The organism is Sphingobium sp. SG1 (genome assembly GCF_057063145.1).
In genome coordinates this window covers 55,338-106,865 of sequence record NZ_JBVVOJ010000014.1, presented here as the reverse complement: position 1 = coordinate 106,865, position 51,528 = coordinate 55,338, and the positions used below count along the sequence as shown (strand labels likewise).

General features: G+C 66.2%; 46 protein-coding genes (1 of these 46 cut by a window edge). 28 read left to right on the top strand and 18 right to left on the bottom strand.

Annotation, left to right across the window (positions count from 1 at the left end; all coding sequences use genetic code 11):
- Positions 1 to 137 precede the first annotated feature (137 nt).
- Entirely contained in the window at positions 138 to 1,358 is a 1,221-nt protein-coding gene (locus tag AC0KVN_RS22265; protein WP_374553688.1) for a cytochrome P450, read from the bottom strand.
- Positions 1,359 to 1,369: 11 nt separating this feature from the next.
- On the bottom strand, positions 1,370 to 1,693 hold the full coding sequence (locus AC0KVN_RS22260) for a 2Fe-2S iron-sulfur cluster-binding protein (RefSeq protein WP_048936851.1): 324 nt from the start codon (positions 1,691 to 1,693) through the stop codon (positions 1,370 to 1,372).
- Positions 1,694 to 1,793: 100 nt separating this feature from the next.
- Here AC0KVN_RS22260 and AC0KVN_RS22255 point away from each other — a divergent pair, with 100 nt between their 5' ends.
- Positions 1,794 to 2,444: a TetR/AcrR family transcriptional regulator gene (locus AC0KVN_RS22255; protein WP_435568109.1), complete on the top strand. Its 651-nt coding sequence runs from the start codon at positions 1,794 to 1,796 to the stop codon at positions 2,442 to 2,444.
- Here the strand turns inward: AC0KVN_RS22255 and AC0KVN_RS22250 are convergent.
- Positions 2,441 to 3,526 (bottom strand): alpha/beta hydrolase fold domain-containing protein, encoded by a 1,086-nt coding sequence (locus AC0KVN_RS22250; RefSeq protein WP_435568108.1) that lies wholly within the window; start codon positions 3,524 to 3,526, stop codon positions 2,441 to 2,443. The genes AC0KVN_RS22255 and AC0KVN_RS22250 overlap by 4 nt on opposite strands.
- 82 nt (positions 3,527 to 3,608) lie before the next feature.
- On the opposite strand from AC0KVN_RS22250, the gene AC0KVN_RS22245 reads away from it, so the two are divergent.
- Positions 3,609 to 4,064, top strand: a complete 456-nt coding sequence (locus AC0KVN_RS22245; protein ID WP_435568107.1) for a MarR family winged helix-turn-helix transcriptional regulator — start codon at positions 3,609 to 3,611, stop codon at positions 4,062 to 4,064.
- Here the strand turns inward: AC0KVN_RS22245 and AC0KVN_RS22240 are convergent.
- Positions 4,061 to 4,675 (bottom strand): glutathione S-transferase, encoded by a 615-nt coding sequence (locus AC0KVN_RS22240; RefSeq protein ID WP_435568106.1) that lies wholly within the window; start codon positions 4,673 to 4,675, stop codon positions 4,061 to 4,063. The two genes, AC0KVN_RS22245 and AC0KVN_RS22240, sit on opposite strands and share 4 nt — an antisense overlap.
- 37 nt (positions 4,676 to 4,712) lie before the next feature.
- On the bottom strand, positions 4,713 to 5,489 hold the full coding sequence (locus AC0KVN_RS22235) for an SDR family NAD(P)-dependent oxidoreductase (RefSeq protein ID WP_099234468.1): 777 nt from the start codon (positions 5,487 to 5,489) through the stop codon (positions 4,713 to 4,715).
- 156 nt (positions 5,490 to 5,645) lie between these two features.
- Here AC0KVN_RS22235 and AC0KVN_RS22230 point away from each other — a divergent pair, with 156 nt between their 5' ends.
- Together AC0KVN_RS22230 and AC0KVN_RS22225 are read left to right on the top strand one after the other, a co-directional pair.
- A complete protein-coding gene (locus AC0KVN_RS22230) occupies positions 5,646 to 6,554 on the top strand; it encodes an SDR family NAD(P)-dependent oxidoreductase (protein ID WP_161733439.1) in 909 nt (302 codons plus the stop codon).
- Between the two features lie 100 nt (positions 6,555 to 6,654).
- Entirely contained in the window at positions 6,655 to 7,047 is a 393-nt protein-coding gene (locus AC0KVN_RS22225) for a group III truncated hemoglobin (RefSeq protein WP_159367448.1), read from the top strand.
- A 30-nt stretch (positions 7,048 to 7,077) separates the two neighbouring features.
- Here the strand turns inward: AC0KVN_RS22225 and AC0KVN_RS22220 are convergent, their stop codons facing one another.
- From AC0KVN_RS22220 to AC0KVN_RS22210, 3 genes are all read right to left on the bottom strand, one after another.
- Entirely contained in the window at positions 7,078 to 7,866 is a 789-nt protein-coding gene (locus tag AC0KVN_RS22220) for a helix-turn-helix domain-containing protein (RefSeq protein WP_483656388.1), read from the bottom strand.
- A gap of 68 nt (positions 7,867 to 7,934) precedes the next feature.
- On the bottom strand, positions 7,935 to 8,372 hold the full coding sequence (locus tag AC0KVN_RS22215) for a c-type cytochrome (RefSeq protein ID WP_435568104.1): 438 nt from the start codon (positions 8,370 to 8,372) through the stop codon (positions 7,935 to 7,937).
- Positions 8,373 to 8,421: 49 nt separating this feature from the next.
- On the bottom strand, positions 8,422 to 10,050 hold the full coding sequence (locus AC0KVN_RS22210) for an AMP-binding protein (protein ID WP_435568103.1): 1,629 nt from the start codon (positions 10,048 to 10,050) through the stop codon (positions 8,422 to 8,424).
- A 154-nt stretch (positions 10,051 to 10,204) separates the two neighbouring features.
- On the opposite strand from AC0KVN_RS22210, the gene AC0KVN_RS22205 reads away from it, so the two are divergent.
- Positions 10,205 to 11,704, top strand: coding sequence for a CoA-acylating methylmalonate-semialdehyde dehydrogenase (locus AC0KVN_RS22205; RefSeq protein WP_435568102.1), 1,500 nt, complete (start codon positions 10,205 to 10,207; stop codon positions 11,702 to 11,704).
- Positions 11,705 to 11,833: 129 nt separating this feature from the next.
- The gene (locus tag AC0KVN_RS22200; RefSeq protein ID WP_435568101.1) at positions 11,834 to 13,168 is read left to right on the top strand and encodes an acetyl-CoA hydrolase/transferase family protein; all 1,335 of its coding nucleotides are present in this window, start codon (positions 11,834 to 11,836) and stop codon (positions 13,166 to 13,168) included.
- Here AC0KVN_RS22200 and AC0KVN_RS22195 read toward each other — a convergent pair whose 3' ends face one another.
- Positions 13,169 to 13,939: a thioesterase family protein gene (locus AC0KVN_RS22195; RefSeq protein WP_435568100.1), complete on the bottom strand. Its 771-nt coding sequence runs from the start codon at positions 13,937 to 13,939 to the stop codon at positions 13,169 to 13,171.
- A 198-nt stretch (positions 13,940 to 14,137) separates the two neighbouring features.
- Between AC0KVN_RS22195 and AC0KVN_RS22190 the strand changes: the two genes are divergently transcribed.
- Both AC0KVN_RS22190 and AC0KVN_RS22185 read left to right on the top strand, forming a co-directional pair.
- Complete coding sequence (locus tag AC0KVN_RS22190; RefSeq protein ID WP_435568099.1) at positions 14,138 to 15,223, top strand: endonuclease/exonuclease/phosphatase family protein; 1,086 nt, start codon at positions 14,138 to 14,140, stop codon at positions 15,221 to 15,223.
- A 2-nt stretch (positions 15,224 to 15,225) separates the two neighbouring features.
- Complete coding sequence (locus tag AC0KVN_RS22185) at positions 15,226 to 16,389, top strand: TonB-dependent receptor domain-containing protein (protein ID WP_483656387.1); 1,164 nt, start codon at positions 15,226 to 15,228, stop codon at positions 16,387 to 16,389.
- Between the two features lie 24 nt (positions 16,390 to 16,413).
- Here the strand turns inward: AC0KVN_RS22185 and AC0KVN_RS22180 are convergent, their stop codons facing one another.
- Entirely contained in the window at positions 16,414 to 18,807 is a 2,394-nt protein-coding gene (locus AC0KVN_RS22180) for a membrane-bound PQQ-dependent dehydrogenase, glucose/quinate/shikimate family (protein WP_435568097.1), read from the bottom strand.
- Positions 18,808 to 19,004: 197 nt separating this feature from the next.
- Between AC0KVN_RS22180 and AC0KVN_RS22175 the strand changes: the two genes are divergently transcribed.
- The 4 genes from AC0KVN_RS22175 to AC0KVN_RS22160 are packed head-to-tail and all read left to right on the top strand — an operon-like array spanning position 19,005 to position 23,255.
- Positions 19,005 to 21,128, top strand: a complete 2,124-nt coding sequence (locus tag AC0KVN_RS22175; RefSeq protein WP_435568096.1) for a TonB-dependent siderophore receptor — start codon at positions 19,005 to 19,007, stop codon at positions 21,126 to 21,128.
- On the top strand, positions 21,125 to 21,433 hold the full coding sequence (locus AC0KVN_RS22170) for a ketohydroxyglutarate aldolase (RefSeq protein WP_435568095.1): 309 nt from the start codon (positions 21,125 to 21,127) through the stop codon (positions 21,431 to 21,433). Before AC0KVN_RS22175 ends, AC0KVN_RS22170 begins: the two co-directional genes overlap by 4 nt.
- Positions 21,430 to 22,944: a PepSY-associated TM helix domain-containing protein gene (locus AC0KVN_RS22165; protein ID WP_435568094.1), complete on the top strand. Its 1,515-nt coding sequence runs from the start codon at positions 21,430 to 21,432 to the stop codon at positions 22,942 to 22,944. Before AC0KVN_RS22170 ends, AC0KVN_RS22165 begins: the two co-directional genes overlap by 4 nt.
- The gene (locus AC0KVN_RS22160; protein ID WP_435568093.1) at positions 22,941 to 23,255 is read left to right on the top strand and encodes a DUF3325 family protein; all 315 of its coding nucleotides are present in this window, start codon (positions 22,941 to 22,943) and stop codon (positions 23,253 to 23,255) included. The genes AC0KVN_RS22165 and AC0KVN_RS22160 overlap by 4 nt, the downstream gene beginning before the upstream one ends.
- Here AC0KVN_RS22160 and AC0KVN_RS22155 read toward each other — a convergent pair.
- Positions 23,252 to 24,622 (bottom strand): ATP-binding protein, encoded by a 1,371-nt coding sequence (locus tag AC0KVN_RS22155; RefSeq protein WP_017500811.1) that lies wholly within the window; start codon positions 24,620 to 24,622, stop codon positions 23,252 to 23,254. The two genes, AC0KVN_RS22160 and AC0KVN_RS22155, sit on opposite strands and share 4 nt — an antisense overlap.
- Complete coding sequence (locus AC0KVN_RS22150) at positions 24,619 to 25,347, bottom strand: response regulator (protein WP_435568092.1); 729 nt, start codon at positions 25,345 to 25,347, stop codon at positions 24,619 to 24,621. The genes AC0KVN_RS22155 and AC0KVN_RS22150 overlap by 4 nt, the downstream gene beginning before the upstream one ends.
- Positions 25,348 to 25,544: 197 nt before the next feature.
- On the opposite strand from AC0KVN_RS22150, the gene AC0KVN_RS22145 reads away from it, so the two are divergent.
- The 4 genes from AC0KVN_RS22145 to AC0KVN_RS22130 all read left to right on the top strand — a co-directional run bounded on the left by AC0KVN_RS22145 (position 25,545) and on the right by AC0KVN_RS22130 (position 33,136).
- Positions 25,545 to 26,678 carry an efflux RND transporter periplasmic adaptor subunit gene (locus AC0KVN_RS22145; RefSeq protein ID WP_435568091.1) on the top strand — a complete coding sequence of 378 codons (1,134 nt, stop codon included), beginning with the start codon at positions 25,545 to 25,547 and terminating at the stop codon, positions 26,676 to 26,678.
- 10 nt (positions 26,679 to 26,688) lie between these two features.
- A complete protein-coding gene (locus tag AC0KVN_RS22140) occupies positions 26,689 to 29,850 on the top strand; it encodes an efflux RND transporter permease subunit (RefSeq protein ID WP_010336212.1) in 3,162 nt (1,053 codons plus the stop codon).
- Positions 29,847 to 31,217, top strand: a complete 1,371-nt coding sequence (locus AC0KVN_RS22135; protein WP_435568090.1) for an efflux transporter outer membrane subunit — start codon at positions 29,847 to 29,849, stop codon at positions 31,215 to 31,217. Before AC0KVN_RS22140 ends, AC0KVN_RS22135 begins: the two co-directional genes overlap by 4 nt.
- A gap of 302 nt (positions 31,218 to 31,519) precedes the next feature.
- A complete protein-coding gene (locus tag AC0KVN_RS22130) occupies positions 31,520 to 33,136 on the top strand; it encodes an alpha-amylase family glycosyl hydrolase (protein ID WP_435568089.1) in 1,617 nt (538 codons plus the stop codon).
- Position 33,137: 1 nt separating this feature from the next.
- On the opposite strand, the gene AC0KVN_RS22125 is transcribed toward AC0KVN_RS22130, so the two are convergent.
- From AC0KVN_RS22125 to AC0KVN_RS22100, 6 genes are read right to left on the bottom strand one after another with little or no spacing between them, the layout of a single operon-like run.
- Positions 33,138 to 34,136, bottom strand: coding sequence for an NAD(P)H-dependent flavin oxidoreductase (locus tag AC0KVN_RS22125; RefSeq protein WP_435568088.1), 999 nt, complete (start codon positions 34,134 to 34,136; stop codon positions 33,138 to 33,140).
- Positions 34,136 to 35,299, bottom strand: coding sequence for an acetyl-CoA C-acetyltransferase (locus AC0KVN_RS22120; RefSeq protein WP_435568087.1), 1,164 nt, complete (start codon positions 35,297 to 35,299; stop codon positions 34,136 to 34,138). The genes AC0KVN_RS22125 and AC0KVN_RS22120 overlap by 1 nt, the downstream gene beginning before the upstream one ends.
- Before the next feature lie 3 nt (positions 35,300 to 35,302).
- Entirely contained in the window at positions 35,303 to 36,094 is a 792-nt protein-coding gene (locus AC0KVN_RS22115) for an enoyl-CoA hydratase/isomerase family protein (protein ID WP_435568086.1), read from the bottom strand.
- A complete protein-coding gene (locus tag AC0KVN_RS22110; RefSeq protein ID WP_435568085.1) occupies positions 36,094 to 36,855 on the bottom strand; it encodes an SDR family NAD(P)-dependent oxidoreductase in 762 nt (253 codons plus the stop codon). Before AC0KVN_RS22110 ends, AC0KVN_RS22115 begins: the two co-directional genes overlap by 1 nt.
- A gap of 22 nt (positions 36,856 to 36,877) precedes the next feature.
- Positions 36,878 to 38,062, bottom strand: a complete 1,185-nt coding sequence (locus AC0KVN_RS22105; RefSeq protein WP_435568084.1) for an acetyl-CoA C-acyltransferase — start codon at positions 38,060 to 38,062, stop codon at positions 36,878 to 36,880.
- Between the two features lie 12 nt (positions 38,063 to 38,074).
- Positions 38,075 to 39,199, bottom strand: a complete 1,125-nt coding sequence (locus tag AC0KVN_RS22100; RefSeq protein ID WP_435568083.1) for an acyl-CoA dehydrogenase family protein — start codon at positions 39,197 to 39,199, stop codon at positions 38,075 to 38,077.
- An 83-nt stretch (positions 39,200 to 39,282) separates the two neighbouring features.
- Here AC0KVN_RS22100 and AC0KVN_RS22095 point away from each other — a divergent pair, with 83 nt between their 5' ends.
- The 12 genes from AC0KVN_RS22095 to AC0KVN_RS22040 all read left to right on the top strand — a co-directional run.
- Entirely contained in the window at positions 39,283 to 39,918 is a 636-nt protein-coding gene (locus AC0KVN_RS22095; RefSeq protein WP_004209084.1) for a TetR/AcrR family transcriptional regulator, read from the top strand.
- A 112-nt stretch (positions 39,919 to 40,030) separates the two neighbouring features.
- Entirely contained in the window at positions 40,031 to 40,570 is a 540-nt protein-coding gene (locus AC0KVN_RS22090; protein WP_435568082.1) for a nuclear transport factor 2 family protein, read from the top strand.
- A gap of 11 nt (positions 40,571 to 40,581) precedes the next feature.
- The gene (locus AC0KVN_RS22085) at positions 40,582 to 41,460 is read left to right on the top strand and encodes an SDR family NAD(P)-dependent oxidoreductase (RefSeq protein WP_435568081.1); all 879 of its coding nucleotides are present in this window, start codon (positions 40,582 to 40,584) and stop codon (positions 41,458 to 41,460) included.
- 1 nt (position 41,461) lies between these two features.
- Entirely contained in the window at positions 41,462 to 42,010 is a 549-nt protein-coding gene (locus tag AC0KVN_RS22080; protein ID WP_435568080.1) for a nuclear transport factor 2 family protein, read from the top strand.
- Between the two features lie 163 nt (positions 42,011 to 42,173).
- Positions 42,174 to 43,622 carry an NAD-dependent succinate-semialdehyde dehydrogenase gene (locus tag AC0KVN_RS22075; RefSeq protein WP_435568079.1) on the top strand — a complete coding sequence of 483 codons (1,449 nt, stop codon included), beginning with the start codon at positions 42,174 to 42,176 and terminating at the stop codon, positions 43,620 to 43,622.
- 19 nt (positions 43,623 to 43,641) lie between these two features.
- Entirely contained in the window at positions 43,642 to 44,319 is a 678-nt protein-coding gene (locus tag AC0KVN_RS22070; protein ID WP_435568078.1) for an SDR family NAD(P)-dependent oxidoreductase, read from the top strand.
- 137 nt (positions 44,320 to 44,456) lie between these two features.
- A complete protein-coding gene (locus AC0KVN_RS22065) occupies positions 44,457 to 44,627 on the top strand; it encodes a hypothetical protein (protein WP_155276487.1) in 171 nt (56 codons plus the stop codon).
- Between the two features lie 186 nt (positions 44,628 to 44,813).
- A complete protein-coding gene (locus AC0KVN_RS22060; protein WP_270091694.1) occupies positions 44,814 to 46,643 on the top strand; it encodes a flavin-containing monooxygenase in 1,830 nt (609 codons plus the stop codon).
- Positions 46,644 to 46,810: 167 nt separating this feature from the next.
- The gene (locus tag AC0KVN_RS22055; RefSeq protein WP_270091693.1) at positions 46,811 to 48,187 is read left to right on the top strand and encodes an aromatic ring-hydroxylating oxygenase subunit alpha; all 1,377 of its coding nucleotides are present in this window, start codon (positions 46,811 to 46,813) and stop codon (positions 48,185 to 48,187) included.
- Positions 48,184 to 49,968 (top strand): thiamine pyrophosphate-binding protein, encoded by a 1,785-nt coding sequence (locus AC0KVN_RS22050; protein ID WP_004209074.1) that lies wholly within the window; start codon positions 48,184 to 48,186, stop codon positions 49,966 to 49,968. Before AC0KVN_RS22055 ends, AC0KVN_RS22050 begins: the two co-directional genes overlap by 4 nt.
- Before the next feature lie 123 nt (positions 49,969 to 50,091).
- A complete protein-coding gene (locus tag AC0KVN_RS22045) occupies positions 50,092 to 51,507 on the top strand; it encodes an aldehyde dehydrogenase family protein (protein WP_435568077.1) in 1,416 nt (471 codons plus the stop codon).
- Between the two features lies 1 nt (position 51,508).
- Positions 51,509 to 51,528, top strand: partial view of an SMP-30/gluconolactonase/LRE family protein gene (locus tag AC0KVN_RS22040; RefSeq protein WP_435568076.1) — the beginning only. It continues 1,579 nt past the right edge of the window; 20 of the gene's 1,599 nt are visible here — the first part of the coding sequence; the start codon lies at positions 51,509 to 51,511; its stop codon lies off the right edge, out of view.

Here is a 51,528-nt window from a genome sequence, read left to right as displayed (position 1 = left end):
GCGGGATGGAGCAGCCCGGTAGCTCGTCAGGCTCATAACCTGAAGGTCGTAGGTTCAAATCCTACTCCCGCAACCAACACACACAAACACACACGCCGCCTCGGTTCACTCCAAGGCGGCTTTTTCGTGGCTGCGCCCTACCAGACCAGCGGAAGCGACCTGGGACCAACCACTCCGCCAGGCCAATAGCTGATCTCCGCATCAGACCGAACCGCAAAGTCCGGCAACCGCCGCAGCCACTCCTGCAACGCAACCTTCACCTCCAGACGCGCCAGATGCGCGCCGATGCAGCTATGCACACCGCCGGCAAAGGCCAGGATCGGCTTGCGTGGTCGGTTGAAGTCCACACGGGTCGGATCGGGAAAGACGTCCGGGTCATAGTTGCAGGCGGGCAGGATGCTGTTGAACTTGTCGCCCTTCTTCATCTGCACGCCGCGCATTTCCAGATCCTGGGTCAGGGTCCGACCGGAAAAGGTGACGGAAAAGACCCGCAGCAATTCCTCCACCTGGGCATTGATCTGGTCGGGATGGGCGATGATCTCGCGCCGCCGATCGGGGTTTTGCGCCAGCCACAGCCAGATATTGTTGAGCGTCGCGAACACCGTGTCGAGCCCGGCGATGAACAGGAAGAAGGTGAAGCCGAAAATCTCCCGCTCGCTCAGCGGTTCGCCGCCGGGCCGCGCCTGGATGATCGTGCTGATGACGCCATCATCGGGCCTGGCCGTCTTCTCGACGATCACCTGCGCCAGATAGGCCTCGATCCCGCGCATGGCGAGGCCGGCGGTCATGCGATCCTGCGAATGGAGCAGGTCGACCGCCCAGTCGACGAAGGTGTCGCGCATCTCCTGCGGCAGGCCCATCAGGTCGAGGAAGATCGACACCGGCAGCGGTCGGCCGAAGGCGGTGGTGAATTCCACTTCGCCGGCATCGATGAAGCTGTCGATCAGGTCGTTGGTCAGGCGGCGCATATAGGCTTCGAGCCGCAGCACGCTTTGCGGCGAGAAGGTCGAATCGAGGATCGCGCGATATTTGCGATGATGCGGCGGATCGATCTCCAGCGGGATGAAATGGAAATAATTATTGGGATCGCGCGGGAAGGGCGTGGCCCCGGCGGTGGTGAAATATTCCGGGTGGCGCAGCGCGAAGAAGGCATCCTCATGCTTGATCGTACACCAGCTGTTCCCGATCAGCGGATTGACGCTGTAGAAGATCGGCGGGTGCGTTTCGTGCAGCTTCGCCATGAAGGCATGGGGCGCGGCGAGAAATTCGGGACCGGTGGTCAGGCCGATCTCGCGCACCAGTTCGGGCGGGACATGGGCGGGAATGTCCATAACGGGCGTCGCTTGGGCGGTTGCCATGATCGGGCTCCTCAATATTGCGCGGCGGGCAGATGGACGACCAGCCCGTCGAGCGCATCGCTGGCGATGATCTGGCAGCTCAGGCGGCTGCTCTGGCGGCGCTCGCTGGCGGTACATTCAAGCATGTCCAGCTCGGTCTGCGCCGGCGCGGGCAGGCGGTCGGCCCAATCCTCCTCGACATAGCAATGGCAGGTCGCGCAGGCGAGCCCGCCGCCGCATTCGCCGACCATGCCCTCCAGCCCCTCATTGAGCGCCGCGCGCATCAGATTCTCGCCCGCCGGCACATCAATCCGATGCTCCGCACCGCTGGCCTCGACAAAGAGGACCGTCGCCATCTTGCTCTCCCATATATCTTCGCGATGAGAACGACGTTCTCAATGCTGGCACTATAGTCGCGGGCTGCTAGATGGAAAGCGATTATTGCAGAGAGGATCGATGAGCATGTACCGGGCGCTGCAGACCGACGACGCGATCGCGGAACTGGACGATCGTAACCAGCAGATCGTCGCCGCCGCCTATGATCTGCTCGACGAGGAGGGGCTGGAAGGGCTGACCATCCGTGCCGTATTGCAGCGCACCGGGCTCGCCCGTCGGGCGCTGTACGATCGCTTTGCGGGCAAGGATGATCTGGTCCTGGCGGTGTTTGCCCATACGCTCCGCCGCGCAGCGGAACAGTTCGGCGAACAGGTGCGCGACCTGCCGGACCCGCTGGCGCGCTTGCATCATATCGTGACGGCCATCGTCATCGGTCGCGCAGCCATTGATGGCGATTGGCAAGGCGGCCAGCGCCGGAGCGCGGCGCTCAGCCGCGAGCATCTGCGCCTGGCGGAGGCGCGTCCGGTCGAACTGCAAAAAGCTGTCAGCCCGCTCATCGACCTGATCGCCACGATCCTGTCCGAAGGCATGGCAGAGGGGCAGGTCCGCGCAGGACCGGCGCCGTGGATGGCGCTGCTCGTCTATAATCTGGTCTCGACCACCGTCCACAGCCAGTTGCTTGCCGAAGAGGCCGCCATTCCCGACCGCCAGCGCCGATCCGAACTGGCGGTGGAGATATGGGAATTTTGTCGCCGGGCGATTGCGGTCTAGCGCGCCAGCTTCAGCCGATCGCGGAAGAAGGCGGTCATGACGTCGAAGGCCTCACGCGATTCTGGCAGGGCGGGATCGTAGAAGAAGGCATGGCCCAGCCCATCCCACATATGCAGGTCGGCATCGACCCCGGCCTTGATCAGTTCGCGATGGGTATTGACGGTCGCGCTCATCTCGAAGGCGCGGGTGCCGGTGATCAGCAGCGTCGGCGGAAACAGTTTCAGCGTGGCCGGCGACAGCGCCGGTGACACCAGCGGATCGCTACGGTCGATACCCTTGAAATAGGCGCGGACATCGTCGCGCGGCGGCAGCGCCTGGAACGGCCGGGCAAAGCTCTGGCTGTCGCCGCCCCAGCGCGCATCGCCCGACGCGCAGAAGATGCCGATTGCGCCGGGCAGCGGCAGTTTCTCATGGATGAACCAAGCGATCGCCTCGGCCGTCAGCAATCCGCCGGCCGAACAGCCGAAGATGCCAATATCCTGCGGCTGGTAGGTCTTGAGCAGTGCGCGATAGACCTTGGTCACATCCTCGGTAGCTGCCGGCCAGATGGTCTCGGGCGCCTGGCGGTAGGTGATGGAGAGGATCTCCACCCCGGCCAGCCCCGCGAGCGGTATCGATTCCATCATGCCGGTGCCGCCGGCCACGCCCATGATGAAGCCACCGCCCGGCAGGTTGAGCAATATCTTCCTGCGGTTGCCCGGTGCGACGCCGGCCGCCGGGGTCGCGCGCACGGCCGCTATGCCGGCGATCTGTTCCTCGCGCGTCGTCACCTTGTACATCGCCTTCAACGCGTCGATGCGCGGCGCGACCAGTTGCGGCATGCGCTGGCGCAGCGCACCGGCCTGCCCGGCGGCGACCGCGCGCATCATAGGCTCTTCGGGATCGGTCGGCGTGCGCGGCAGCGCCTTCTTCGCCGCCTCGCTCAGATAGATGGAGGGGGGCAGGCGAAAGCCGGGGACATGGACCGTGCCATCCGGCTCGATCGCGCCGGAAGCCGCCGGGCTATCGGACTGTGGCGTCTGGGCCGCTGCCGTCCCGGCCAGGGCCAGCAGGACAAACGGCAAGGCGAATCGCATCGTCATGAACATCGCTCCTCTCCATCTTATATTATGGTATATAAGATATCGACTTGAGCCGGCACGGCAAGGGGGCTAGACCCGCGCGGTGACGATCGATCCTGACAGCGCCTTCACCGACCCGCTCGACGCGATGCTGGGCTTCCATCTGCGTCGCACCGCGGCGGCGGTCACCGGCGCGCTGGGCGAGGCGCTGGCCCCGCTTGGCCTCAATCCGGGCGAGGCGACCTTGCTGCGCCTGATCGGCGCCAATCCAGGGTGCAGCCAGAGCGATATCGCCCGTGCGCTGCGCGCCCAGCCGGCCAATCTGGTGCCGCTCATCAACAAGCTGGCGCTGTCTGGCCTGTTAGACAAGGGCGCGGGCAAGGGCCGTGCGATCCCGTTGACGCTGACGGGCGAGGGGCTGGTGCTGCACGACAAGGTCTGCGCGGCGTTCGACGCGCATGAGGCGCGGATCGGTCGCGCGATTCCGAGCGAACAGCGCCGCGACGTCATCGCCCTGCTGCGCCAGATTTGCCTCGAGGCCTGTTGCGGTCCGGACTAGCCGGCCTCCGCCTCCACCCATAGCGGGTGGCGAACCATCGCGCGGTCGAACAGCTCGGATTCCAGATGCCCGGCCAGCCAGCCGCGCAACGCGGCCCAGGGCTGCGCGGCAAACCAGTCCGGCTCGACCGCCGCAAATTGCCGCACGAAGGGAAAGATCGCCATGTCGGCCAATGTCCGCCGCGCGCCGCAAAGCTGAGCCCGGTCGCGCAACCGCGCCTCCAGCGCGTCGAGCAGTCCGGCCGCCTCGGTCCGATGCGCGATAGGGTCGCTGCCATGGCGCTCGGCATATTTGTAGCGATCCAGATGCCGCTTGAACGGTCCGTCATTGGTCGCGATCAGCGTCGCGTCGTCACCCGCCAGCCACGCCTCGGGATCATGCCGCCCCAGCGCCCAGCGCATGATCTCCAGGCTCTCGTCGATCACCCGGCCGTCGGACAGGACCAGCACCGGCACCGTCCCTTTGGGCGATGCGGCCAGCATCGCCGCGGGCTTGGCGCGCAGCAGGATTTCGCGATGCGCCACCGCCTGCCCGCTCACCAGCAGCGCCAGTCGCGCCCGCATCGCATAGGGGCAGCGGCGGAAGGAATAGAGGATCGGGGCATCGGCCATGGCCCGCCCTAACCGAGCGGCCGGCCAAAGAGTAGCCTTACTCCGCCTCCACCCATGTCGTCGTCAGCGCGCGCGGCGAGAGATATTTGGTCGAGGTCCAGCCGCCATCCACGACGATCGTCTGGCCGTTGATGAAGGCGGCGCCGGGCGAACAGAGGAAGGCGATGGTGCTGGCCACATCCTCCACCTCGCCCAGCCGCGGGAAGGGGGTGGTCTCCACATTCACCCGCTTGAACATCTCGTCCTCGAACCGGTGTCGCACCATGTCGGTCATGGTGACGCCCGGCGCAACGCAATTGGCGCGGATGCCCTGTGGCCCATAGTCGCAGGCGATATGCTTGGTCAGAGCGTCCAGCCCGCCCTTGGCCGCCGAATAGGCGCCGCCGCGTCGCCCGCCGATCACCGCATAGGTGGAAGTGACGTTCACGATGCCGCAGCCCTCGCCCATATGGACGATCGCCTCGCGCGCCAGGCGGAAGGGCGCGCGCAGCATCAGGTCCAGGAACCCGTCCAGCGTGGCGTCGTCGGTCTCGTGCAGCGGCTTGGGGCTGCCCGCGCCGGCATTGTTGACCAGGAAGTCGATGCGGCCGAAGCGATCGAGCGCCAGCTGCACGATCTGCGCCGGCGCATCATCCTGAGTCACGTCGATGGACAGAGTGGCGACCCGCGCCGGATCGCCGATTTCGCTCTCCAGCGTCGCCAGCTTGGCCGGATCGCGACCGACGCCGACGATCGCCATGCCGGCGTCATGCAGCATCTTCGCCGTGCAGAGCCCGATGCCGCTGCCCGCCCCGGTGATGATCGCTACCTGCATCTATCCTGTCCTCTACTCTGTCCTGCCCCGCTCTTATCCGCTTCGCCGGGCGTCGGCGAACCGCCGTGGCGATGCCTCGCCACCTTGGCTTGAACCCGCGCGCGCGCCGCGTCACCCGTGCGCCATAATCTGCATAATCCAGCGAAAGGCCCGCTCATGTCCGAACTGCGCTACGACGATCGCGTCATCGTCATCACCGGTGCCGGGCGGGGGCTTGGCCGCGCCTATGCGGAACTGCTCGGCGCACGCGGCGCCAGGGTCGTGGTCAATGATCCGGGCAGCGCCGTGCGCGGCGAGGGGATCGACGTCGGCCCGGCGGCCGAAGTGGTGGCCGCGATCAAGGCGCAGGGCGGCGACGCGATCGTCTCGACCGACAGCGTCGCCACGCCGGAGGGCGGCCGCGCCATCATAGAGGCGGCGCTCGACCATTATGGCCGGATCGACGGGCTGATCCACAATGCCGGCAACGTCCGCTACGGCTCGATGCAGGCGCTCAGCCAGGAGGATTTCGATGCCGTGCTGGACGTTCATCTGCGCGGCGCCTTCCATGTCGCGCGCGCTGCCTTCCCGCATATGTGCAAGGCGCGCTATGGCCGCATCATCCTCACCAGCTCGATCGGCGGCCTCTATGGCAATCGCGATTGCGTCAATTATGGCATGTCCAAATCGGGCATGATCGGCCTCAACAATGTGCTCGCGCTGGAGGGGGAGGCCGAAGGGGTCAAATCCAACATCATCGTGCCCGGCGCCGTCACCCGCATGGCCGAGGGGTTGGATATCTCGCAATATCCGCCGATGGGGCCGGAACTGGTCTCGCCGGTCGTCGCCTGGCTGGCGCATGAAAGCTGCTCGGTCACGGGCGAGATGCTGGTGTCGATCGCCGGCCGGGTCGCCCGCGCCTTCATCGCCGAAAGCAAGGGCGTCTATCAGCCCAGCTGGACGCCGGAGGATGTCGGCGCCCGGATCGACGCGATCATGGACAGCCAGGATCCGCTGGTCTTCGGGCTTGAGGGCCATGTCGATCACATCCGCTACAGCTTCGGCCGCGCCGTCGCGGGGGAATAGGGCGCGCGGTCAGGTCGAACCCGGCCGATCGCATCCGGCCAGTCGAACCCCGGCGGTCGATGCGCTATGGATCGGACATCCCCGTGCGGAGTCGGAACCCATGAAGGCGGAACGGATCGACGAGGCCAGCCTGCGCCAGCTGGTCGAAAGCTTCTATGCCCGCGTCCGCGCGGACGACCGGCTTGGTCCGATCTTCAACGACGCCGTGGATGACTGGCCGGCGCATATCGACCGGCTGGTCGATTTCTGGTCGTCGGTGATGCTGTCGTCGGGCCGTTACAAGGGACAGCCCGTCCCGGTGCATATGGCGCATCGCGACCGGATCACGCCCGACCTGTTCGACCATTGGCTGAATCTCTGGTCGCAGACGACCGACGCCGTCATGGTTCCGGCGGCGGCCGCCGCCTTGCAGGACAAGGCGCAGCGGATCGCGGAAAGCCTGCAACTCGCGCTGTTCTTTCGGCTGGGGGCGCCACCGGCCGCGGGGGCATGAAGGGCGCGCGGATACGCGCCCCTTTCCGCCTTATTCGATCGTCACGCCGACCACGCGCCAGGCGCCATTCTCGCGATCCAGCGTCACCGTCTCGATCGCCTGCGCCTGGTTGGCGTAGCTGGCGCGGAATTTCACCACTTCATAGCCATGGGGCGGGGCCGGCAGTTCCTCCTGGCTCAACAGGCTGCGCGACTGAAGGGCGCCGAACCGGCCGCGCATCGTCTGCGATACCTCGGTCCAGACCTGCACCGTGTTGAGTTTCTGGAAAGCGCTGCCGGTGCCGCGATAGCTTTCGGCCCATTTGTCCTGATCGATCAGCGCCAGCCATTGGCGCGCGGCGTCGACGACCTCGGCATTATGCGCCTGGGCAGCGGCCGGCGTCGATTGCGGGGCCGATTGTGGTGTGGGGGCGGCATCGGGCAGGGCGGCGAGCGCCAGCAGGCCAAGGACAAAAGTCATGAGAAGCACTCCAGGAAGGATCGGGCGCCGGCGCTCCGCCGGCCCCACGCCGACGACCGGCGCCTCGTCCTGATCCGCTTCGACCGGGGCTGCGTCTGCCCCCAATAGCCTGTCCCCCAGAAAATCGGGGGGCGATGTCTCGGGCGAACCTTCGGCTTCCAGCAACAGCCGGGCGGCCTCGCGGCTGCTTGACACAGCCATCTTGCGCCGGGCGTCGCGCAGCCGTTCGTTGATGGTATGGACCGACAGGTCCAGGCTGCGCGCGATGGATTTCGCGTCATGGCCCCGGACCATCAGGCGCAGCGTCTGCTTTTCCTTCTCGGTCAACGCCCAAAGGCCGTCTGTCATCCCGCTGGTCATGGGGCCAGATGTACGAAGCCCCCGGCGCGCCAGCTACCCCAAAAAATTCGTATCTTTGGCGGGGCCGCTCAGTCCGACAGGCTGCGCAGATAGGCGATCAGGTCGGCGCGCGCGAGCGGGTCGGGGATACCGCTGAACTGCATCTTGGTGCCGGGCACGAAGCGCTGCGGATTGGCGATCCAGGCGTCGAGCGCCTTGTCGTCCCAAACGCCGCCCTTGGCGCGCAACGCGGCGGTATAGCCGAAGCGGGCGCTGTGCTGGCCGATCGGCTGGCCGTAAATGCCGTGCAGATTGGGGCCGCCGGTGTCGGGCCCGCCAGCGCTGCTGGTGTGGCAGGCGGCGCAGGTGCCGAACAGCCGGGTGCCGGCCCTGGCGTCGGCTACCGTCATCAGTTTTTCCAGTGTCGGATTGGGGCCGGCGGCCTTCAACCGCTCGGCGCGGCGATCGTCGGCACAGCCGATCAGGCTCAGGGTCAGCAGCAGGGCGGCGGAGGCGGGACGCAGCATGGCGCGCCCATGCCCGATCGGCGGGCGCGCGGCCAGCGGACCAATTGTCCTACGACGCCGCCGGTTCGGCCTCTTCCACCAGCCGGGCGCGGATCTGCTGCTTCAGCACCTTGCCGGCGTCATTCTTGGGCAGCGCGTCCCACAGCGCCACCGCCTCGGGATATTTGAAGCGCGCGACGCGATGGCCGGCCAGATGCGCGGCCAACGCGGCGACGTCGGGCGTAGCGCCGGGCCGCGGCACGATCACCGCCACCGCCCGCTCGCCGGTGCGCGGGTCGGGAACGCCGACGATAGCGATCTCGGCAATGGCGTCATGGCCGACCAGCAGATCCTCGATCTCCTTGGGCGCGATATTCTCGCCATTGCGGATGATCAGATCCTTGATCCGGCCGGTCACCACCAGATGGTCGCCATCAACCCAGGCGCCCTGGTCGCCGCTGCGATAATAGCCGTCCGGATCGAAGCTCGCGGCCTCATCCGCCTTGTGGATATAGCCGACCATCATCTGCGGCCCGCGCGCGCGAATCTCGCCATCCGGCGCGATGCGGACGGTGGCGATGCCGGGGCGGCCGTCGGTCTCGGCGGCATGGGCGACATCGGCCCGGTCGATCACGCCGACGGTCGTGACCGGCAATTCGGTCGATCCATAGACGCGGCTGACCACCGCTTGCTCGAAATAGCCGGCCGCTTCGCGGATCAGCGCCGGCGGCACCGACGCGCCGCCACAGATGAACAATTTGAGCGCGGGCAACCGCGTGTCCGCCGCGCGCGCCGCCGCCAGCAGATGCTGCAGGAAGGGGGTAGCCCCGGCCATATGGGTGCAATCCGCCTCGGCCATGATCCGCACCGCATCGTCCGGATTCCACTGCTCCATCAGGATCGCCGTCGCGCCCAGCAGCAGCGGCGTCTCGAACGCATAGATCGACCCGCCAATATGGCTGATCGGCGATGGCACCAGGAAGCGGTCGCCCGGCTCGACCAGCCAGTGGCGGCCAATCTGGCGGATCAGCGCATTGATCGAATTATGGCTGTGCATCACCCCCTTGGGCCGGCCGGTGGTGCCGCTTGTATACATCACCATCCGCACCTCGTCGGCATCCAGCGGTGGCAGCGGCCGGCCGGTCGGGGCCGAAGTCAACAGGGCGTCATAGGCGCAAACTTTGCCATCTTCCGCCCGAACGATGACGATCTCCGGCGGCCTCTCCATCTCCGCCGCCACCCGTTCCAGCATCGCGCCATAATCATGGCCGCGAAAGCGTTCCGGCACGAAGATCATCCGGCTGTCCACATCGGCCAGGATGAAGCGCAGATCATGGTCGCGCAGCGACGGCAGGATCGGGTTGGCGACCATGCCGGCGAGCGTCGCGCCCATATAGATGACCGCCGCCTCCTGCCAGTTGGGCAGCATGAAGGATATGACGCTGCCGACCGGGAAGCGCGCCAGCAGCGCCTGCGCCAGACGCTGCGCCTGATCGTGCAGGCCGGCGGCGGTCAGGCAATGATCGCCGTCGATCAGCAGGATGCGGTCGGGCGTATCGCGCGCTGCATGCGCCAACGCATCAGCGGCGGTGTCCGATCGCCACCAGCCATCGGCATAGGCCTGCGCCGCCTGATCGGCGTCCCAGCGTATGTCCCATCCTGCGGCGGTGATCCGCCGTCCTGCTCCTGTCCCGGCCATGCTCGCTCCGCTGTCGATGGACGAGCCATGCGAAAGAAGCGCCGACCGGGCAAGCGCAGCGCCGATCCACCGTCCCCGCGATCAAATCAGCCAGCCGGTTCCGACCCTTCCGATCCTCCTTTATGGCCGACCCGATCCGTTTCGAGAGGGCAGCATGCGCATAGTCGACAATTTCATCGGGGGGCAGCATCGCGCATCGGCGTCGACGCTCCTGGGCGACATCTTCAACCCCGCCACCGGCCAGGTGCAGGCGCAGGTTCGCCTGTCGGCGCCCAGCGAACTGGATGAAGCGGTCGCCAATGCGCAGGCCGCGCAACCCGCCTGGGCGGCGATGAACCCGCAGCGCCGCGCCCGCGTGATGTTCAACCTCAAGGCGCTGATCGAACAGCATATGGACGAACTGGCCGAACTGCTGTCGGTCGAACATGGCAAGGTTCATTCCGATGCCAAAGGCGATATCCAGCGCGGCCTGGACGTGGTCGAATTCGCCTGTGGCATCCCGCATCTGCTGAAGGGCGAATATACCGAAGGGGCAGGTCCGGGCATCGACGTCTATTCACTGCGCCAGCCGATCGGCATCGCGGCCGGCATCACCCCGTTCAACTTCCCGGCGATGATTCCGATGTGGATGTTCGCGCCTGCGATCGCCTGCGGCAATGCCTTCATCCTGAAGCCCAGCGAGCGCAATCCCTCTGTGCCGGTGCGCCTGGCCGAACTGGCGATGGAGGCGGGATTGCCGGCCGGCATCCTGAACGTCGTCCATGGCGACAAGCAGGTCGTGGACGCGATCCTCGATCATCCCGCGATCAAGGCGGTCAGTTTCGTCGGCTCGTCCGACATCGCCCAATATGTCTATGGCCGTGGCGCGTCGAACGGCAAGCGGATGCAATGCATGGGCGGCGCCAAGAATCACGGCATCGTCATGCCCGACGCCGATCTGGATCAGGCGGTCGCCGATATCCTGGGTGCGGCCTATGGTTCGGCGGGCGAGCGTTGCATGGCGCTGCCGGTGGTGGTGCCGGTGGGCGAGCAGACCGCGGTGGCGCTGCGTGCCAAGCTGGAGGCGGGTATCGCCGGGCTGCGCGTCGGTGTGCCGAGCGATCCCGACGCCCATTATGGCCCGGTGGTCAGCGCCGCGCACAAGGCGCGGATCGAAAATTACATCCAGATGGCGGTCGATGAAGGCTCCGAACTGGTGATCGACGGCCGCGGCTTCGCGCTGCAGGGCTATGAGGACGGCTTCTTTCTCGCCCCGACCCTGCTCGACCGCGTAACGCCGCAGATGAAAAGCTATCAGGAAGAGATTTTCGGTCCCGTCCTGCAGATGGTCCGCGCCGAGACGTTCGAGGAAGCGATCGGCTATCCGACCAGGCATCAATATGGCAACGGCGTCGCGCTCTTCACCCGCAATGGCGATTTCGCGCGCCGCTTCTGCGCCAATGTCGAGGTCGGCATGGTCGGCATCAACGTGCCGATCCCGGTGCCGGTCAGCTATCACAGCTTCGGCGGCTGGAAGCGCTCGGGCTTCGGCGACATGAATCAATATGGCATGGATGGCGTGCGCTTCTACACGCGGGTCAAGACCGTGACCCAGCGCTGGCCGAGCGGCGGCGCGGTGCTGGACCAGAGCTTCGTCATCCCGACCATGGGCTGACGCTTCTCCTGAGTAGGAGAAGGCAAGGGCGGGCCGGGCAACCGGACCCGCCCTTGGTCCTTTTGCCGCGTGGTGAAACGCGCGCCGGCCGCTATAGGTTAGGGATCGACCACAGGAGAGAGGCGATCCATGACCCCAAAGGGCGACCAGGCATTATATCAGCAGACACGGCGTTCGGCGCAGGAGGCGGCGGCGCTGATCCCGTCGGGCGCCAAGATCTGCATGGCATTGGGGACGGGCCAGCCGCCCGCCTTGCTCGCCGCCCTTGCCGAACGCGCCCGGTCCGGTTCTGTCGCCGATCTGCGCATCTATTATATGCTCTGCACCGGGATCGCCGGGGCCAGTGTGTTCGACTTCGCGCTGCGCGACCGGATCACGCCGATGAGCCTGTTCCATGGCGGCGTCGAACGGACGCTGGATCGCCAGCATGGCGACGCGCATCTGCCGATGGTGGATTTCCTGCCCTGCCATTTCAGCCAGGTGCCGCGCGCCATGGTCGAGCATGTCGGCGTCGACACGCTGATCGCGACGGTCGCGCCGATGGATGCGGACGGCAATTTCAGCCTGGGAACCGATGTCGACTATGCGCTGGCGGTGGCGCGCAAGCCGGGCACCCGGATCATCCTGGAGGTGAATGCCCATATGCCCTATGTGCGGGGCGATTGCATGATCCCCCTGTCGGCGGTGACCGCGCTGGTCGAGCATGATGTCGCGCTGCCGACCCTGCCGGCCATCACCCGCACGGCGGTCGACGACGCGATCGGTGCCACCGTCGCCGGTCTGATCCGCGATGGCGACTGCCTGCAGATGGGGATTGGCGCGCTGCCGGAGGCGGTGTGCGCGGGGCTGGCCAATCATCGGCATCTGGGCATCCATACCGAGATGATGACCACGGGCCTGGCCGGACTGATGCAGTCGGGTGTGGTCGATAATAGTCGCAAGCAGATCCATGCCGGCAAGGCGATCTACACCTTCGCGCTTGGCGATCAGGCGCTTTATGATTTCCTGCACGACAATCCGGCGGTCGAGGCGCATCCGGTCGATTATGTGAACAACCCGTTCCTGATCGCGCGCAACGACAATATGGTGTCGGTGAACGCGACACTGCAGGTCGATTTCCACGGCGCCTGCAATTCCGAATTCGTCAACGGGCGACAGTTCAGCGGCACCGGCGGACAGGTGGATTTCGTGCGCGGCGCCTATGCCTCGCGCGGCGGCCGATCGATCATCGCCTGCCATTCGACCGCGGCCAAGGGCACGATATCGCGCATCACCCCGCGTCTGGACGGGCCGGTGACGACGCCGCGCATGGACACGCATCTGATCGTCACCGAATATGGCCTGGCCGACCTCAAGGGCAAGTCGGTGGGTGAGAGGGCCAAAGCCCTGATCGCCATCGCCCACCCCGATTTCCGGGAGCAACTGGATCGCGCCGCATTCGAAGCGGGATTGTTCGCCGGCTGATCAGCGCGGGCGGATCGTCAGCCATTGCGAGACGGTCCCGATCGCGCCGTCCCGGTCGTGAAGGATGCTGTGGGTAAGGCCGATGCCATCGGCGCCGAAGGAAACGGTGACGTCGCAGCCCAGCCATTCGCCGACCGGCGCGCGGAAGATATGGGCGGTGAGGTCGAGATTGGGAAAGGCGGCATCGGCGGTCGACACCAGGGGTGCCAGGCCATTGGCGGTATCGACCAGCCCCATGGCGCGGGCGAGCGTCGATACCGCCTCATCCTCGATCAGCGCATGGGGCGTGCGGATCCAGCCAATGGCGCGGCCCGGCGCGATAGACTGGCGGCGGGCATCGATGCTGGCGATGAAGCCGCCGGGCCATTCGCCGGTGCCGTCCCAGGGGGGCATGGTTTCCGGGCCGGGAACGGGATCAAAGCCGCCGCCGGCGATCGCGCTGGTGTCGTAGGTCTGGGCCAGCCAGGCGCGCAGCAGGATTGCCGGTCGGCCACCATGGCTGAGCCGCGCTTCGACCAGTTCGATGGTGCGGCCGGGGCGGATGACGGTGACGTCGATCTCGACCGTATCGAGCGGGATGGTGCCCAGGATATCATAGGACAGGCGCCCCAGTTGCAGCGGATCGGGCCGGCGTGCCTTGGCGTCCACCTCGATCGCATGGGCCAACAGGCCGATTGCGGGGGCGACATGCTGTTCCGTCACGTTCCAGGCGCCGCCGACCAGTTCCGTCGGGGTGAAATGGCGGGCATCAAGCCGCCGGAAATAGGCCATGGGATCCTCTTCATTGCCGTCTGGGCGGGTCGGATTTCCCCTATCAGCAGGAACCGGCCGCCCGCAAGCTAACGGCGATGATGACAGTCCGGCGTCGGTCGGATGACGATCGCCGCCTTCAAAATTTAACCCCACTGCCGCGCGAACGACACGAGCGTGACTCATGCGCCTGCTAGGGAGGAGGCAGGGGAATGAGGGATGGCGAAGCCTTTGCGTGCCATATTGGTCGCGAGCCTGGCGGTGTTGGCCGCCACGGGATCGCAGGGCGAAAGTCGGCGGAGCGATACTGCCGAGTCGGCGGTGACCGCGCTGCAGCCGGATAGGCCGCTGTCGGTGATGACCTATAATGTGATGGGCCTGCCCTGGCCGATCGCCCTTGGCCGGGACGAGGCACTGGGCCGCATCGCCGATCGGCTGGCGGCGCTGCGCCGGGCCGGGCGCCAGCCGCATATCATCCTGCTGCAGGAAGCCTTTTCGCCGCAGGCGGCGCAACTGGCGCGCCGTGCGGGCTATGCCTATGTCGCGATCGGGCCGGACAGCGGGTTGCGCACGGCGATTGCCGCGAGGACGGACGACCGCAACTTTCTGCAGGCGGCGCGCTGGGACCGGGGCGAGACGGTGCCCAAGCAGTTGAACAGCGGTCTGCTAATCCTGTCCGATTATCCGATCACCGGCATCGATCGCATGGCCTTTCCCGATTTCGCCTGCGCCGGCTTCGATTGCCTGGCGAACAAGGGCGTGCTGATCGCCCATCTGGCGGTGCCGGGCTTCGACGGGCCGGTCAGCATCGTCAACACCCATCTCAACGCGCGCAAGGCGGCAGGCGTGGCCATCGCCCGGTCGCAGCGGGCGTTCGACCGGCAGGTCGGGTTGCTGACCGACTTCGTGCGTGCCCATGTACCGGCCGGACAGCCGATGATCCTGGGCGGTGACCTCAATATCGGCGGTGATAGCAACCGCATCCACGCCTTCTTCGCCCATTGGGCGCGGACGGGCATGGGCTTTGTCGCGGCGCATCTGGGCGGCGCTCGACGGGTTTTGGCGGACAGCCTGCCATCCGATGTCGGCACGCACCGGGATCTCGAACAGGCGAGCGCGCGCGGCAAGGATTGGCTGTTCGCGCGCGACGATAGTGGCCGGCCGATGCGGGCCATCCACGCGGCTGTGCCCTTTGGTACGGAGGTGGAGGGCGCGCCGCTGTCCGACCATTTCGGTTACATGATCGCTTATGAACCGGAACGTCGCGCCGGGCCCGCTGTCCAGTTGGCGCAAGTGGCGTCATGACGATGATCCGCTGGATGTTGGTGTCGCTGGCAGCCCTGGTGTTCGCAATCCCGGCATCGGCGCAGACGATTACCCCCGATCATGGCGGCTTTGTGCTGAAACGGCCCTTGCGTTTTTCCCTGCTGCCCGCGCCGTTGGACGGTGCAGCGAAGCCGGCGCGCATCTATGCGATCGAACTGACGCCATCGCCGGCCGAGCCGGTGGCGATCGGCATCGCCGTCCAGCGCAAGCGCAACCGGATGGTGGCGATGCCGGCTCGTCGGATCGGCGCGGTGCCGCTGCCCACCGACCTGTCCGGCGATGCCCAGCCGCGCAGCAGTCTGATGCTGGTCGACGCCCATGGCAGCCTGCCACTGGCGGACGGCTTGCAGGCTGAGCTGGGCTGGCAGGGGGCCAAGCTCAACAATCGCGGGGCCAATGTGACGGCGCTCTATGGCAGCGACGCAATCAAGAGCCGCGACCTGTTCTTGCCGACGGGGCGGCTGGCCTATGACGCCGCGCCCGGCGTCACCCTGCGCGCGGATTATCGCGAAACGATAGAGGCCTATGCCGGGGTCGGCCTGTCGGGCGCGTTGGGGCTGACGCGGGAGGCGTTCCGCACATTGCAGTCCGGTTTGCGGCCGGAACGCGACAGCCGCATGCGGCTGGGCAGCGACTGGATGGTGGCACCGGACCTGACATTGGCGGTCGATGCCTTTGACGGCGAGATCGAGGACCGGCTGGCCTTTGTCGAGGACGGCTATCTGCCGGTCAATCGCGGATCGGCACATGTGCGCGGCATGGCGATGCGGGCGGAGCATCGGCTGACGCCCGCGCTCAGCCTGTCGGCGCGCTACCATGTGGCGCGACTGCGCCAGGAGCGGGGCGGCCGCGTGCAGGAACAGCAACTGATGCTGGAAGGACTGTGGGCGCAGGGGCCATGGCGATGCCGGGTTGCTGCAGCGCAGAGCAGCGCGCCGGCGCTGATGCAGGATGATGGTGGCCTGCGGCTGGAGGCCGGAGTCGATTATGCGTTGGCCGGGCGTCGACCGATGCGGGTGGGCCTGCACCTCACCGACCCCGACCAACTGGCGAGCAGCCGGCTCCTCCGCGCCGATGCCTCCGGCGCGGCGCGGCCGGAGGATCAGGCGCAGGCACTGATGCTGACCGCCGCCCTCGCCTGGTAAGGCAAAGGGCGGCGGCGAGGCCCGTCAGTTCAGGGCATAGGCGATCAGTGCATCGCCCACTGGCGTCTGCATGAAATGATGACCACCGGCCATGATGACCAGATATTGCTTGCCATTCTGGCTGTAGGTCATCGGCGTCGCCTGACCACCGGCGGGCAGCACGTCCTGCCACAAAGTCTTGCCGGTCTTGAGGTCGATCGCGCGGATCAGATTGTCGGTCGCCGCGGCGACGAAGATCAGGCCGCCGGCCGTCACCACCGACCCGCCATTATTGGGCGTGCCGATCGTCAACGGCAGCATCGAGGGGATGCCGAACGGCCCGTTGGTGCGCGCGGTGCCGAAGGGACGATCCCAGATGGTCTTGCCGGTGGCGATGTCTACCGCGCGGATCCCGCCATAGGGGGGCTGCTTGCACAGCAGGCCGGTGAAGGGCAGGCGCCAGCCGGCATTGACGTCGATCGCATAGGGGGTGTGCGCCTGCGGATCGCCCGCACCCTCCGCCCCGCCAATCTCGCCGCGTGCCTGGTCGCGCGGCGCCCAGCCCTTCTTGTTGGCTTCCTTGCGGGGCACCAGCCGGACATAGTTGGGCATGTCGTTATAATTGGCGACGATCACCCCGCGGGCCGGATCGACGGCGATGCCGCCCCAGTCGGTGCCGCCATTATAGCCGGGATATTCGATCGAGCGCTTGTCGGCCTCGGGCGGGGTGAAGAAGCCCTTGTAGCTCGCCCGGCGGAACTGGATGCGGCAGATCATCTGGTCGATCGGCGACATGCCCCACATGTCCTTTTCGGTGAGGTCGGGCTTGCGCAGCGTGTGGTAGAGCGAGATGCGCTGGGTGGCGGCGCGCTGCGCTGGCTCGACACCGATCTGCGGGGCCTGGATGTCACCGATCGGGGTCAGCGGCCGGCCGGTGCGGCGGTCGAGCACATAGATGTCGCCCTGCTTGCTGGGCAGCAGCATCGCCGGCACCGGTCCGCGCGCCGTCGGGAAATCGATCAAGGTCGCCTGGGCGCCGAAATCATAGTCCCACACATCCTTGCGCACCGCCTGGAAATTCCAGCGCGGCCTGCCGGTCATCACGTCGATCGCGACCAGCGAGGTGGCGTAGTGATTTTCCTCCGGCCGGCGCAGGCTGCTGTAATAATCGGCGGCGCTGTTGCCCATCGGCAGATAGACGAGGCCAAGCTGCTCGTCGCCCGAGGCGATCGTCCACATGTTCGGCGTGCCGCGGGCATAGGTCTGGCCGGCGGGTGGCGGGCCGCTGCGTTCCGGGTGCATCATGTCCCAGGCCCAGCGCATCTTGCCCGTGACTGCGTCATAGGCCTGGATCACGCCGGACGGCGCCCAGCGATCCTGCCCGTCCAGCACCTGATGGCCGGTGACGATCACGCCGCGCACGATGGTCGGCGGCGAGGTGATGGAGACATAGCCCGGAGGAACTTGGCCCATGCCGTCGGTGATGCGGACCTGGCCATTGCTGCCGAAGTCGCGGCACTGCTGGCCGGTGCGGGCGTCGAGCGCCATGATCCGCGCGTCGAGCGTGCCGAGGATGATGCGCTGGGCGCAGGGCGTGTCGGCAGCGGCACCGGGCACGGCATAATAGCTGACCCCGCGACAGGCCGCGGTATAGGGAATGGCCTCGTCCGACACCTTGGGATCGAAGCGCCATTTCTGTTTGCCGGTGGCGGGATCGAGCGCGATCACCATGCTCTTGGGCGTGCAGACATAGAGGGTGTCGCCGATCTTGAGCGGCGTGTTTTCCGCGCCATAGGTGTTGCGGATCTGGGCCGAGGCCGGCAGGTCGCCGGTGTGGATCATCCAGGCGCGTTTGAGGTTGCCCACATTGGCCGGGGTGATCTGGGCGAGCGGCGAGTAGCGCCGGGCGCTGTTGGTGCCGCCATAGGCCGGCCAGTCGGCGCCGGTGGTGCCGATCGAGGGATCGGCCATGGCATAGCGGGCGTCGGGCAGGCCCTGCAGCACCGGCGGGATGAAGTTGCCGGCGATGCTCCAGAAAAAGCCGATCGCGACAGCGAAAGTGACAGCCACACCGACCCATGCACGGCGCCAGCGACCGGCGCTGCGGTCGAGCGTCGGCCAGACCAGTTGCAGCGCGATCAGGAGGACCAGCGGGGCGACGACGCGCGGCACCAGTGCCCAGGGATTGAGGCCCACTTCCCAATAGGCCCAGAGCAAAGTGACAGCGAAGATGACAATGTAGAGCCAGCCGCCCGCCTTGCGCCCGCGTGCCAGCAGCACGCCCGCGACGATCAGGGCGATGCCGGTGACCAGATAATAAGGCGAGCCGCCCGAGATCAGCAGCCAGGCGCCGCCGCCGGTCAGCACCAGCCCGATAAGGCCGAAGACGATGCCCAATATCAGGGCGGCGATCGATCGGCGGGGCGGTGCGTTTGTCATGGTCGGATACTCCCTGGGCAGGAGGCACGGGCAGGTGCCGGTTTACAAAGGAGAAACCGACCAGCTTCGTTCCAGACATGAACAAAATTTCATCTTCGTGGCGCGATTGTAGCGCGCATGCAATGCTAATGCGTTTGACTCGCATTCTGGACATGCCTAACGCGCGGCGCAGATAGAGAGCCATCGGGGAAATCAAAATGCGTCTGTCCTTGCGCCACCTCCTGTTGAGCAGCAGCTTTGCCCTTGTCGTGATGCCGCATGTCGCCCGCGCGGCAGAAGCGGACAATGCCGCAGAGGACGCGTCGCGGATCGTCGTGACCGCGGCCAACCAGCCGTCCAGTTCCGCCACCGCATTGTCGCTGTCGGTGCGCGAGACGCCGCAGTCGGTGACGATCATCAATCGTGAGCGGATCGAGGATTTCGCGATCACCAACGTCAACGACCTGCTCGACCAGACGATCGGCATCAATGTCGAGCGCGTCGAGACGGACCGCACCTATTTCAACTCGCGCGGTTTCGACGTGTCCAACTTCCAGGTCGATGGTGTCGGCCTGCCGCTCGCCTGGGGTATCCAGTTCGGCGATCTCGATACCGCCCTGTTCGAGAATGTCGAGGCGGTGCGCGGCGCCAATGCGATCATGACCGGCATCGGCAACCCGTCGGCGACGATCAACTATGTCCGCAAGCGGCCGCTCGACGAGTTCCAGGCCAAGGGCACGGCCCAGGTCGGTTCGCGCGACCTGTGGCGCGTGGAGGGCGACGTCAATGTCCCGGTGACCGATACGGTGTCGGCGCGCTTCATCTATGCGCATGAGGATCGTGACACGCATCTCGACTATAACCATATCAATCGCGACGTTTTTGGCGCGATTGTCGCCTGGCAGGTGACGCCCGATCTCAAGGCGACGGTCGGTTACACCCGCCAGGAAAATGATGCCGACGGCGTGATGTGGGGCGCGATGCCGCTGGTGTTCACCGACGGCACCCGGATCGACTATGCGCGCTCAGCAACCACTTCGGCCGACTGGACCTATTGGAACACGAAGGACCAGAATAGCTTTGGCGAACTGGTCTATACCATGGGCCAATGGACGCTGAGCGGCATGTTCACCTACAAGCGCTTCCAGGAGAATGCGAAGCTGCTCTATGCCTATGGCTATCCCGACAAGGAGACCGGCGAGGGCGTCTATGGCATGTCGGGCATCTACCCGTCCGACTATAAGCAATATCTGGGCGATTTCAGCGCCACCGGTCCGTTCAGCCTGTTCGGCCGCGAGCACAAGCTGGTGCTGGGCCTCTCCTACGCCAAGTCCAATGCCAAGGAGTGGGAGAATTTCGCCGAGGACACGGCGCTGGTCTATCCGTCGGTCTATGACTGGGGCAGCGCGCAGGTGACCGAACCGGATTATCCGGGCGAATATCTGGCCGCCAAATATAGCGACGAGCTGACCCGCCTCTATGGCGCGGCCCATCTCAACTTCACTGACCAGCTGAAGGGCGTGGTCGGCGCCAGCGCGATGTGGATCAAGTCGTCCGGCTATTCCTATGGCACCGACCAGGCGCGCGACGACCACAAGATCAGCCCCTATCTCGGCCTGCTCTATGACGTGACGCCCAACGTCACCCTCTATGCCAGCTATACCGACATCTATAATCCACAGGCGGAGGTCGACGCCAATAATCGCAAGCTGGACCCGGCCAAGGGCACCAGCATCGAGGGCGGCATCAAGAGCAGCTGGTTCGGCGATCGCCTTTATGCCACCGCCACCGTGTTCCGCGCCAAGCAGAAGGGACTGGCCGATTATGCCGGTACCTTTGGCGAGGATGGACCGGGCAAGGCCGGCGGCAGCTATTATGCCGGCGTCGATACCACCTCGACCGGTTTCGAGCTGGAAGTGGCGGGCAAGATCACCGACCAGTGGACGCTGAGCGGCGGCTATACCCAATATGATATCGAGGATGACGAGGGCAACGACACCCGCACCTGGTTGCCGACCAAGTCGCTGAAGCTGGCCACCACCTATCAGGTGCCGCAGCTCAACGACCTGAAGCTGGGCGCGCAGCTGCGCTGGCAGAATGCGATCAAGACGACGCTGACCGATGTCTATGACGGCGATGTTTACATGGGCGATGTCGTCGTTAAGCAGAAGAGCTATGCCGTACTCGACCTGATGGCGGGTATCCGGGTGGTCGATCATCTGCGGGCGAGCGTGAACGTGAAGAATGTCACCAACACCAAATATCTGGGCAGCCTGATGTGGGGCCAGGCCTTCTATGCCGCGCCGCGCACGGCGGTGTTCACGCTGAGCGCCGACTATTGAGCAAGGCAGCCATTCTTCGCGCCCGTAGCGGCTGGCGTTATCGCGGCAATGTCGCGCTGCGCACGCTGGCGGGCACGGTGGGCGCCTATGCGGTTGCGGCGCTGGCGGCGATGCTGCTGGCCCGCACCCTGCCGATGGGCCGGCTGGAGGCGGTCACGGTGGCCACCGTGTTCTCCTATCTGTTCGCCCCAGCGGTCAGCGTCTGGGCCTTTCTGGCGCGTGGGCCCTGGGTCGCTCTGGGCGGCGTGATAGCTCTTTCCGCACTGCTGGCTGGGCTGGTCTGGACGAGCGGAGGCTTTGCATGAGCGGGGCATCGGCCATGGTGCGCGACGGCGTGCGTCAGGCGATGGCCTGGCTGCACGGCTGGACCGGGCTGCTGCTGGGCTATGTGCTGTTCGTCATATGCCTGGCCGGGACGCTCAGCGTCTTCAAGCCGGAGATCGGCCGCTGGATGCGGCCCGAAGTGACGGCGCAGGCGGATAGCAAGAGCGCGATCGTCGCGGCGACCGGCTGGCTGTCGAAACATGCGCCGGGTTCCACCGGCTGGTATCTGACCGCGCCTGACGGCCGGGCCAATACTGTCGAGGCATCCTATGATCAGGGCAGCGATTATCTGTATCGCGCGCTAGATCCGGTGACCGGCGCGCCGGTCGCGCGCGAGACGCTGGGTGGCGAATTTTTCTACCGCCTCCATTTCGAGCTGGAGATTCCCTATCCCTGGGGCCGGCTGCTCGCCTCGCTGGCGGCGATGGTCATGCTGGTCGCGCTGGTCACCGGCATCATCGCGCACAAGCGCATCTTCAAGGACTTCTTCACTTTCCGCCCGGCCAAGGGGCAGCGGTCCTGGCTTGACGGGCATAATGCGACGGGCGTGCTGGCCATGCCCTTCCACCTGATGATCACCTTCACCGGGCTGCTGACGCTGGCGTCGCTCAACATGCCCTGGCCGATCAGTGCCGGCTATGGTGACAAGGTGATGGAGATGTACGAGGCGCTGGCGCCGGGTTCGGTGACCCGTCCGGCGGTCGGCAAGCCCGCGTCGCTGGCGCCGATCGCACCGATGCTGACAGCGGCCGAGCGCGCATTTGGCGGCGGCCATGTCGGCCGCGTCTATGTCTTCAATCCCGGCGACGCGGCATCGGTCGTCACCGTCTATCAGTCCGATGCCGACACGATCGGCTATATGCGGGGGCAGGCGAGTTTTGACGGGACCACCGGCCGGCTGCTCAAAAGCTGGGTCGAGCGGCGGCCGGCGATGCGCACCTATCAGGTTGTCTATGGGCTGCACATGGCGCGCTTCGCACCGATGGCGACGCGCTGGCTCTATGTGCTGGGCGGGGCGATGCTGACGCTGGCGATCTCGACCGGCATGGTGCTGTGGATCGCCAAACGACGCGAGCGCCAGCCGCTCTCGATCGGCAATCGCATCCTCGAACGGCTGAATGTCGGCGTGATCACTGGCGTGCCGTTGGGCGCGGTGGCCTATTTCATCGCCAATCGCCTGTTGCCGATCGGCATGGCGGGCCGACCGGAAGCGGAAGTGTCCGTGGCCTTGTGGACGGCGGCGGCGGCCGTGCTGGCCGGGCTGGCGCTGCGACCGGCCATCGGCTGGCCGCTGATGATGGGCCTCCTCGCCTTTGCCTGCGCGTTGGCGGCGGTGCTGGGGCCGGTCTGGTCGACCGAACCGGTCCTGCTGGCCGGCAATCTTCTGTTCCTGGCCATGGCCGGCGCGCTTGCGCTGATCGTGCGTCGGCAGGTGCGGCGGCTCAATGCGCCAACACCAGCGCGACGGCGGATGCGGGAGCAGCCGGCATGATCGTTGCGGGACTGCTCTATATCGGTTTCTTCGCATTGGCGGCGGCGATGACGCGGCATGGGCCGGCGCTGCTCGGCCCCTGGCAGCGCCATGGGCTGGCCCGGCATCTGCCGCTGCTCGGCTGGAGCGCGATTGCCCTGTCGCTGATCGGCGCGGTCCTGGCCAGTGCGGACGGGATCGGCATCGTTACCTGGTGCGGGCTGCTGCCGCTGATGGCGGGGGCGGTACTGCTGGCGCTGACCTATGGCCCCCGGCTGGCGCGCGGCGGGTTGCTGCTGGCATTGGCGCTGATGGTGGTCGGCGCGGTTTAGGCCGCCTTCATCTCGATACTGGCGATCAGCCCGCCATCGGGTGCATTGCGCAGCGCGACGATCGCACCGAAGCTGAGGCCCAGTGAGCGCGCGATGGTGAGGCCGATGCCGGTGCCGTGCCGGCCGCCCGGCTGGCTGCTGGCGCCGCGGGTGAAGGGTTCGAACATCTGGTCCAGATCCTGCGGCGGGATGCCGGGGCCATGGTCGCGTATCTCGATCGTGACATGGCCGGGCGTGCGCAGGCAGCTGATCTCCGCGCATCCGCCATATTTTACGGCATTGTCGACCAGATTGCTCATGCAGCGGGTCAGCGCATTGGGCTTGACCCGGACCGACGCGCCGCAACCGGCGGCGAACTGGACGGGCGCGCCCAGTTCCTGCGCATCCTCGGCCATGCTGGCGAGCAGGGAATCAAGGTCGATCACCGACCATTCCTCATGCGTCTCGGTGCTGGCGGCAAGGTCCAGCCCTTCACGCACCAGCCGCTGCATCGCCTCATGATCCTGCAGCAGGCGGGCGCGCAGTTCCTCATTCTCGACCAGTTCCAGCCGCAGCCGCAGCCGGGTGAGCGGGGTCTGGAGATCATGGCTGATCGCCGCCAGCAACTGGGTCCGTTCGGTGAAGCCGGCGCGGACGCGGCGCTGCATCAGGTTGAAGGTGGAGAGGGCGGCGCGCACCTCCTCCGGCCCGCGCTCGGGAATCTCCTCCGGGTCGCGCGACACGGAAAAGGCCTCGGCCGCCTGCGACAGACGACGCAGCGGCTTGGCGGCGATCCGGCCGATCAGGATCGAGAGACCGGCGGCCGAGAGCAGGATGACGACCAGATAGGCCGGGCTGAACAGCGAACTGGGCGGTCGGGCGAGGCGCGGGAAGGTGAGCGCCATGCCGCGGCGTTGGCCGGTCGCGTCGGTCATGCGCACGATCCAGCAATCGGGCCGGGGCGCGTCGATCAGGCCGGCGGCGCGGCTGCGCCCGGCATCCTTGTCCGGGAAACAGAGGCCGAAGGGCACCTGTCCCGCCTCCGGCTGGGCGCGGGGGCCGAAACGCCGGGCGAGCGCGGCTTCGAGATCGGGATCGGGCTCGTTGATGGAGATGCCGTCAGGGGCGATGGATGCGCCGACAATGCCGTGATTTTCCAGCATCTGCTGGACCCGCACCGGATCGCGGCGCAGCCGGTCGGCGACGTCGAAGGCACTGGCCAGCACGCGTTGGCGGCGGACGCGCTCGAAATCATGGCGGCGGCCCTGTTCCGACACGGCGAGCGCGAGGATGGCCGAGAGCGAGATGCCGACGGTCAGCAGCACGAAGATATGCCCCGCCATCGAGCGGAAGAAATCCCGCACGCGCTGCACCGGCTGGCCGATCATTCGTAGCGCACCGGGCTGGCGAGGACATAGCCTTCGCCCCGAACGGTCAGGATCAGGTCGCCGCCGCCGGTGGCGCCGGCCAGCTTCTGGCGCAGGCGGCTGACCTGCAGGTCGATGGTGCGGTCGAAGGCAGCGGTGGCGCGCCGTTCGGGCAGCAACGTCTCGCGCGCCAGCACGACATTGGGCTCTTCGATGAAGCGGGAGAGCAGGCGGAATTCGGCGGAGGACAGCATGACAAGCCGGTCGTCCGGAGCGATTAGCCGGCGTTGCAGCAGATCGAGCCGCCAGGGACCGAAGACGGCATAGCGGGACTGGTCGGCGGGTGCCGCGGCCTCGACGCGGGGGCGGCGCAGCAGGTTGCGGATGCGCACCAGCAGCTCGCGCGGCTCGAACGGCTTGGTCAGATAATCGTCGGCGCCCAGTTCCAGCCCCAGCACCCGGTCGATCGCGCTGCCGCGCGCCGTCACCATGATGATCTGGATGCCCGACCCTTCGGCGCGCAACTCGCGGCACAGCGACAGGCCGTCGCCATCGGGCAGGTTGAGATCGAGGACGATCAGGTCGACCGGCTGGTCGCGCAGGGCCTGGCGCAGTTCGGCCAGGTTCGATGCAGAAAGCAGGTCGTAATTTTCCTGCCGCAACTGATCGACGATCAGACCGCGAATATCGGCATCGTCGTCGACGACGATGACGCTGTTGCGGCGGGGATCGGACAGGTCAGCCATGTTGCGCTTCTAGCGGCGGATATTGCAAAAGTCTGTGCCTCTACCGGGGATGATACAGGGCGATACAAAGCGATACGCGTTCGGATGTCACGCGACATGATGATGCGTCAGGATATCAACTTGGTCTAGCAGGATACGCCTCAAATCGCGATCAGGCGATCGTCGGCGCTGCCTGCCGGCGGTAACGATGTGAAGCCATGCCCATTTTCACAGAACTCCGGAGCCTCCGGGTCGCACCGATCGCATTATGCATCCTGATCACCGCTTGCGGACAGGAAAAGGCGCCAAAGAAAGGGCCTGTGGAAGTGGGCGTGGTGACGCTGGCGGCACAGAATGTGACCGTCTCGTCCGAATTGCCGGCGCGCACCGTGTCGACCATGCAGTCGGAAGTCCGGCCGCAGATCACCGGCGTGATCCAGAAAAGGCTGTTCACCGAAGGATCGATGGTGACGGCCGGCCAGCCGCTCTACCAGATTGACGAACGGCTCTATCGCGCGTCGCGCGACGAGGCGCAGGCGGCGCTGGTGAGCGCGCAGGCGACGGCGGTAGCGGCACAGGCCAAGGCACAGCGCTATCGCGGCCTGGGCGATACCGAGGCGGTGAGCGCGCAGGACCGCGACGATGTGATCGCGACGGCGCGCCAGGCAGCGGCCGCCGTGGGCCAGGCGCGCGCCACGCTCGACACTGCCAATGTCAACCTGACCTTCACCCAGGTGCGTGCGCCGATCAGCGGCCGGATCGGCCGCACCCTCTTCACCCCCGGCGCGCTGGTGACCGCCAGCCAGACCGATCCGCTGACGACGATCCAGCAGCTTGACCCCATCTATGTCGACGTCACCCAGTCGAGCAGCCAGTTGTTGCAACTGCGGCGATCGCTGGCGGCGGGCAAGACGCTGCCGGCCAGCGCGACGATCCGGCTGAAGCTGGACGATGGCAGCGAATATCCGCTGGAAGGGCGGATCGAATTTGCCGAGCCGATCGTCGATGTCGACAGCGGTACGGTGACGCTGCGCGCGCGCTTCCCCAATCCTGACGGCATGCTGCTGCCCGGCATGTTCGTGCGCGTCGTGGCGCCGCAGTCGGTCGTGCCTGGCGCGATCCTGGCGCCGCAGCAGGGCATCGCCCGCGACGCCAAGGGCAATGCGACCGCGCTGGTCGTGACCAAGGACAACAAGGTCGAGCGCCGCACCGTCACCGCCGCGCAGGCGATCGGCGACAAATGGCTGATCACCGCAGGCCTGAAGGCCGGCGACCGGCTGATCGTCGAGGGCACCGACAAGGTCCAGCCCGACGACAAGGTAAAGCCCGTCGCCGTCGCGGCGAAGAAGTAGGAGAGGCCCGGTGCTGAGCCGCTTTTTCATCGACCGGCCGATCTTTGCCTGGGTCATCGCCATCGGCATCATGCTGGCGGGCCTGGGCGGCATGCTGTCGCTGCCAGTCGCCCAATATCCCGACATCGCGCCGCCGGGCGTCGGCATCAGCGCCACCTATCCGGGCGCGTCGGCCGAAACGGTCGAGACCAGCGTCACCCAGGTCATCGAACAGCAGCTGACCGGTATCGACGGGCTCATGTATTTCTCCTCCTCGTCGACATCGACGGGGCAGTCGCGCATCACCGTCACCTTCCAGAAGGGCACCGATCCCGACACCGCGCAGGTGCAGGTGCAGAACCGGGTGCAGCAGGCGCTGAGCCGCCTGCCCAGCGCCGTGCAGCAGCAGGGCCTGTCGGTCACCAAGCAGCAGACCGACTTCCTGATGCTGGTGGGTCTCTATGACGAGACCGACAATGCCACCCAGGCGGACATTGCCGACTATCTGGTCAATAATTTCCAGGATTCGATCGCCCGTATCGACGGCATCGGCGCGACCCAGATCTTCGGGTCGCAATATGCGATGCGCATCTGGCTGGACCCCTATAAGCTGGCCGCGGTCAAGCTGATGCCGTCGGACGTCGAAACCGCGATCAAGGCGCAGAATATCGAAGTGTCGGCCGGCCAGATCGGTGCCGATCCGGCACCGGCGAACCAGCAGATCAACGCCACCGTCACGGCGCGTGCGCGCCTGGAAACGCCGGACCAGTTCCGCAACATCGTGGTGAAGACGCAGAGCGACGGGTCGGTCGTCCACCTGTCCGACGTGGCCCGCGTCGAGCTGGGCAATGAAAGCTATACCACCAGCGCGCGCCTCAACGGCCATCCGGCATCGGGCATGGCGTTGCAACTGGCGCCGGGCGCCGACGCGCTCAAGACCGCCGAACTGGTGAAGGCGCGCGTCGCCGAACTGGGCGGCAACCTGCCGCACGGCTACAAGATCGTCTATCCGCGCGACACCACGCCCTTCATCAAGCTGTCGGTCGAGGAAGTCGTGCAGACGCTGATCGAGGCGGTCGTGCTGGTCGTCATCGTGATGTTCGTCTTCCTGCAGAGCTGGCGTGCGACGCTGGTGCCCGCGATCGCGGTGCCGGTCGTGCTGCTCGGCACGTTCGGCATCCTTGCGCTGTTCGGCTATTCGATCAACACGCTGACCCTGTTCGGCATGGTGCTGTCGATCGGCCTGCTGGTCGACGACGCGATCGTCGTGGTGGAGAATGTCGAGCGCATCATGGAGGAAGAGGGGCTATCGCCCCGCGACGCCACGATCAAGTCTATGATGGAGATCGGCAGTGCGCTGGTCGGCATCGCGCTGGTGCTGTCGGCGGTGCTGCTGCCCATGGCCTTCTTCGGCGGATCGACCGGCGTCATCTATCGCCAATTCTCGATCACCATCGTGTCGTCGATGCTGTTGTCGGTCGTGGTCGCATTGATCCTGTCGCCGGCCCTGTGCGCCACCATGCTGAAGCCGATCGACAAGGCGCATCGCGAGAAGGGCTGGTTCGGCAAGTTCAACCGCTGGTTCGAGCGGCTGACCAATGGCTATGTCCGCCGCACCCAGGGCGTGATCGGCAAGCGGGGTATCTTCTGGGGCCTCTATGTGGTGGTGCTGGGTATATTGGTCGTGCTGTTCATGCGCCTGCCCACCAGCTTCCTGCCGGTCGAGGATCAGGGCCAGGTGATGGTGCAGGTCACGCTGCCGTCCGGCGCCAAGTCGAGCCGCACCAATGCGGCGATCGACCAGGTGCAGAGCTATTTCCTGAATGACGAGAAGGACAATGTCGCCTTCGCCTTCATCATGACCGGCTTCAGTTTCCAGGGGCAGGGCGAGAATGTCGGCCAGGGCTTCATCAACCTGGCGCCATGGGACGACCGCAAGGGCAAGACGAACGAGGCCGGCACGATCGCCAACCGGGCGACCAAGCAGCTGGGCGCGATCCGCGATGCCAAGGTGCTGGCGATGACCCCGCCGGCGATCCGCGGCCTGGGCCAGTCCAACGGCTTTACCTTCGAACTGCTGAACAGCGGTGGCCTCAGCCGCGAGCGCTTCCTGGAGCTGCGCAACCAGCTGATCGCGTCCGCGCAGCAGGATCCGGTGCTGGCCGGGGTGCGTGCGGCTTCGCTAGAGGACACGCCGCAGCTCAAGATCGACATCGATACCGAGAAGCTGACCGTGCTGGGCCTGACCCAAGCCAATGTCGACGATGTGCTCAGCTCCGCCTGGGGCAGCACCTATGTCAACGACTTCGTCGATCGCGGCCGGGTGAAGCGCGTCTATATGCAGGCCGACGCTCCCTATCGCGCCTTGCCGAGCGATCTCGACAACTGGATGGTGCGGTCGAGCACGACCGGCGAGATGGTGCCCTTCTCCGCCTTTGCCACCAGCCATTGGGTGATGGGGCCGAGCAGCGTGCAGCGCTTCAACGGCCTGTCCTCCTTCGAGATCCAGGGTCAGTCGGCGCCGGGCGCCAGTTCGGGCGATGCGATGGACCGGATGGTGGCGCTGCAGAAGCAGCTGCCGGCCGGCACCAGCTATGCCTGGAGCGGTCTCAGCTATCAGGAGCAATTGTCCGGCGGACAGGCGCCCCTGCTCTATGGACTGTCGGTGCTGGTCGTCTTCCTCTGCCTCGCGGCACTCTATGAAAGCTGGTCGATCCCGCTGTCGGTGCTGTTGGTCATTCCGCTCGGCCTGATCGGTGCGGTGCTGGCGGTGACGCTGCGCGGGCTGGAGAATAATATCTTCTTCCAGGTTGGCCTGCTGACCACCATGGGTCTGGCGGCGAAGAATGCGATCCTGATCGTCGAGTTTGCCGAACTGGCGCATCGCAATGGTCGCAATGCGCTGGAGGCGGCGCTGGAGGCGGCGCGGCTGCGCTTCCGTCCGATCCTGATGACCAGCCTGGCCTTCATCGCGGGCGTCATTCCGCTCGCCATCGCCACCGGTGCGGGCGCGCAGAGCCGTGTCGCGATCGGCACGGCGGTGGTCGGCGGCATGGTGACGGCGACGGTGCTGGCGATCTTCTACGTCCCGCTCTTCTTCGTCTCGATCGCCCGCCTGTTCGGCATGGACAAGAAGAAGCCGGGTGGCGAGCCGCCGGCCCAGGAACCGCCCGTGGACGGAGTGCCCGCATGACCCGCGCTGCATGGATGATGATGCCGCTGTCGGCGCTGGTGCTGGCCGGGTGCGACATGGCGCCCAAATATGTCCGGCCGCAAACGCCGGTGGCGCCGGCCTTCCCGACGGGTGAGGCCTATGCCCCGGCCAGCGCCGAACCTGCGGGCCTGCCCTGGACCGCGCTGATCGGCGACACGCGGCTCAAGACCGTGATCGAGCGGGCGCTGGCCAATAATCGCGACCTGCGGGTGGCGCTGGCCAATGTCCAGTCGGCGCGGGCGCAATATAAGGTCGAGCGGGCGGCGCAGCTGCCGACGATCACTGGCGATGCGGCGGCAAGCTTCAGCCGCCAGAATGACAATCGGCAGAATAATTACAGCGCGGATGTGGGCTTCAGCGCCTTCGAGATCGATCTGTTCGGCCGGGTCAAGAATCTGACCCGATCGGCGCTGGAATCCTATCTGGCGACGCAGGAAGGGATGCGGTCGACCCGCATCACCCTGATCGCCGAGACGGCGAACGCCTATGCGACGATGGCGGCGGACCAGGAATTGCTGGCCCTGTCGCGCCAGACGCTCGCGAGCGCGGAGCGCAGCCTGAAACTGACGCAGACGCTCAACACATCGGGTCTGGCCGGCAAGCTGGACGTGCATCAGGCCGAAACCACGGTGGAGCAGGCGCGCGCCGACATCGAGGCGAATGTCACCCAGGTGGCGCAGGACCGCAACGCGCTGGAACTGCTGGTCGGTGCGCCGGTCGAGGATGCGCTGTTGCCGCAATCGCTCGACAGCCTGTTGCAGTCGACCGCGAAGGTGCCAGCCGGTCTCTCCTCCGACGTGCTGTTGCAGCGACCCGATGTGTTGCAGGCGGAACATCAACTGAAAGCCGCCAATGCCGATATCGGCGCGGCGCGGGCGGCGATGTTCCCCAAGATCAGCCTGACCACGGCGATCGGCGTGGCCAGCTCGGCCCTGTCTTCGCTGTTCAGCGATGGCGGATTTGCCTGGTCGGCGGCACCATCGGCCAGCATGCCGATCTTCGGCGGGGCGGCGCGCGGCAATCTGGACTATAGCAAGGCGCAGCGCGACCTTTATGTGGCGCAATATGAGAAGGCGATCCAGACCGCCTTCCAGGAAGTGTCGGACGGGCTGGCGCGGGCCGGCACGATCGACCGGCAGCAGGCGGCGCAGCAGGCGCTGGTGACGGCGAACCAGCGCTATTATGCGCTGGCGGACCAGCGCTATCGGGCGGGCATCGACACCTTCCTCAATTCGCTGACCAGCCAGCGTTCGCTCTACAGCGCCCAGCAGTCGGCGATCGCGACTGAGCTGGCGGCGGTGCAGAATCGCATCCTGCTCTACCGGGTGATCGGCGCCGACCAATAGGCGCCGATCCGCCCTCTTCTCCCGCTTTTCCATGCCCGCGAATCCTGTTATTCTGCGCGCATAAAGAAGAAGGAGAGGGCCATGGCATTTCTGGCTCGGTGTCTGGACTGGCTGTGCGGTATCTGTGCATCCGCCGCGCAGGATGAGTGCGTCATCAACCAGCTGATCTCCAGCGTGACGCGATCCCGACATACGCCCTGATCTCTTCGCAGCCGCAACATAGTTCTTCACCTGCGCGCGTCGCCGTGTAGACTGGCGCTGCGGCATGATGCGCCGCAGGCTTGGGACATGGGGTGGCGCAAATGGCTCCCGACAGTCGTGATGCAGGCGATCGGCCCTGGTGGAAGGGCGCGGTCCTCTATCAAATCTATCCTCGCAGCTTTCAGGATTCGAACGGTGACGGCATTGGCGACCTGCCGGGCATCACCGCGCGGCTGGAGCATGTCGCCCGGCTGGGCGTGGACGCGATCTGGATTTCGCCCTTCTTCCCCTCGCCGATGCGCGATTTCGGCTATGACATCGCTGATTATTGCGGGGTGGACCCGATCTTCGGCACGCTCGCCGATTTCGACGCGCTGGTGGCGCGCGCGCATGCGCTGGGGCTCAAGGTGACGATCGACCAGGTCTATGCCCATAGTTCCGACCTGCACCCCTGGTTCGCACAGAGCCGGCAGGACCGGGACAATGACAAGGCGGACTGGTTCGTCTGGGCCGATCCCAGGGCGGACGGCACCCCGCCCAACAACTGGCAGTCGGTGTTCGGCGGCCCGGCCTGGACCTGGGACGCGCGGCGGCGGCAATATTATATGCACCAGTTCCTGACCAGCCAGCCGCAACTCAATGTCCATAATGTCGCGGTGCAGGATGCGCTGCTGGGCGCGATGCGCTTCTGGCTGGACCGGGGCGTCGACGGCTTTCGCCTCGATGCGCTGAATCACGCGATGCACGACCCGGAATTGCGCGACAATCCGCCCGCGCCCGAGGGGGAAGGGCCACGCACCCGGCCGTTCGACTATCAGATTCGCCGCTACAGCCAGTCGCATCCCGGCGTGGTCGATTTCGTCGCGCGCATCCGGGCACTGACCGATCGCTATGGCGCGATCTTCACCGTGGCGGAGGTGGGCGGCGACCTCGCCGAGCAGGAGATGAAGGCCTATACGGCGGGCGAAGGCCATCTCAACAGCGCCTATGGCTTCAACTTCCTCTATGCCCCGGCGCTGACCCCTGGCCTGATCGCCGATACGCTGGCGCGCTGGCCGGATGAACCGGGCATGGGCTGGCCGAGCTGGGCGTTCGAGAATCATGATGCGCCGCGCGCCCTGTCGCGCTGGTGTGCGCCGGAGGATCAGCCCACCTTCGCTCGGCTCAAGATGCTGTTGCTGATGGCGCTGCGCGGCAATGTCATCCTCTATCAGGGCGAGGAACTGGGCATCACCCAGGTCGATATCCCGTTCGAGAAGTTGCAGGATCCCGAAGCGATCGCCAACTGGCCGCTGACCCTGTCGCGCGACGGCGCGCGCACGCCGCTGCCCTGGTCGGTCGACGCGGCGGAGGCGGGCTTTACCGATGGTGAGCCCTGGCTGCCATTGGGCGCAGAGAATGTCGCGCGGGCGGTGGCGGCGCAGGAGGGCGACCCCGCCTCGCTGCTGCACTTCACCCGCGCGATGATCGCGCTGCGCAAGGCGAATCCGGCGTTGCGCCATGGGCGCCTGGATATCATGCGTGCCGACGACCAGTGCCTGGCCTTCCGCCGGGTGACAGAGGATCAGGCCCTGACCTGCATCTTCAACCTGTCGCCGACGCCCGCGCCCTGGCCGGACGAAGTGGAAGGGCGTGGCGCGATCATCGCGGCGATCGGCGATGCGGCGCCGGGGATGGCATTGCCGCCCTATGCGGCGCTGCTGCTGGCGCAGGATTAGGTCAGCCTACTGCCGCGAGTTCCGGCGTGACGAAGCCAGCGAGGCGGCGTTGGATGATGGCGGTGGCGTCGTCGACGATGCGGGTGATGAGATCCTGGCAGGTCGGGATGTCGTGGATCAGGCCCTGAATCTGGCCGGCCCAGATCAGGCCGGCGTCGAGATCGCCGGTTTCGAGCGCGATCCGGCCCTTGGCGCCTGACACGAGCGGCTGGATGTCGGGGAAGGCCGATCCTTCGCGCAGCGAGATTTCGACCACCTCGTCCGACACGCTGTTCTTGGCGACGCGAGCGCTATTCTTGAACTTGCGGAAGATGAGGTTGGTGCCGCGCTCGTCATTGTCGACCAGGAACTGCTTCACATTCTGGTGGATCGGCGCTTCGACCGTGGCGCAGAAACGGGTGCCCATATTGATGCCCTCCGCGCCCAGTGCCAGCGCGGCGGCAAGGCCCCGGCCGTCGCCGAAGCCGCCGCTGGCGATCATCGGGATGCTGAGCTTGTCGGCCGCCGCCGGGATCAGGATGAGGCCGGGAATATCGTCCTCGCCCGGATGGCCGGCGCATTCGAAACCGTCGATCGAAATGGCGTCGACGCCCATCCGCTCGGCCGAGAGGGCATGGCGGACGGCGGTGCATTTATGGACGACGATGATGCCATGTGCCTTGAAATCATCGACATGTTCCTGCGGCTTGTGGCCGGCGGTCTCGACGATCTTGACGCCGCTGTCGATGATCGCCTGGCGATATTCCGCATAGGGCGGCGGATTGACCGAGGGCAGGATGGTGAGGTTCACGCCGAAGGGCTTGTCTGTCATCGTGCGGCAGCGGTCGATCTCGCGGCGCAGGTCGTCAGGCGTTGGTTGGGTCAGAGCGGTGAGGATGCCCAGGCCCCCGGCATTGGAGACGGCGGCGGCCAGTTCGGCGCGGCCGACCCACATCATGCCGCCCTGCACGATCGGATGCTCGATGCCGCACAATTCGGTGAAACGCGTCTTCAAAGCCATCACAGTGCCTCCACGATCGTCACATTGGCGATGCCGCCGCCTTCGCACATGGTTTGCAGGCCATAGCGCTTGCCCCGTGCCTTGAGCGCATGAACGAGCGTGCTCATCAGCTTGGTGCCCGATGCGCCGAGCGGATGGCCGAGCGCGATCGCGCCGCCATGGACGTTGAGCCTGGCCGGATCGGCGCCGATCGCCTTGAGCCAGGCCATGGGGATGGAGGCGAAGGCCTCGTTCACCTCGAACAGGTCGATATCGTCGAGTTTGAGGCCCGAGCGTTCGAACGCCTTGCGGGTCGCGGGGATCGGTTCCTCCAGCATGATGACCGGATCGCCGGCGGTGACGGTCAGGTTGACGATGCGGGCGAGCGGCGTGAGGCCGAAGCGCTTGATCGCCGCTTCGCTCGCCACCAGCACGCCCGATGCGCCGTCGGTCATCTGGCTGGCATTGGCGGCGGTGATGGTGCCGCCTTCCTCCAGCGTCTTGACGCTGGCCATCGCCTCCATCGTGCCGCCACGGCGCACGCCGTCGTCGGTGTCAAAAATCCCCTCGGGGGTCAGGACGGGAACGATCTCCGCATTGAAGGCGCCGCTGTCGATCGCGGCCGCCGCCTTGGCGTGGCTGGCGAGCGCATAGGCGTCCATATCCTCGCGGGTGAAGCCATATTTGTCGGCGATCGCCTGGGCGCCATGGAACTGGCTGAACTCGGCGACGCCATAGCGTTTCTGGATGCTCTTGGGCCAAGGGCCATCGCCCAGGCCGGCGGCGGCGTGGAGCTGGAAGTTGGAGCCCATCGGCACGCGGGTCATGCTTTCGGCGCCCGCCGCAATCACCAGATCCTGGGTGCCGGACATGATCGCCTGCGCCGCGAAATGCAGCGCCTGCTGCGAGGAGCCGCATTGCCGGTCGATCGTCACGGCCGGCACGCTGTCAGGCAGTTTGGAGGCGAGGACGAGGTTGCGGCCAAAGGCGAAGCTCTGTTCGCCCGCCTGGCTGACGCAGCCGACGATCACATCCTCGATGGCGGCGGGATCGATGCCGGTGCGGTCGACCAGCGCGTTGAGGATGGTGGCGCCCAGATCGGCGGGATGGACGTCGATCAGCCCGCCCTTGCGGGCACGGCCGCCGGCGGTGCGGACGGCATCGACAATATAGGCCTCGGCCATGGGTCAGGCTCCTTTGAAATTCGGGGGACGCTTGGCGAGCAGGGCGGCAAGCCCCTCCTGCGCCTCGTCGGCGCCGGCGACCGCCATCGATCGCAATTCGCGGTCGAGCTGGGTCTCGAAGCCGGTGTCGAAACTGTCGTGCAGCAGGGTGCGGGCGGCGCCATAGGCCGCCGTCGGCGCGTCGGCGAGGCGGGCGGCGAGCGCCAGCCCCTCGGCCTCCAGCGCGTCGTCGTCGACCAGTCGGGTGACGAGGCCGATCGCTTCGGCCTCCTCGCCCTTGATGCGGCGGTTGGTGAGGATGATCTCCTGCGCGCGGCGCAGGCCGACCAGGCGCGGCAACAGCCAGCTCAGCCCGCCATCGGCAGTGAGGCCGATCGCGCCATAGGCGGCGGTATAATGGGCCGAGCGGGCGGCCAGCACGACATCGCCCAATATGGCGAGGCTGAAGCCGGCGCCCGCCGCCGGACCGTTGACCAAAGTCACCAGCGGCTTGGCCATGCGGGCGAGGCGGGTGACGGCGGCGTGGAAGGTGGCGATGAGTTCGGTGAGGACGGTGGGCAGTTGCGCGCCCGCGCCGCCCATCAACGCGACATCGCCGCCGGCGCAGAACAGCTTGCCGCTGCCGGTGAGGACGACGCAGCGGACCGCCGCATCGCCCTCGCACCGAATCGCGGCGTTGAGCAGCGCACGGGCGAGCGGCAGGTCGATCGCATTGCCGACGGCTGGCCGGTCGAGCGTGATCCGGGCGATGCCGTCGGCGATCGCCAGCGTCACGCCGCTGCCCGATCCGCTCATCAGCGCGGCGCCATGCGGATGGCGCCGTCGAGGCGGATCACCTCGCCATTCAGCATCGGGTTGCGGACGATCGATTCGACCAGCTGGGCATATTCGGCGGGCTTGCCGAGGCGGCTGGGGTGGGGCACCTGCGCGCCCAGCGCATCCTGCACATGCTGGGGGAAGGCCTCCAGCATCGGCGTCAGGAAGATGCCCGGCGCGATCGTCATGACGCGGATCTTGTGCTGGGCGAGATCGCGGGCGATCGGCAGGGTCATGCCGACCACGCCGCCCTTCGACGCGGCATAGGCCGCCTGGCCGATCTGGCCGTCATAGGCCGCGACCGAGGCGGTGTTGACGATAACGCCACGCTCGCCGTCCATCTCCTCGGCCGCTGCCGCGCGGGCGGCAAATTTGGAGATCATGTTGAAGGTGCCGATCAGGTTGACGGTCACCGTCTTGGCGAAGCTGTCGAGCGGATGGGGCAGATTTTCCTTGCCCACCGTCTTTACGGCCGGGGCGATGCCGGCGCAATTGACCAGGATGCGGGCGACGCCGTGCGCGCCCTCCGCCGTGTCGAGCCCGGCGGTGACGCTGGCATCGTCGGCAACATTGACGCCGACATAAAGCCCGCCGATTTCGGCGGCGACCGCCTTGCCGGCGTCCTCATTGAGGTCGAAGATCGCGACCTTGGCGCCCTGCGCCGCGAGCATGGTGGCGGTGGCACGGCCGAGGCCGGAGGCGCCACCGGTGACGATGGCCGCCAGTCCCTTGATATCCATTATCTGTCCTCTCCCGGCAGAATTATACGAGTTCGACGGCCATGGCGGTGGCTTCGCCGCCGCCGATGCAGAGGCTGGCGACGCCGCGCTTGAGGCCGCGCGTTTCCAGCGCGCCCAAAAGGGTGGCGACGATGCGCGCACCCGATGCGCCGATCGGATGGCCAAGCGCAGTGGCGCCGCCATTGACGTTGAGCTTGTCGGCCGGGATGCCCAGTTCCTTGGCGGCAATCATCGCGACCACGGCAAAGGCTTCGTTGACCTCGAACAGGTCGACATCCTCGACCGACCAGCCGGCCTTGGCCAGCAGCTTTCGCATCGCGGGCACCGGCGCGGTGGTGAACTTGGCGGGCTCATGGGCATGGGCGGCGGTGGCGACGACCTTCGCCACCACTTTAAGGCCCTGCTTTTCCGCGACGCTCTGGCGGGTCATCACCAGCGCGGCGGCGCCATCCGAAATCGACGAGGCATTGGCGGCGGTGATGGTGCCATCCTTGACGAAGGCGGGCTTGAGGCCGGGAATCTTTTCCGGCCGGGCCTTGCCGGGTTGTTCGTCGGTATCGATGATGGTGTCGCCGCCACGGCCCGATATGGTGACCGGCGTGATCTCGCGGACGAAGGCGCCGCTGCCGATCGCCGCATTGGCGCGGTCGAGCGAGCGGATGGCATAATCATCCTGGTCGGTGCGGGTGAACTGATAGTCGCGCACGGCCTCTTCGGCGAAGACGCCCATCGCCTTGCCGGGTTCATAGGCATCCTCCAGCCCGTCCATCATCATCGTGTCGATGATGCGGTCATGGCCGATGCGGGCGCCGCTGCGATGCTTGGGCAGGGCATAGGGGGCGTTGGTCATGCTTTCCATGCCGCCGGCGATGACGATATCGGCCGCGCCCGATGCCAGCGCCTCATGCGCCATGATCGCCGCCTGCATGCCGGACCCGCACATCTTGTTGACGGTCGTCGCTTCGGTATTGAGGCCAAGGCCAGCGCCCAGCGCCGCCTGACGCGCGGGCGCCTGGCCAAGGCCGGCGGGCAGCACGCAGCCCATATAGATGCGATCGATGGCGTCAGTGGCGACGCCGGCGCGCTCGACCGCGGCCTTGACCGCCGTCGCGCCAAGATCGGTGGCCTTGACCGCCGAGAGCGCGCCCTGGAACCCGCCCATGGGGGTGCGGGCATAGCTCGCAATGACTACCGGATCGTCCTGCATCGAAATACTCCTTCAAAGGCTGCGCGCAATGACCATGCGCTGGATGTCCGACGTGCCCTCGTAAATCTGGCACACGCGGACATCGCGGTAGATTTTCGCGATTCCGAATTCTTCAAGATAGCCATAGCCACCCAGTGTCTGCATCGCGCCGGATACCACCGCCTCGGCCGCTTCGGAGGCGAACAGCTTGGCCATCGACGCCTGGGTGAGCGCAGGCTGGCCACTGTCCTTCATCGCGGCGGCGGACAGGACGAGCTGGCGCGCGGCCTCCAGTCGGGTGGCGAGGTCGGCAAGGCGGAAGCCGACCGCCTGATGCTCGATAATGGCTTTGCCGAAGCTCTTGCGGTCCTTGGCGTAAGCGATGGCGATCTCCAGCGCGGCCTGGGCCATGCCGACGCATTGGGCGGCGATGCCGATGCGGCCGGTCTCCAGATTGGCGAGCGCGATGCGATAGCCCTGGCCTGGCTGGCCGATCAGCAGATCATCCTCGACGAACATGTCCTCGAACCGCAGCGCGCAGGTGTCCGATGCGCCCTGGCCCATCTTGTGCTCGACCTTGTCGACGAAATAGCCGGGGCGGTCGGTCGGCACGATGAAGGCAGACAGGCCTTTCTTGCCAGCGTCGGGATCGGTGACGGCGATGATCATCACCAGCCCGCCAATCTTGCCGGAGGTGATGAACTGCTTGGCACCGGTGATGCGCCAGCCGCCATCGACCTTGACCGCGCGGGTGCGCACGGCCGAGGCGTCGGAGCCGGCATCGCTTTCGGTGAGGGCGAAGGCGCCGATGGTGCGGCCGCCGATCAGGTCGGGCAGGAAGCGGGCCTTCTGCGCCTCGCTGCCATCCTTGAGCAGGCCCGAGACGAGGATCGAATTCTGGATCGAGACGATGGTGGAGAGGGCGCCGTCGGCAGCGGCCAGTTCCATCAGCGCGAGGGCGTAGGAAACCGAGTCCGCCTCCGCGCCGCCATAGGCTTCGGGCGCGGTCATGCCCCAGAGGCCAAGGCCGGCCATCTCCTCGAACAGCGAACGGGAATAGCCGCCCTCGGCCTCGAACCGGGCCGAATGCGGGCGGATCGTCGCCTGGGCGAAATCCCGGACGGTGTCGCGAATCGCGCTCTGGATTTCGGTCAGCATAAACCCTTGCGTCTCTCCTATACTCATGAGTAGGTTGCGCCTGTTGCGATTTCTTGTCAACAGGCGGCATGGAGGAACAGCGAGTGTCGGCGAAAAGCGCAGTGGCGATCCCGTCTCCCTTCCGCACGCGGGAGGAGAAGGCGCGCGAGCGGGAGGAAAAGCGCGAGGCGGTGCTGCGCGCGGCGGTGCGCATGTTCAACGCACGCGGCTTCCATGCGACCTCGCTGGACGATGTCGCCGCGAGCCTGGGGATCAGCAAGCCGACCATCTATCATTATCTGGGCAACAAGGAGCAGGTGCTGATCGAATGCGTCACCCGCGGCCTGGAGATGTTGCGCGCCGCAGCCGATGAGGCGCGCGCGGGTGAAGGCAATGGACTGGCCCGGCTCGGCTATTTCCTGCGCCGCTATGGCGCGGTGATCATGGATGATTTCGGCGCCTGCGTGGTGCGGACGGGTGACGAATGCCTGTCGGCCGAAGGGGCGATCCTGTTCCGATCGCGCAAGCGCGACATCGACCTGGCCATGCGCGGGCTGATCGCCGACGCGGTGGCGGACGGGTCGATCGCCCCGGTTGACGTGAAGCTGGCCGCCTTCACTCTGGCCGGCGCGCTCAACTGGTCGGCGCGTTGGCGCGATCCGGCGGGCGCGATGAGCGCCGAGGCGATCGCGGCGGCGCAGGTCGACCTGCTGATTGCCGGCCTCGCCCCGCGCGGCTGAGGCCGCCCGGCTTTCTCCTGTCCGAATTGGTCAAGCGACGCGCCATGGCGCGCGCCTATGACCGGTCCATGGACAGACCACCCGCCGCGACGGGTGGGAAGGAGAGGGCCGGATGGATATTGCCGCCACGCATTTGCAGGCGATGCTGGACCGGGAGGCGATCCGCGATTGCCTCGCCCGGCTGGCGCGGGGTGAGGACCGGCGCAACGCCGATCTGATCCGGGCGTGCTGCTGGCCGGACGGCCGCACCGACTATGGCGTGTTCGCCGGCGATTTCGACGCCTATCTCGCCTGGGTGGTGCCCGGCGCCGACGCGATCCTCTGCACCCAGCATCTGCTGGGGCAGAGCGTCATCGACCTGGCGGGCGACACGGCGCGGGTCGAGACGCAGGTCCAATCCTATCATCGCATCGACATGGGCGAGGCGCAGCGCGACGTCATGATCGGCGGCCGCTATCTCGACATTTTCGAGCGGCGGGACGGCCAATGGCGGATCGCGCGGCGCACCATGCTCTATGACTGGGTGCAGGATATCGGCCCATCTGCCGACTGGAGCCAGGGGGTGATGGGCATGGCGTTCAGCGCGCCGCATTTCACCGGTCGCGCGAACGGCGATCATAGCGTGCGCTTCTTCGCGCGCGAGACGGACTGAGGGAGAGGATCATGAAACCGCTGGACGGCAAGGTCGCGATCGTCACCGGCGCGAGCCGGGGGATCGGCAAGGGGATGGCGCTGGCGCTCGCCGAGCAGGGCGCGACCGTCTATGTCACCGGGCGCACGGTCAATGCGGGCGACCATGAACTGCCGGGCACGGTCGGCGAGACGGCGGCGCAATGCGATGCGCGCGGCGGCCGGGGCATTGCGGTGCAGGTCGACCATGGCGACGACGCGCAGGTGGCGGCCCTGTTCGACCAGGTGCAGCGCGAGCAGGGGCGGCTCGACCTGCTGGTCAACAATGCCTTTGCGATCCCCGAGGATCTGACCGTGCCGGGCAGCTTCTGGGAAAAACCCTTGTCCAACTGGGATATGGTCGATGTCGGCGTCCGCTCCAACTTCGTCGCCGCGCGCCATGCCGCGCAGATGATGGTGCCGCAGGGTTCTGGGCTGATCGTGGCGATATCGGGCTATGTCGGCGTGACCTATACCTATGGCGTCGTGTTCGGCACTGCCAAGTCGGCGGTCGACCGCATGGCGCGGGACATGGCGATCGAATTGCAACCCCATGGCGTTGCCTCGCTCTCGCTATGGCAGGGGCTGACCATGACCGAGCGGGCGCAGCGCAACATTGCCGCCAATCCGGCGATGAAGGCGCTGACCGTGACCAATCCGCTGGCCGGCTGCTCGCCCGAATTTCCCGGCCGAGTGATCGCCGCGCTGCTGGCCGATCCGGCGATCATGGCGCGATCGGGCGGCACCTTCATCACCGCGGAGCTGGCACAGGATTATGACATCACCGATGTCGACGGGAAGACCATCCCGTCGCTGCGGGCCGAGCGCGGCGCACCGATCTGGCAGCCGATCGCCCTGCGGACGGAGGCATAGGATGGACGCAGACCGCCAGGCGCGGATCGATGCGCTGCTCGACCGGCAGGATATTGTCGACTGCCTGACCCGGTTCAGCCGGGGCATGGACCGGTTTGACCGCGCCCTGTTCCTGTCTGCCTTTCATGGTGACGCCACCGTCGCGGCGGGCAGCTTCGTCGGCGCGCCCGATGCGCTCTATGCCTGGGCCAGCGCCCTGCACGAGGGCGGGCAGGTGGCGACCCACCATAATCTGCTCAACATGACGATCGATATCGATGGCGACACCGCCCATGCCGAAACCTATTATCTGTTCGTCGGCCGCAACCGGGACGAGAGCAACTGGATCGCCGGGGGCCGCTATCTCGACCGGCTGGAACGGCGCGATGGCCAGTGGAAGATTGTGCTGCGCACCAACATGATCGAATGGTCGGGGCTGGTGCCGACCCTGCCGCTGCCGTTCGGCGACGTGCTGGACCTGCATGCCAATGGCGCGCCGGCACGGGACAAGAGCGATCCTTCCTATCAGCGGCCTCTGGTCAATCGGCGGGCGCCGCATATCCCCCAATAGCGCGCATCGCGGTGTCGATCCTTGGGCGGGGACATTCTGTCCACGTTGACGCCGCCTGCCGCGCATCCCACCTTCGCATCGAAATGGGGCCATGCTGCGTTGGACGCAGCGACGGGCGCGCCCTGTGCCCGCTGCCCTACATCCTGCCGAAGAAGGTGATCCGATGACCATAGCCCTTGCCGACCCCAGCCTGCTGCGCGAACAATGCTATGTCGACGGCCAGTGGATCGGCACCGCCAGCATCGACGTGACCGATCCTGCGACGGATGAGCGGTTGGCCGGCATTCCCGCGATCGACGAGGCGGGGACACGCGCGGCGATCGAGGCGGCGGAGGCGGCGCTGCCAGAGTGGAAGGCGAAGACGGCGGCCGAACGATCGCGCATATTGCGCCGCTGGTTCGAACTGCTGCTCGCGCATCAGGATGACCTGGCCATGATCCTGACCCGCGAGCAGGGCAAGGCGCTGACCGAGGCCAAGGGCGAAATTACCTATGCCGCCAGCTTCATCGAATGGTTCGGCGAAGAGGCCAAGCGCATCTATGGCGAGATCATCCCCAGCCATCGCGCCGACAGCCGCATCGTCGTCATCAAGCAGCCGGTCGGCGTGGTCGCCGCGATCACGCCGTGGAATTTCCCCGCCGCGATGATCACGCGCAAGGCGGCGCCGGCGCTGGCGGCAGGCTGCACCATGGTCTTGAAGCCCGCCACCCAGACGCCGCTGACCGCGCTGGCGCTGGCTGTGCTGGCCGAACGGGCGGGCGTGCCCAAGGGGGTGTTCAACGTCGTCACCGGATCGTCGCGGGTGATCGGCGCGGAACTGACCGGCAACCCGCTGGTGCGCAAGCTGAGCTTTACCGGATCGACCGAGGTCGGCAAGACGCTGATGGCGCAATGCGCGCCGACGATGAAGAAGCTGTCGATGGAACTGGGCGGCAATGCGCCCTTCATCGTCTTTGCCGATGCCGATCTCGATGCCGCGGTCGAAGGCGCGATCGCGTCCAAATATCGCAACAGCGGCCAGACCTGCGTCTGCGTCAACCGCATCCTGGTGCAGCGCGACGTCGCGCCAGCCTTTGCCGAGAAGCTGAAAGCCGCGGTCGCCAGGCTGAAGGTCGGGCCGGGCACGGAAGCGGGCGTGACCCAGGGGCCGCTGATCGACGAGAAGGCGGTGGAGAAGGTCGAGGAACATGTCGCCGACGCGCTGGCCAAGGGCGGCACGCTGGTGAGCGGCGGGCATCGCCACAAGCTGGGCCACAGCTTCTTCGAGCCGACCATCATCAGCGGCTGCACGCCGGAGATGAAGCTGGCCGACGAGGAGACGTTCGGGCCGCTCGCCGCGCTCTTCCTGTTCGACACGGAAGAGGAAGCGGTCGCACTGGCCAACGCCACCGAAGTCGGCCTGTCGGGCTATTTCTACACCCGTGACCTGTCGCGCGCCTGGCGCGTGGGCGAGGCGCTGGAGGTCGGCATGGTCGGCATCAATACCGGCCTCATCTCGACCGAAGTGGCGCCGTTCGGCGGCATCAAGGAATCGGGCATGGGCCGTGAGGGATCGCGCCATGGCATCGAGGACTATGTCGAGATCAAATATCTGTGCATGTCCGGGATCTGACGCAGACTATCGAAAGGGGATGATGATGGCGGGAGTGGTGGCGGTAACCGGTGCGGCCGGTGCGCTGGGCCGGGCGGCGGTGCAGGTGCTGCGCGCGGCCGGCTGGACGGTGGCGGGTATCGACCTGGGCGCGGTTACGGCCGACAGCGTCGACCTGGCGCTGGGCGGCGTTGACCTGTCCGACGAGCAGGCGGTGGCCGGCGCGGCGGACAAGATCGGCGAAGCGCTGGGCGGCCTCGACGCGCTGGTCAATATCGCCGGCGGCTTCAGCTGGGAGACGGTGGAGGATGGCTCGGTCACCACCTGGGACCGGCTCTATGGCATGAATGTCCGCACCGCGCTGATCGCGACTCGCGCCTTGTTGCCGCTGTTGCGCGATGGCGGCGGCGCGATCGTCAACATTGGCGCTGCGGCGTCGGTGAAGGCGGCCGCCGGCATGGGCGCCTATGCCGCGTCCAAGGCGGGCGTCGCACGCCTGACCGAGGCGCTGGCCGAAGAACTGAAGGATGCGGGCGTGCGCGTGAATGCGGTGCTGCCCAGCATCATCGACACGCCGGCCAACCGCGCCGACATGCCCGACGCGGATGCCAGCCGCTGGGTCTCGCCCGAGGCGCTGGGCGGAGTGATCGCCTTCCTGCTGTCGCCCGCTGCGGCGCCGATCACCGGCGCGCTGATCCCGGTCACCGGCCGGGTCTGATCGCGATCGACCGGTTGCCGTTGCAAGGCGCGCAACCGGTCGATGGCGTTTCGTGCAACTGGCCTTGGCGCCTTTGCATTTGCGAAAAAAGCCGGGGAGGACCAGATGAACCTCGATGCTGCGACGCAGCAATATTCTTGTCCGAGGTTCTTATGTTTTCGCTCATCTCGCTCTATTTCGCCTATCGCCGGGACGTCGTCACCGCCGAGCGTTATATCGCCGCGCTGACCCCCGCTGCCGAGCCGGTTTCGGCCGATGTCGTGACCTTCCCGGTCGCCAAGGAAGAAAAGCTGGCCCGCGCCGCCTGATCGGCGCGCCAGCTGACGACTGACTACCTCTCCCGCTGACTGCCCATTTTCGGGGCAGCGCCGCGGCCAGAAGGCCGCCAAGGGATCGCCACAGCGCTAACAGCGCCGGCCCGCCGCTCCACCATTGCAAGTCAACATATGTGTTGATTAACAAAATGGCGAGAACAGCGATCCCCAGGAGAGGTCATGACCTGCAAGCCGACGCAGACGCCTGCGGCTGACACATTCGATATCCCGACCCTGCGCGAGAAATATCGCGCCGAGCGCGACAAGCGGATGCGCGCCGACCGGGAAGGCCAATATCAGCCGACCACCGACGACACGACGCACAGCTATGACGTCGACCCGCATATGCCGGTCGTCGCCCGTGACCCGATCGTCGAGGAACTGGATGTCGTGGTCCTGGGCGCAGGCTTTGCCGGCCTGCTCGCCGGCTATCATCTGACCAAGCAGGGCGTCACCAATTTCCGCAACATCGACCATGGCGGCGATTTTGGCGGCGTCTGGTACTGGAATCGCTATCCCGGCATCCAGTGCGACAATGACGCCTATTGCTATCTGCCGCTGCTGGAAGAAACCGGCTTCATGCCGTCGAAGAAATTCGCCGACGGCGCGGAGATCCAGGCCTATTGCCGCCAGATCGCCGAAAGCTTCGGTTTCGCCGACAAGGCGCTGTTCCACACCCTCATCACCTCGCTGAAATGGGACGAGACGATCCAGCGCTGGCGCGTCGGCACCAGCCGGGGCGACGAACTGCTGGCCCGCTTCGTGGTGATGGGCTGCGGCGTGCTCAACATGCCCAAGCTGCCCGGCATCGCCGGCATCAACAGCTTCAAGGGCAAGATCTTCCACACTGCCCGCTGGGACTATGAGTATAGCGGCGGCAGCTACGCCAATCCCGTGCTCGACAAGCTGGCCGACAAGCGCGTCGCGATCATTGGCACCGGCGCGACTGCGATCCAGGCGGTGCCCTATCTCGGCCGCTACGCCAAGCAGCTCTATGTCATCCAGCGCACGCCATCGACCGTGGACGAGCGGCCCAATCCGGCGACGGATGCCGACTGGGCGGCATCGCTGCAGCCCGGCTGGCAGGCCGATCGTCAGGCCAATTTCCACCGGGCCGCGATGGAATCCTTTGCGCCGGGCGAGCCGGACCTTATCTGCGACATCTGGACCGAGATTGCCCGCAACCTGTCGGCCGAGCTGGAAGCCGAAGGCTGGCCCGAAATGTCGATCGAGCAGTTCATGGCGAAGCGCGAAGTGGTCGATTATCGCGTGATGGAGCGGCTACGCGCCCGCGTCGACGAGATGGTCGAGGACAAGGCGACGGCCGAGGCCCTGAAGCCCTGGTATCGCTTCCTCTGCAAGCGTCCGCTGTCGAGCAATGAGTTCTACCCGACCTTCAACCGGCCCAATGTCACGCTGATCGACGTCGCCGACAGCAAGGGGCTGGAGAAGATCACCGAGAAGGGCTTCGTGTCGGGCGGCGTCGAATATGAGGTCGACTGCATCATCTTCGCCAGCGGTTTCGAGGTGACGAGCGAGTTGAAGCGCCGCTGGGGCATCGATGCGGTCGAGGGGCGCGATGGCCTGTCCATCTACGATCATTGGGCCAATGGTCCGCGCACCCTGCACGGCACCATGACCCATGGTTTCCCCAACCAGTTCTTCATCGGCTATATTCAGGGCGGCCTCAACGCCAGCGTGACCGAACAGTTCGGCCGTCAGGCGGAGCATATCGCCCATATCATCCATGCGGTGATGGATAAGGGCGCCAAGGTGGTCGAGACCACCCTGCAGGGGCAGGAGGATTATGTCCGCCATTTCGAGGAAATGGAAATCGACATGACCGCCTTCCAGCAGGAATGCACCCCCAGCTATTTCACCAATGAGGGCCAGGTGAAGGCGCCCTGGGCGCTGTTCCGCAGCTATGGGCCGGGCTGGGGCGCCTTCCAGAAACTGGTGCAGGACTGGCGCGCGAAGGGTGATCTCGACGGCATGGAATTGCGGTCCTGAGCCATGGACCGGATCGCCCCGGGGATGGTTCGTAGCGGTCGCCGCTCTTCCCTTGGGACGCTCCCGCCAGTTGCGATAGGCAGGTTGAAAATATTGTCCTTGCGGCCCCGGCGAGCGGACTCGCGGGCCGTACCCATCGGGCAACGCGGACGTTGCAGGAGGATGCCATGAGCAAGATCGACAATATCGATGTGGAGGCGCTGGCCAAGCCGCTGACCTATCCGACCGAGGCATTCCTGTCGAAGGACTATGCCCTGGCGGAGAAGGAAAAGCTGTGGCCCCATGTCTGGCAGATGGCGGCGCGGGTCGAGGAACTGCCCGATGTCGGCGACTGGATGACCTACGACATTTGCGATGAGTCGATCATCATCGTGCGGACCGCGCCCGACACATTGCGCGCCTTCTTCAATGTCTGCCCGCATCGCGGCCGCCAACTGGTCGATGTGCCCAAGGACGTGCATTCGGTGCGCGGCAAGAACCGGCGCAGCTTCGTCTGCGGCTTCCATGGCTGGACCTTCGATACAGAGGGTAACAACACCTACATCCTCGACCCGCAGGACTGGCAGGGCGCGCTCAATGCCGAATGCACCCGCCTGTCGGATGTGAAGATCGACACATGGGGCGGCTGGATCTGGATCCACATGGACCTCAATGCCGAGCCGCTGATCGATTTCCTGGGCGATGCCGGCCGCATCCTGTCCCACTTCGAAATGGACAAGATGCGCTATAAATGGCGCAAATGGGTGGTCTATCCGGCCAATTGGAAGACCGCGCTGGAGGCTTTCATGGAGCCTTACCATGTCGCGGGCACCCATACCCAGCTGCTCGATTATGGCGATTATTACGCATACAGCGCGGCTTATGGCCTGCATGGGGTGAGCGGTTTCGACCAGCGCGACCCGGCCTTCCAGATGAGCCAGAGCAGCAGCGTCACCCGCGCGGGCAAGGGCGATGATCCGCGCCGCTCCACCTATGAGCTGATCCGCGAAAATTACGAGACGCTGAACTATGCCGCCTCGACCGAGACTTTGGTCAATGCGGCGAGCCGGCTGGTCGACGAACTGCCCGAGGGCACGGCGGCGGGCGACGTCATCGCCCATTGGCTGAAATCCGCCAAGGCGGACGATGCCGCGCGCGGCGTGATCTGGCCGGAAATCCCGCCCGAGGTGATGGCCGAGGCGGGGCTTGCCTGGCACGTCTTTCCCAACATGTCGGTGCTGCAGGGGATCACTTTCGCGCTCTGCTACCGCACCCGTCCCTATGGCGACGATCCCGACATGTGCATCTTTGAATCCTACGCGATCGAGCGCTTTCCCGAAGGCGAAGTGCCGGCGACCGAATGGGAAGAGACGGAGGCCACCGCCGAGGGCTGGGGCGCGGTCCTCGCCCAGGACTTCTCGAACATGGAATGGGTGCAGAAGGGCATGAAGTCGCGCGGTTTCCGCGGGCCGCTGCCCAACCCCCATCAGGAACGCAAGATCACCAATTTCCACCGCAACCTAGCCACGTACATGGGTACGGGCGCACCGAGGTTACTCAAATGAGCTATGACGATCCCAAGCCCGCCGTCAACGTGAACGCCACCGACAAGAAGGGCACGCCGGTCTACAAGCGGATGCTGGACCTGTTCGAGGCCGAAGGCATCAACACGCTGTTCGGCATTCCCGACCCCAATTTCGTCCACATGTTCCTGGAGGCCGAACGGCGCGGCTGGACCGTGGTTGCGCCCCATCATGAGGCCGCTGCCGGCTTCATGGCCGAGGCCGCGTCGCGCATAACCGGCAAGCCGGCCGTCGCGATCGGCACGCTGGGGCCGGGCATCGCCAATATGGCGCCCGCCATCCAGTGCGCGCTGGTCGAAAATTCGCCGGTCATCTTCCTGTCGGGCCAGCGCGCCCGTGTCACCGAACAGCGCGTCCGTCGCGGCCGCATCCAGTTCGTGAAGCAGATGCCCCTGTTCGAGAATAGCGTCAAATATGCCGCCTCGATCGAATATGCCGACCAGACCGACGAAGTGGTGCGCGAGGGCATTCGCAAGGCGATGGGCGGCACCCCCGGCCCGGTCTATATCGAATATCCCAGCCACATCATCCTGGAGGAACTGGACCTGCCCGCGCCGCTGGCACCGGACCGCTATCGCCTGGTCAACCAGGGCGCCGACATCGACCGGGTCAAGGAAGCGGCCGACCTGATCCGCGCCGCCAAGAACCCGATCCTGCTGGTCGGCCATGCCGTCCACACCTCGCGCTCGGGCGCGGCGGTGAAGCAACTGGCGGACCTGATGAACTGCCCCGTGATCCAGACCTCGGGCGGCACCAGCTATATCAAGGGGCTGGAAGATCGCACTTTCCAGTACGTCTTCTCCAAGGCGTCGATCGAAGCGGTCACGGAATCGGATCTGGTGCTGGCGCTGGGCACCGAACTGGGCGAGCCGGTCCATTTCGGCAAATGGCGCTACTGGATGAAGAATGAAGCGATCCGCAAGTGGATCTATGTCGAGCAGGATCCCGCCGCGATCGGCGTCAACCGCCCGATCGACGTGCCGCTGGTCGGCGACCTGCGCGGCGTCGTGCCGCAGCTGGTCGAGGCGCTGAAGGACACGCCGCGCGCCCCTGCGCCGATGCTGGAAGCCTTCATGCGCGACGGCCAGGCCGAACTGGACGAACTGGCGGCGGAATCGCGCACCAAGAGCGATGGCACCGGCGATCTGCCGATCCATCCCGCCCGTCTGGCGGTGGAAGCGACCGAGGCCTTCCCCAAGGACGGCATCCTGATCCGCGACGGCGGCGCCGGCGTGATCTTCCAGTGGACCTATTCGCAGTGCAAGCCGAACGACGTCATCTGGAACCAGAATTTCGGCCATATCGGCACCGGCATTCCCTATGCCACCGGCGCGATGCTGGCGGACAAGGCGGCCACCGGCGTCAGCCGTCCGGGCCTGTTGCTGACTTCCGACAGCAGCTTCATGTTCCATATCGCCGAACTGGAAGTGGCGGTGCGCACCAAGCTGCCGCTGGTCTGCGTCGTCGGCGTGGATAATCAGTGGGGCCTGGAAGTGGGCGTCTACAAGCGCACCTTCGGCCAGGGCACTGAAGAAACCGGCACCCATTGGAGCAAGGAAGTCCGCTTCGACAAGATCGGCGAGGGCTTTGGCTGCCACGGCGAATATGTGACCAGGGCAGAGGACATCAAGCCGGCGATCGCGCGTGCCTATGCCAGCGGCAAGCCGGGCGTCGTCCATGTCGTGATCGACCCCAAGGCCAATTCGGAAGAAATGCCGAAATATGCCGAATTCCGCACCTGGTATGCCGAAGGCACCCAGTAAAACGCCCTTCCTCCCCGGATAAGGGGAGGGGGACCGCCGCGGGCGGTGGAGGGGTGTCACCCCGGCGGACACACCCCTCCGTCTGGCCTTTGGCCAGGATTTTGGAGAGGATGGGACATCGACATGCGCGACTATCGGAACTTCTATATCGACGGCCAGTGGGTCGCCCCGGTCGAACCGAAGACCGCGGATGTCATCAATCCCGCGACCGAGGCGGTGGCCGGCACGATCTCGCTCGGCGGCGTGGCCGATGTGAACAAGGCGGTCGCCGCTGCGCGCAAGGCCTTTGCCGGCTGGTCGCAGACCACGCGCGACCAGCGGCTCGACCTGCTGCTCGCCATCCAGGCGGAATATGCGCGGCGCCAGACCGAACTGGGCGATGCGATCATCGAGGAAATGGGCGCGCCGTCCTCGCTCGCCCATGGCTTCCATGTCGGGCTGGGCGCCGGGCATCTGCAGACCGCGATCGAGGTGCTGCGCGAATTCAAGTTCGACGAACAGCATGGTGCGACCATGATCGCGCGCGAGCCGATCGGCGTCTGCGCGCTCATCACGCCGTGGAACTGGCCGATGAACCAGACCTGCGTGAAGATTTTCCCGGCGCTGGCGACCGGCTGCACCATGATCCTGAAGCCGCCACAGCTCGCCCCCTTCTCGGCCCAGATCCTGGCCGAGATTCTGGATACGGCGGGCGTGCCGGCGGGCGTGTTCAACATGGTCCAGGGCAGCGGCAGCGTGATCGGCACGGCGCTTTCCACCCATGAGGATGTCGACATGGTGTCCTTCACCGGGTCGGAGCCGGTTGGCGTGCAGATTCAGAAGGATGCGGCGACCACGATCAAGCGGGTCGGCCTGGAACTGGGCGGCAAGAGCGCCTTCATCGTGCTGGATGACGACGCCCTGGCCGCCAATGTCGCGGGCGCGACCGGCGGCATGATGGGCAATTCGGGCCAGACCTGCAGCGCGGGATCGCGCCTGCTGGTGCCGGCCGCGCGCATGGACGAGGTGATTGCGGCGGCCAAGGGCGCGGCGGACGCGGTGACGGTCGGTGATCCGACCGGCAATGTCGCCATGGGTCCGGTCGTGTCGAAGAGCCAGTACAACATCATCCAGGACTATATTCAAAAGGGCCTGGACGAGGGCGCGACCCTGATCGCCGGCGGCGCCGGTCGCCCGGACGGGATCGACAAGGGCTGGTTCGTGAAGCCGACGGTGTTCGTGGGCACCAATGACATGGTGATCGCGCGCGAGGAGATATTCGGCCCAGTGCTGGTGATCATCGGCTATGACGATATCGACCATGCGGTGGCGATCGCCAATGATAGCAATTTCGGCCTTGCCGGCTATGTCAGTGGCACCGATGTCGACCAGTGCCGCGCCGTTGCCCGGCGGATGCGCACCGGCTGGATCAGCATCAATGGCGGATTCGATTTCCACGCCCCCTTTGGCGGTTACAAGCGCAGCGGCAATGGCCGCGAATGGGGCGAGCATGGCTTCCTCGAATATCTCGAAGTGAAGTCGCTGCTGGGCTACGCCTGAGATGGCGGTCCAGTCCGGGCG

What these genes read in the sequence shown, in the direction of transcription:
- AC0KVN_RS22055 (WP_270091693.1), top strand. Translation starts at nt 46,811, where the DNA reads ATGAGCAAGATCGACAATATCGATGTGGAGGCGCTGGCCAAGCCGCTG.
- AC0KVN_RS22090 (WP_435568082.1), top strand. Translation starts at nt 40,031, where the DNA reads ATGGATATTGCCGCCACGCATTTGCAGGCGATGCTGGACCGGGAGGCG.
- AC0KVN_RS22115 (WP_435568086.1), bottom strand. Translation starts at nt 36,094, where the DNA reads ATGAGCGGATCGGGCAGCGGCGTGACGCTGGCGATCGCCGACGGCATC.
- AC0KVN_RS22235 (WP_099234468.1), bottom strand. Translation starts at nt 5,489, where the DNA reads ATGCAGGTAGCGATCATCACCGGGGCGGGCAGCGGCATCGGGCTCTGC.
- AC0KVN_RS22085 (WP_435568081.1), top strand. Translation starts at nt 40,582, where the DNA reads ATGAAACCGCTGGACGGCAAGGTCGCGATCGTCACCGGCGCGAGCCGG.
- AC0KVN_RS22205 (WP_435568102.1), top strand. Translation starts at nt 10,205, where the DNA reads ATGCGCATAGTCGACAATTTCATCGGGGGGCAGCATCGCGCATCGGCG.
- AC0KVN_RS22070 (WP_435568078.1), top strand. Translation starts at nt 43,642, where the DNA reads ATGATGATGGCGGGAGTGGTGGCGGTAACCGGTGCGGCCGGTGCGCTG.
- AC0KVN_RS22225 (WP_159367448.1), top strand. Translation starts at nt 6,655, where the DNA reads ATGAAGGCGGAACGGATCGACGAGGCCAGCCTGCGCCAGCTGGTCGAA.
- AC0KVN_RS22265 (WP_374553688.1), bottom strand. Translation starts at nt 1,358, where the DNA reads ATGGCAACCGCCCAAGCGACGCCCGTTATGGACATTCCCGCCCATGTC.
- AC0KVN_RS22105 (WP_435568084.1), bottom strand. Translation starts at nt 38,062, where the DNA reads ATGCAGGACGATCCGGTAGTCATTGCGAGCTATGCCCGCACCCCCATG.
- AC0KVN_RS22050 (WP_004209074.1), top strand. Translation starts at nt 48,184, where the DNA reads ATGAGCTATGACGATCCCAAGCCCGCCGTCAACGTGAACGCCACCGAC.
- AC0KVN_RS22210 (WP_435568103.1), bottom strand. Translation starts at nt 10,050, where the DNA reads ATGGCCGGGACAGGAGCAGGACGGCGGATCACCGCCGCAGGATGGGAC.
- AC0KVN_RS22255 (WP_435568109.1), top strand. Translation starts at nt 1,794, where the DNA reads ATGAGCATGTACCGGGCGCTGCAGACCGACGACGCGATCGCGGAACTG.
- AC0KVN_RS22110 (WP_435568085.1), bottom strand. Translation starts at nt 36,855, where the DNA reads ATGGATATCAAGGGACTGGCGGCCATCGTCACCGGTGGCGCCTCCGGC.
- AC0KVN_RS22130 (WP_435568089.1), top strand. Translation starts at nt 31,520, where the DNA reads ATGGCTCCCGACAGTCGTGATGCAGGCGATCGGCCCTGGTGGAAGGGC.
- AC0KVN_RS22200 (WP_435568101.1), top strand. Translation starts at nt 11,834, where the DNA reads ATGACCCCAAAGGGCGACCAGGCATTATATCAGCAGACACGGCGTTCG.
- AC0KVN_RS22100 (WP_435568083.1), bottom strand. Translation starts at nt 39,199, where the DNA reads ATGCTGACCGAAATCCAGAGCGCGATTCGCGACACCGTCCGGGATTTC.
- AC0KVN_RS22190 (WP_435568099.1), top strand. Translation starts at nt 14,138, where the DNA reads ATGGCGAAGCCTTTGCGTGCCATATTGGTCGCGAGCCTGGCGGTGTTG.
- AC0KVN_RS22145 (WP_435568091.1), top strand. Translation starts at nt 25,545, where the DNA reads ATGCCCATTTTCACAGAACTCCGGAGCCTCCGGGTCGCACCGATCGCA.
- AC0KVN_RS22160 (WP_435568093.1), top strand. Translation starts at nt 22,941, where the DNA reads ATGATCGTTGCGGGACTGCTCTATATCGGTTTCTTCGCATTGGCGGCG.
- AC0KVN_RS22080 (WP_435568080.1), top strand. Translation starts at nt 41,462, where the DNA reads ATGGACGCAGACCGCCAGGCGCGGATCGATGCGCTGCTCGACCGGCAG.
- AC0KVN_RS22195 (WP_435568100.1), bottom strand. Translation starts at nt 13,939, where the DNA reads ATGGCCTATTTCCGGCGGCTTGATGCCCGCCATTTCACCCCGACGGAA.
- AC0KVN_RS22215 (WP_435568104.1), bottom strand. Translation starts at nt 8,372, where the DNA reads ATGCTGCGTCCCGCCTCCGCCGCCCTGCTGCTGACCCTGAGCCTGATC.
- AC0KVN_RS22220 (WP_483656388.1), bottom strand. Translation starts at nt 7,866, where the DNA reads ATGACCAGCGGGATGACAGACGGCCTTTGGGCGTTGACCGAGAAGGAA.
- AC0KVN_RS22165 (WP_435568094.1), top strand. Translation starts at nt 21,430, where the DNA reads ATGAGCGGGGCATCGGCCATGGTGCGCGACGGCGTGCGTCAGGCGATG.
- AC0KVN_RS22125 (WP_435568088.1), bottom strand. Translation starts at nt 34,136, where the DNA reads ATGGCTTTGAAGACGCGTTTCACCGAATTGTGCGGCATCGAGCATCCG.
- AC0KVN_RS22135 (WP_435568090.1), top strand. Translation starts at nt 29,847, where the DNA reads ATGACCCGCGCTGCATGGATGATGATGCCGCTGTCGGCGCTGGTGCTG.
- AC0KVN_RS22230 (WP_161733439.1), top strand. Translation starts at nt 5,646, where the DNA reads ATGTCCGAACTGCGCTACGACGATCGCGTCATCGTCATCACCGGTGCC.
- AC0KVN_RS22260 (WP_048936851.1), bottom strand. Translation starts at nt 1,693, where the DNA reads ATGGCGACGGTCCTCTTTGTCGAGGCCAGCGGTGCGGAGCATCGGATT.
- AC0KVN_RS22075 (WP_435568079.1), top strand. Translation starts at nt 42,174, where the DNA reads ATGACCATAGCCCTTGCCGACCCCAGCCTGCTGCGCGAACAATGCTAT.
- AC0KVN_RS22240 (WP_435568106.1), bottom strand. Translation starts at nt 4,675, where the DNA reads ATGGCCGATGCCCCGATCCTCTATTCCTTCCGCCGCTGCCCCTATGCG.
- AC0KVN_RS22185 (WP_483656387.1), top strand. Translation starts at nt 15,226, where the DNA reads ATGATCCGCTGGATGTTGGTGTCGCTGGCAGCCCTGGTGTTCGCAATC.
- AC0KVN_RS22180 (WP_435568097.1), bottom strand. Translation starts at nt 18,807, where the DNA reads ATGACAAACGCACCGCCCCGCCGATCGATCGCCGCCCTGATATTGGGC.
- AC0KVN_RS22045 (WP_435568077.1), top strand. Translation starts at nt 50,092, where the DNA reads ATGCGCGACTATCGGAACTTCTATATCGACGGCCAGTGGGTCGCCCCG.
- AC0KVN_RS22150 (WP_435568092.1), bottom strand. Translation starts at nt 25,347, where the DNA reads ATGGCTGACCTGTCCGATCCCCGCCGCAACAGCGTCATCGTCGTCGAC.
- AC0KVN_RS22120 (WP_435568087.1), bottom strand. Translation starts at nt 35,299, where the DNA reads ATGGCCGAGGCCTATATTGTCGATGCCGTCCGCACCGCCGGCGGCCGT.
- AC0KVN_RS22155 (WP_017500811.1), bottom strand. Translation starts at nt 24,622, where the DNA reads ATGATCGGCCAGCCGGTGCAGCGCGTGCGGGATTTCTTCCGCTCGATG.
- AC0KVN_RS22060 (WP_270091694.1), top strand. Translation starts at nt 44,814, where the DNA reads ATGACCTGCAAGCCGACGCAGACGCCTGCGGCTGACACATTCGATATC.
- AC0KVN_RS22175 (WP_435568096.1), top strand. Translation starts at nt 19,005, where the DNA reads ATGCGTCTGTCCTTGCGCCACCTCCTGTTGAGCAGCAGCTTTGCCCTT.
- AC0KVN_RS22250 (WP_435568108.1), bottom strand. Translation starts at nt 3,526, where the DNA reads ATGACGATGCGATTCGCCTTGCCGTTTGTCCTGCTGGCCCTGGCCGGG.